This window comes from Marinobacter sp. M5B (assembly GCF_042604615.1).
GTDB lineage: Bacteria > Pseudomonadota > Gammaproteobacteria > Pseudomonadales > Oleiphilaceae > Marinobacter > Marinobacter salarius.
The window spans coordinates 3,449,464-3,506,136 of sequence record NZ_CP156894.1 but is presented as its reverse complement, the minus strand read 5'-3'; the positions used below and the strand labels follow the sequence as shown (position 1 = coordinate 3,506,136).

Here is a 56,673-nt window from a genome sequence, read left to right as displayed (position 1 = left end):
TTAAAGGTGAGTCGTTGGTGGTCAATATGTTTGATGGTAGCTATGAGTACACGCACACAGGCGTTTCTCAGTTGCCGGTTGAACAAATGGTCGGCCCAGAGGTGTCTTTGGGCGATTCGAATAGCCTCCTGGGATTGGTTGGCGCAGATGCATTGAATCTGATCAATTTCAGCGAGCAACAAGCTTTTGCTGCAACTGATGAAAACAATGACATTGAGTCAGTTACCCTTAGCTTTACCGTTCTCAGCGTTAATTTGGGGCCCTCAGGTTTTCGGGGGGCGGAGGATCTGGCTGACGAGTTCGGCTTCTCCATAGAAACCGACGATCTTGGCGCATTGTTGGGGCTGACCGCGTCTATGACAATTTCAGCCGCGGACGGAGGCGCCCTCGATAACCAGCAGCTCAACGAGTATCTGGGATCCGTTTATTTCACAAGTCCGGTTCTTAGCGTGGGCGTAGCGCCGACGCTCTCTATTGAAGCGACTGATTCCCAAAATAACACGGTGAGTGAGAGCAGTAGCGATCTGTTGGCACTCAATCTGCTGAACGATAACTCGCCCGATTATCTGTTCGAAGGGGATGGTGGAAATAACTCTCTGACTGGTACCGAGGGCTCAGATCGTTCTTATGGCTACGCTGGGAATGACAGTCTCAACGGTCTTGGTGGCTCGGACATCCTGCGTGCCGGCGCTGGCGACGACACGCTCGATGGGGGCGACGGCAACGATATCCTGATCGGTGGCGCCGGCGCCGATACCCTGACGGGCGGCTCTGGTCGTGACGTGCTCCGCTGGGAAGACGGTCATCAAGGGGTAGCTGGTACGCCAGTGGTAGATACCGTGGCCGACTTCAACTTCGTATCGGTGGCCGCCGATGGCGACATACTCGACTTAACGGGTTTGTTGCAGGGCGAAGGTCGGATTGGCTCGAATCCTGGCAACCTGGCGAATTATCTGCATTTCGCTTTTGATGGTACGAATACCACGATCTCTATTAGCAGCACCGGAGGGTTTCTCGGGGGCTTTAATGCTGCAGAGGTTGATCAGGAAATCGTGGTGGAAGGCGTTGATCTGATAGAGGGCGCTGCTACCGATCAGGACGTGATTGCCGCTCTGCTCAACCAGGGTAACCTGCTTGTGGACGAAGCCACGGCTGATACTGACCTGGTAGGAGGGACGACCACGGTTACCGCGGGTGTTTCGGACAACGATGGCGACACGGCTGATACCCAGGTGGAGTTTGACAGCACTGGTGGTACACCACCGGCGCCATCGCCAGGCCAGCCTGCTCCTGTTGTTCAGGTCGACACCTCCGCGTTGCTGGGCGTCGTTGGCGTGGAAGCGCTTGGTCTGTTTAACCTCAATAATCAGGATTTCACTGCGGTGGATGCGGGGGGCAAGCTTCGCTCCGTCGAAGTGGCCTATCAACCAATACTCAGCGTCAACCTTGACGAGCAGAGTTTGACGGCATCATCGCAACTGGCCGATGAGCTTGGACTGCAGTTTCGTGTGGAGAACGATCCAGGCTTGCTGGGCTTGGTCGCTCCCTCGTCCGTGCTGACCATCACGGCGGCCGATGATGGCGACATCGACAACTTCGCAATCAATGAACTCCTGGCCACCGTACGTTTCGAGAATGGCCAGTCCCTTCTGGGGCTTGATATCGATGTGCAAGCAGACTTGCTGGCTGCCACTAGCATCACGGCCACCAATGCCGACGGCCTCACCGACTCTGCCTCGCTTGGCCAGTTGACCTCGGTCGATGTTCTCAAAACGCTTCTGGGCGCCGACGAAATCATCGAGGGTGGCGACGGTAACGATACGCTTATTGGCTCAGGAGAAGGCGAGCGCCTGTATGGCTACGACGGAAGTGACGATCTCTATGGCGGGGGCGGGAACGACCTTATTCGGGGAGGTTCAGGTAATGACACGCTGAATGGTGGCGATGGCAGCGACACCCTGATAGATGGATCCGGCCAGGACACCTTTAATGGAGGTAACGGTGATGACTTTATCTGGGCGACCAGTGATCAGTTTGCGGCAGTTGATGGGGGCGACGGCTTCGATGAGCTGATGCTTGATGGGGGGATCAATCTGGACATGACCGATCCCGGTACGGGGCCTGTTTCGGGAATAGAGCAGATTGATCTGGGCCAGAGTGACGGCTCCAGTACCCTGACGCTTGATAGCGCTGAGCTTATCGAACTGACGGACGAAGACAACACACTGATCGTTCAGGGCGACGAGCAGGACACCCTGAATATCGGCAGTGAGAGTTGGGTTGAGGGTGCTTCGGTCGTGCGTGGTGGTGTGACTTACTCCGAGTATTCGCTCAATGACGCCACTCTATTGGTGCAGGATGGTATTAACGTGGAGGTTTCTTGACGCCCGGACGGAGCTTTTGCTCGTTGCTCGTAGGCGTGGCCTTCATCGGGCTGGTGACGCCATTACCCTCGGAGGCCATAAGTCTGGAAGAGGCGGTATACCGAGGAATGCTTAACCACCCTTCCGTTGCCGCAGCCCGTGCCGAAGTTGAAGCAGCCGGTATAAACCTTGATATCGCTGTTGATGGGTACTGGCCGACGGTACAGGCCAGCGCCGGTCCAGAGAATAGCTTGTGGGGTGAAATCGGTTACGAAGTTACTGCACGCCAGACGCTATACGACTGGGGAGAGGTTAACTCCCAGGTAGAGGGCGCGTCAGCGGTGGAGCGCCAGAAGCTGGAGGCTCTCAAGATTGCGAGTGCCGAGGCAGCTCTGGACATCATTGAGGTTTACCTGGATGTGCTGCTCTACGAGTCACGAGCAGAAGCAGTGAAACGTCATATAACGCGGCTGGGGCAACTCGCGGAGCTCAGCCATGATCGTAGCGAACTGGGTTACGTAGGTCGGTCCGAGGCGGGGCGGGCGGAGCTGGAACTGGCCCGTGCTCGGGAACAACTGGCTGTTGAAAGGGGGGCGCTGGCAGACGCCAAATCGCAGTTTCGCGAGCTTGTCGGCTATGCCGCCGAAGATCTTTCTCAACCTGATCCGAAAGCCATCATTGGCCATTTGCGGCGCTCCGGAGAGCTGGATAAAGCCGTGGCCGAGGCGCCGGAGTACCGGCGGGTCCGCGAAGAAGTTGATGAGGCAATCGCCCGGCGTGATGAGTCCCGTGCAGCGCTGAAGCCCCGTCTCAACCTGGAAGGCTCATTGATGCGTCGCGAGATTGGTGGCCGTATGGAAGAGGACGCGGTGATCGCCCTGCGTTTGCGCATAGATACGTTTCAAGGACTCTCCAATTTTCGTCGCGTGGAGTCGGCAGGCCGTCAGGTTGAGGCCGCGAGGTGGGAACAAAGGGCGACACGCCGGGAACTGCGTCGGGAACTTACCGCCTGGTTCGAGCAACACGAGGTCCTTGGCTGGCGACTTGAATCTCTTGAGGTGCAGCTTCGTCGCGCTGAAGAGGTTGCTGAGGCATATCACGAACAGTTCGAGGCTGGGCTTCGGGACATTGAAGATTTGCTCCCTATTCAGCGAGACATGTTTGATACCGAACGACAGATCCATGAAGTCGAGAGCCAGAAGGTCCGTCTTCAATATCGCGTCGCTTCTCGGCTGGGCCGATTGGATGAGGTATTGAGCTCAAAGGTCGATGACGGAAACGAAGCGCTATGACAAGGAAGCAGGAACAGGTGCAGCGTCCGGAAGACCCCTTGAGGGAGGGATTGGTGGTGCTTTGTCGGCAGCTCGGTGTGACGGCCACGGTGGCTGAACTGGGTGATGGCCTGGCGCTTGAAGAGGGGCGGCTGCCATTGGCGCTCGTCTCGCGGGCGCTGCATCGGGTTGGGGTCGAGGGGCGGGCTTTGGCGTTGCCTTTCGAACAGATGGATTCTCGCCTTCTGCCAGCTTTGTTGATTCAGCGTGACGGCAGTACGGCGCTGTTAGTGGAGTGGCAGGAAGACGACGCGGTGATCCTGGTGCCTGAGAGCGGCGGTGGCCAAGAAAAGGTAACCCGGGACTCTTTGGCGCACTATTACGCTGGCAGCGCCATTGTCGCGCGGAAGGCCTATAGGCCCGACCAGCGAGCGGGCGATTTCGCCCGAGCACAGGACGAGCATTGGCTTAAGGAGCCGTTAAAACGGCGTTGGCGCACCTGGGTTGAGGTAGGCGTGGCGGCGCTGATGGCAAATGTGTTGGCCATATCAACGGCGATCTTCGCCATGCAGGTCTATGACCGGGTCGTGCCTACCTCCGCTTACGATACGTTATGGATCCTGGCTAGTGGTGTGGCGTTGGCGGTGGTGATGGAGTTCATGTTGCGCAGTCTGCGCGCCCACCTGCTGGATGTAACCGGTAAGGGGTTGGACCTTCAGCTCTCGGGGCTGTTGTTCGACCGGGTGATGCAACTCAAGTTGGCCGCTAAACCTGGCTCCACCGGCGCCTTCAGTTCCCAGATCCGTGAGTTTGAGGGAGTCCGTGAGTTCTTTACCTCCTCGACGGTTGGAGCGATTAGCGACATGCCTTTTGTCGTTCTGTTCCTCGGCGTTATTGCCTACATCGGTGGGCCGTTGGTCTGGGTGCCGCTGGTTGCCGTGATACTGATGGTGTTGCCGGGGCTCTTGGCTCAAGGGCATCTGGCCAAGCTTTCCCGACAGAATCTGAGCGAGGGCGCCGTACGTCAGGGCGTGCTGCTGGAGTCTATAGAAAACCTGGAGACGGTCAAAGCGACCAGGGCTGAGGGGCGCAATCTCCGGCTTTGGGAGCACCTCTCAGCGGATCTCGCTGAGGTAGGCGTTCGGGTGCGCCGGCTTTCATCGATGCTTGGCTACGGTGCCATCATGGTGCAGCAGCTTTGTTACATCGGCGTGGTCATGGTCGGTGTATACCAGATTGGTGCTGGCGAGATGACCATCGGTGCGTTGATTGCGTGCACCATTCTGGCTTCGCGTACGGTTGCACCAATGGCTCAGGTGGCCGGCATTCTCACGCGGTGGCAGCACGTCAAAGTGGCCATGGAGGGGCTCGATGAGCTGATGAACGCGCCGGTAGAGCGTCCGGCGGGACGCGCCTTCGCACACAAGCCTTCGCTGAAGGGCCACTATCAACTGGAAGACGTAACCTTGCGCTATGAGGAAGAGGCTCCAGCGGCGTTGGCCATTTCATCGTTGGAGGTGCATGCCGGCGATCGTGTGGCTCTGCTGGGCGGAAACGGGGCTGGTAAATCATCGCTACTGCGCCTGATGGCCGGGCTGACCGATCCGGATGGTGGGCGTGTGGTTCTGGACGACGTCAATCTGGGTCAGATAGAGCCGGCAGATCGCCGACGAGCGATCGGATACCTGCCTCAGGATGTCGGATTGTTCTATGGCACCCTGCGTGAGAATCTCCTTCTGGACAACGCCGCCCATGATGATGCGACTCTGCATACTGAACTGGAAGCTGTGGGCCTGGGGCCTTTCGTGCGCCGTCATCCGCTGGGCCTGGATCTACCCATTCAGGGCAGTGGTAGTGTCTCAGGTGGTCAGCGTCAGGCAATCGGGCTGGCGCGCCTGTTGCTTCAGGATCCCCGTATCGTACTGATGGATGAGCCAACATCCGCCTTCGACCAGGCCAACGAAAAGCAGATTATTGATTACCTGCAGCATTGGCTGGAGGGACGAACTCTGGTGGTGTCGACACACAAACGGGCACTGCTGTCATTGGTGGGTCGTGCTGTGGTGCTGCGGGATGGCCGGGTAGTGATGGATGGCCCGGTGGGGGCGGTGGTTGATGGCAATCTGGTGCGAGCACCTAAGCGGGATGCCGTGGAGAAGAGTGAGGGCCAGGATGGCTAGTCGGGATACTCAAACACTGCGCATTCTGAATGAACTGGGTGATACAAAGGTTAGCCGTCACTATCGGGCCAGCCATCCGATACTTTGGTTCAGTCTATTGGTCATTGCGGTGTTCATTGGTTGGTCGGCCTGGGCGGAGGTTGACGAAGTCACTCGTGGTGAGGGGCAGGTCGTGCCTCTTAGCCGCATGCAGACTATTCAGAGCCTGGATGGCGGTATTCTGGCCGAGCTTATGGTACGCCGCGGTGATCGTGTGGAGCGGGGGCAGCTCCTGGTGCGCCTCGACGATACGCAGTTCCGGAGCGCCTACCTCGAGATCGCCAGTCAGATCGCCGTATTGCGCGCATCCATTGCACGATTGAAAGCCGAGGTGCTGGAGAAGAGTGACATTGATTTTCCCGAAACACTGGATCCTGAAGGCGAACTGGTCCAGTCAGAACGAGCGTTATTTCATGCCCGGCGTGAGCGGATGCGTGAGGCGGAGCGATCAATCAACAAGGAAATGAGTCTGGCGCGCCGACAGCTGGAACTGGTAGAACCGTTGGTCGAGCGACGTTCTGTCAGCGAAATGGAGTCTCTGAAACTGGGCCAGACCATTGCCGGCCTGGCCGGACGGCTGGCAGAGCTGCGCAACACTTATGTGCAGGATGCCTACACCGAACTGTCCGCCAAACAGGCGGAGGTGAGCTCCCTTGAACAGAAGTTGATGCAGAGGCGAGATAAGCTTGAACGTACGAACATATACTCCCCGGTGCGAGGCAGAGTTAATGACATTCTGATCAATACCGAGGGTGGGGTGATTCGGCCCGGTGAGCCGATCATGGAAATCACACCTATTGAGGGGCAGTTGCTGATTGAGGCCAAGGTGAGGCCTCAGGATGTCGCCTTTGTGGCACCCGGCATGCCTGCCAGCGTGAAAATTACAGCTTATGACTACACCATCTATGGTGACCTCCAAGGTGAAGTAGAACAAATCAGTGAAGACACCATCGAAGAGGAAACGCCACGGGGTAAGGAAGCCTTCTACGAGGTGCTGATTCGCACCGAGAAGGCTTATCTGGAGCGCAACGGTATAACCTTGCCGATCCGCCCGGGCATGGTGGCACAGGTTGACATCCAGACGGGCAAGCGCACCCTGCTGAGCTATCTTCTGAAACCGATTATCAAGGCGCGCTTATACTGAGACGTAAGCGCACCAAGGGCTCCGGGAAAGTCGAAGAAAACCGTGCGTTGTCCTGCCATACTTGGTGAATTTCCGCCTATTCATTTCTAATGTCTAATATCGACGCTTCCCCGAAGATTGATATACAAGCTGCTATCCTATGATGACGTCAAAGGATCAAACGTCCCGACGCTAATCCAACAAAAACGAGGTGAGCAACATGCGAAAGCTATTTCTGGCACTGGGCGCGACCGCGCTGATCGGTGTTTCTCCGGCACAGGCGGATACCAATCTCTCCATTGCCACGGGCGGCACCGGTGGTACCTATTACCCTCTCGGGGGTGGCCTTGCGGAGTTGATCAGTCAGCATATTGAAGGGTACAGCGCAGTTGCCGAAGTCACCGGTGCTTCGGTTGAGAACATGGGGCTGGTTCATCGTCAGGATTCGGATCTGGCGATTGCCCTGGCAGACACCGTCCATCAGGCCTATAACGGTGGCGAACGTTTCAATGGCAACAAGCTGGATGTGCTGGCCATTGCCTCGCTTTATCCGAACGCGGTTCAGATTGTCACCCTGGCGGACTCTGGCATTACGTCGCTGGCAGACCTGGCTGGCAAGCGTGTGTCGGTTGGTGCGCCGGGCAGCGGTACCGAAGTGAACGCCAAGGCCCTGCTGGAAACCAACGGCATGAGCTTCGACGATTTCGACGAGCGTGGCCTGAACTTCAATGAATCTGCAGATGCCATTCGCGATGGCGACATCGACGCCGCGTTCTGGAGTGTTGGCCCGCCAACAAGCTCTATTGTCAGCCTTGCCACCACCCGTGACATTGCACTGATACCTCTCTCCGAGAAGGAAATCGCCAACGCCAGAGCAGAAGTGCCGGTGTTTGCGCCCTACAAGCTGCGTTCCGGTACCTACGAGGGTGTCGATTCGGACATTGCAACGATCGGCATTCCCAACGTTCTTACCGTCAATAGAGCCATGTCGGAAGATCTTGCCTACAAGATCACCAAGCTGCTCTTCGAGAAGGTAGAGGCCCTGAGGGCGATCCATCCGGCCGCTGACGACACCACCGTGGAGTTCAGCCTGGATTCCACACCCATTCCTCTCCATCCGGGTGCCATTCGCTATTACGAGGAAATAGGTGCAGAAGTGCCGGAGGCACTGCGCCAGTAATCGGGAATCCGTCGTTATCATTCGTCGGTTCATGGTTTGCAGGGTCTGTTGCCTGCTCGCGTCACTGCTGTGGGGATTATGGCCCACAGCAGTCGGCGCCCAGAGCAAAGCGGTCTGGCAACTGTCGGTGTCTGATACCAGTCAGACGTCGCTGGTGCAGCTCGGCCTGCCCGAGGGCGGGCGGTGGTGCCTGATCTGGAATCACTCGGTGCAGGGGTTTCCTGTGACGGACTGCTTTCGCATGGAAGCGGACCAGTTGATTCTGGACAGTAGCCACACACCGGACTTTGCAGCCGGCCTTGGCCATACCCGTGGCCGGGGCACACTGACGTCGGATGACGACCACGGCTACCGCATCGTCGATATGCAGGTGCCCATACCCAATAATCGTCTCTCGCTGCGCGTTGGCGCCTTGTCGGTGAATCACCGCATTGAGGTGGATTCGCGCGTGGTGAGTCTAAGCCGTCTGGCCGCTGACAAACTCGTTGAGATTCGAGTACGGCCTGCAGGGGATAAAGGAAGCACGCTTCAATGAGTCAAGAAACGGCCATCTACCTGAAAACCAATGGCGCATGGCAGCCGACCAGAATGAGCGGGCCCAGGGCACTGCTCTGGCTGATCGCACTGATTGGTATCGGCCTATCGCTGTTTCAGCTATACAGCGCCGGTATTCAACCGCTGGGACTGTTCTATCAACGGGGCATTCACCTGGCGTTGGTGATGATGCTGTGCTTTCTGCTGTTTGGGCCCCGGCCTGGCCGACCGCGCGGCGCCATAACGGCGTTGATTGATACCGGATTTTTGATAGCCTCGGGCGCATCCGGTTTCTATCTGGTCTGGTTCCTCGATGAGATTACCGGCCGGGCCGGGTTCTGGAACCAGACCGATATTGTCATGGCCTGGGTATGTACCATCACCTTGCTGGAGGCCAGCCGGCGGGCGGTAGGCACCGGGCTGACAGTGATCGGTGTGATTGCCATCCTCTACGCGATGAGTGGCCAGCGTGGGCCGCTGTCGGAGCTGGGGGAGTGGTTGCCGGGCATTCTCAACCATCGCGGCTACTCCCTCGACCGTATCGGTGCCCAGCTGTATTTGGGGCAGGAAGGGATTTTCGGCCTGCCGTTGGGCGTTGCTGCTACGTTCGTGTTCATTTTTGTGCTGTTCGGCGCCATGCTGGAAGTAACCGGCGCAGGCCGCTTCTTCATCGATCTGGCGTTTGCGGCGACGGGCCGTCAGCGCGGCGGCCCCGCCAAGGCTGCGGTTCTGGCCTCGGCCAGCATGGGGTCCATCTCAGGCAGTGCCATCGCCAACGTGGTAACCACCGGCGCGTTTACCATTCCGCTGATGAAGAAACTGGGTTTTCGTCCGGCCCAGGCGGGTGGCATTGAAGCCGCAGCCAGTACCGGTGGCCAGATCATGCCGCCGCTGATGGGCGCCGGCGCCTTCCTGATCGCGGAATACACCCGTGTGCCCTACCTCGACATTGTAAAAGTCAGTGTGTTTCCGGCCCTGCTGTACTTCGCCACGGTGTATCTGCTCGTTCACATCTGCGCGGTGAAGCAGGGCATGAAAGGCTTGCCTTCCAGTGATCTTCCTCAGCTCCGGGAAGTGATGGCTTGCGGCTGGTACTTCCTGTTGCCGATCATCATGCTGGTGTACCTGCTGGTGATGGGCATCTCCCCCATGCGGGTCGGGTTTTATGCCGTAGTCGGTATCATTGGTATCGCCGGGCTGAACGGCCTGTACCTTGCCTATAAACAGGGGCGGGCAGACAACCAGCTTGGAAAAGCCCTGACGCATGCGCTGCGTGAAGGCGTTGTAAAACTGCTGCAGGGCCTCGAACTTGGTGCCCGCAACGCGGTTCCCGTCAGCATTGCCTGCGCCATTGCCGGTATTGTGGTGGCGGTGGTTGGCCTGACCGGGCTGGGCCTCAAGTTCTCATCAATGATGATCGCATTCGCCGACGGCAACATTCTGATGGCGCTGTTCCTGGTGGTCATCGCCAGCCTGATTCTGGGCCTGGGGCTGCCGGTAACGGCCAGCTACATCGTACTGATCGTGCTGGTGGGGCCGGCGTTGACCAACGAGTTCGGTATCCCGCTGTTGGTCGCTCACCTGTTGGTGTTCTGGTACTCCCAGGATTCCAACGTCACGCCGCCTGTGGCGCTGGCCGCCTTCGCGGGGGCGGCGATCGCGGGCAGTAAAACCATGGAAACCAGCGTACAGGCCTGGAAGTTCGCCAAGGGCCTTTACCTCATTCCGCTGTTCATGGTGTTCAACCCCGTGATCATCGAAGGGGGGCCGTTACCGCTGGTTCTCTGGAACGGCTTCATCGCCATACTCGCCCTTGCGGCCTTTGCAGCGGCGCTTGAAGGCTTTCTGTTCACTCACATGAAACCCTGGATGCGACTGGCATTGAGTGGCGCGGTGATCGCAATCTTTTACCCGGACCTGCAAGTGGAAGTCGCCGGTGTGGTCGCGATGCTGGTACTGCTGGCCATGAATTACTGGCACCGACGTCGGGAACTGCATGGGGCCGGAGCCCCCGAAACAGAGGAGCAATCACAGTGAGATAGCGCGATTGGGGCTGTATTGCTAAATGCAGTGATTAAAAAGTACCACGGTTTTCTTGACGACTGTTATATTGTAGGACAATAATGCAGTTAACAAGAAGCGATCGCCCAGATCGAAAGCAACAGCCGATGAGGGAAAACACGTGAGTACGAAACCATTGATCCTGAGCACCGAGTCCGCCCGCCGGAAAGTGCTGCTGACACTCAAGAAATACAGCTACCTGATCGCCATGCTGCCCCTGGCCCTGCCGCCCCTGTTGTTGGCGGCCGGGCAAGCCACCGGATGGGTCAACCTGTTCGCCTGGGGCGTGCCGGTGGTCGTCTTCGGCATCATCCCCGTCCTCGACCTGCTGTTGGGCAAAGACGCCCTTAACCCGGACGAGGAAGCCGATACCCCACGCATGAACACCGAACGCTTCTACAAGTTCATCACCCTGGGCTGGGTTGCCGCCTTTGCGGTGTTGCTGGTGTGGAGCATGTTCGTGCTGGCGTCCGGCCTGTTCAATGTGGCCGGTGGCATCGGCTGGATCTTCTCCGTCGGCATCGTTGGCGGCCTGGGCATAAACGTTGCCCACGAACTCATCCACAAAGACGGCAAACTCGAAACCTGGGCCGGCGGCTTCCTGCTGTCACTGGTCAGCTACGCCGGCTTCAAAGTCGAACACCTGCGCGGCCACCACGTTCACGTCTCCACCCCGGAAGACGCCTCGTCCTCGCGCTACAACCAGTCCCTCTACAACTTCCTGCCCCAGGCCTACGCCCGCAACTTCATCAACGCCTGGAAACTGGAAGCCAAACGTCTCGAGAAAAAAGGCCATAGCGTCCTCAGCTGGCGCAACGAACTCATCTGGTGGTACAGCATCACCGCGCTGGCCTTCACGGCCTTCACCGTCGCCTTTGGCTGGCTCGGCGCCGCGTTCTTCCTCGGCCAGAGCTTCATCGCCCTCAACCTGCTGGAGATCGTCAACTACCTCGAACACTACGGCCTCCACCGTCGCAAGCTCGAAAACGGCCGCTACGAACGCACCGGCCCGGAACACAGCTGGAACTCCAACTACTTCCTCACCAATGTCTTCCTGTTCCACCTCCAACGCCACAGCGACCACCACGCCTGGGCCAAACGCCGCTACCAGGTCCTCCGCCACCACGAAATAGCACCCCAGCTCCCCGCCGGTTACGCCGCCATGGTCGTCCTGGCCATGATCCCGCCACTGTGGAAAAAGGTGATGAACCCGAGGGTAGAGGCGTACTACGAAGGCGAAGAACACCAGTTGGCGTGAGTCGAGACAAATACAGGAGGCATACGCCTAAAGGCGTTGTCTGAAGAGTGCGATCGGTCAGTGTGGGGGCTTTCTCCCCAGACCGTGCATTGCCAGGGATGGCAATGCCGAGCCCCCATGGATGGGTTCACGGCGTGTCTGGGGAGAAAGCCTCCACACTGGCCAGCCCCCCCCCACCATGCAATCAAAAAAGTTTCCAAGGCCCCACAGGTTTTGTGTCTCTGACTGTGGGGCCTTTTTTTGCCCTTGAAATTTCCCCGCAACGCACGCAAGTATAATGGTTGAATCCTGAACCCATAAAAGGGAGCTCCCATGCCCAAACACTTCGAACAAGCCCCCGGCCTGCACGAAGCAACCGTCCCCGAAACCGAAGGCTACGTCTTCAACCAAACCATGATGCGCATCAAAGACCCCGAGCGCTCCATGGACTTCTACACCCGGGTAATGGGCATGCGCCTCGTCAGAAAACTCGACTTCCCGGAAATGAAATTCACCCTCTACTTCCTCGCCTACCTCGACGACCGCCAGGCCAACATGGTCCCCAACGACGACGCTCACCGCACCACCTTCATCTTTGGCCGCGAAGCCATGCTCGAACTGACCCACAACTGGGGCACCGAAAACGATGAAGAGTTTGGCTACCATAATGGCAACGACGAGCCCCAGGGCTTTGGCCACATCGGCGTAGCGGTGCCGGACGTTTACAGCGCCTGCGATCGCTTTGAAAAACTGGGTGTGGACTTCGTCAAGAAGCCGGACGACGGCAAAATGAAGGGCCTGGCGTTCATCAAGGACCCGGACGGCTACTGGATCGAAATCCTGCAGCCGAACATGCTCGAAAAGCAGCGCCGGGTAGAAGAGGAAGAGTAAACCGCCTGACTCGGCGGTATCAGGCAGTGTCGGGACGACTCCCGGCACTGCTGCGAGAGGCCACGATCACCGCCGCCGTCAGAATCAACGCCCCGGCAATACCGATCACCCCCAATTCCTCACCCAGAATCACCCACGCAAGCATGGCCACGAACAGGGGCTCCAGAGTCACGATAATGCTCGACAGAGTAGCCGGTGTTGTCTTCATGCCGCTGAAGAAGCTCACATACCCCAGGCAAGTTGGCACCACACCGATGTAGGCCACCATCAGCCATTGTGAAATGCCCAGGCTCTGTAGCCCGTCAAAACCACCACTCAGCGCAACGACAGGCAGCAGGATCAGCGCGGCGGTAAAAAAGCAGATGAACGCCGTGGTGAACACCGGAGTACCGGTGGACGTGTGCCGGCTGGTCAGCGTAAACCCGGCATACACCAGCGCCGCCAGAACCGCCACCAGGATGCCACCCAGGCGAAGATGGCCAGCACTGTCCATGTCACTGATCACCAGCATCGCGGTGCCGGCAATAGCGGCGGCCAACGCCAGCATTGTCACCACGCCCGGTTTCTCGCCCAGCAGCGGTGCCGCCATGATGGCGACAATCACGGGTGCCAGGCACAGAGCAATCAGCGTTGCGATACCTGCGCCGGTCATATCCACGGCCAGCAGGTAGCTGCCCTGATAGACCGCCTGGAAGAAGCCCAGGGCCACAAGCGGAACCAGAGCTTTACGGGTGAACTTTGGCGGAGAGGTTGCACTTCGAGCGAGCGCGCGCTGCTCCCTCAGCATCAGCCCAAAGAAGAAGGGTAAAGCGACCGCCAGCCGTAGGAAACCCAGTGTCACTGCCTGCAGGTCGGAGCCGGAAAACAGGAATTTTGCCACGATACCCGTGGTCGCCCAGAGCAGGGCGGCCAGGGCAATCAGTAATGCGCCTCGGATCATTCAATAACCAGTACGATGAGTTCCTTGGGACCGTGAACACCGTAAGCGAGAGTTTGCTCGATATCAGCGGTCTTCGAAGGCCCGGAGACTAACAGCGCATTGGTTGGCATGCCAGCGGCCCAGTTCTGGGATTGCATGGCATCGTGGAACGTGGTGTACAACTCACTGGCCTTCAGGATCGCAATATGAATGGGCGGCACCAGGCTCATCAGCCGGGGTTCATCCGCCGTCGGCCAAAGAATCAGTGACCCGGTTTCGGCAATGCCGCCCCGGGTAGAGGTGATGCCGGCGTCCACCTCATTGAACAGTGCTTCCTGCCAGCTTTCGATGGGCTCGTCGTACACCAGCAGTTGCGGCAGGTCCTCGCGGTTTTTGGTGGCGCTTCTCAGGGCCTGGCCGATCTCATGTTCCTTGGCAATCAGCAGGGTCTGGGCGCCGCGGCTCTGAAGGATTTCAGCCAACCGGTCAATCCAGCCGGATTCCGTGGTGCGATGCACTTCCCCGTGAACCGATTCGATGGTCCGTTCGAACATGTCCAGCCGTTCAGCGGTGCTCCAGTCCGGACGATCAAGCACTGAAAAATCGCATTCCGGGGCCGTCAGTTCACCGCCGGTGCGGTTGCGCAGGCGCTGGAGAATGGCGTCTCTGGAACTCATTGGCCACGCTCCTTCATCCGTTCGTGGAGGGTTTTGGGCGCCAGTTTTGGCGCGGTTCGGTATTGCGTCCAGGCGCCCATCTTGCCTGGTTGCAGCTTGCGGAATCGTGCGCCCAGGCTGGTGCCAAGGCGATAGAGGCCTGGTTTGGCGTGCATCCAGCTCCAGCCCTTCCAGATCATGGCTTCCACGCCACTGCGCTTGGCACCGTGGCCGCGCACCTTGGCCGGATGCAGCTTGTCACCGTCCACGGATTCCTGTCGCAGCCGCACCAGCAGGTCCGGAATCGGGATCTTAACGGGGCAGACTTCACCACATGCCCCACACAGGCTTGAGGCCGTCGGCAGATGCCGGCCTTCATCAAGGCCCACCATATGCGGCATCAGGATTTTACCAATGGGGCCGGGATAGGTGGTGCCATAAGTATGGCCGCCCACCCGCGTATACACCGGGCAGTGGTTCATGCAGGCGCCGCAACGGATGCAGCGCAGGGTGTCCAGCAGCTCGTCGTCCTGGTAGATGGTGGAGCGGCCATTGTCCACCAACACCACGTGAACCTCTTCCGGGCCGTCCATGTCGTTGGGCTTGCGGGGGCCGGAAATCATATTGAAGTAAGTGGTAATGTGCTGGCCGGTGGCGGAACGGGTCAATAACGCCAGCAGGGCGGTGACATCTTCCAGGTTGGGCACCACCTTCTCGATGCCGGTCACGGCAATGTGGCAGGGCGGTACGGTGGTGGTCATACGGCCATTGCCTTCGTTTTCCACCAGGCACAGGGTGCCGGTTTCGGCCACGGCGAAGTTAACGCCGGAAATGCCCACGTCGGCATTGCGGAACTTTTCCCGCAACTGCAGCCGGGCGTTCGCGGTCAGGTATTCCACATCGTTGGAGAGGTCGGTGCCGGTTTTGTCGTGCAGCAGTTGGGAGATCTCGCCAGTGTTCTTGTGAATCGCCGGCATGATGATGTGCGAGGGTGTTTCTTCCGCCAATTGCACAATGTACTCGCCAAGGTCCGACTCCAGCGCCTCGATGCCTTGTTCCTCAAGGTAATGGTTCAGCTCCATTTCCTCAGAGACCATGGACTTGCCTTTGATCGCCGTCTTGGCGTCCCGCGCCACGCAGATATCGCGTACGATGCGGCAGGCTTCATCACCGTCGGTGGCCCAATGCACTGTAATGCCGTTCTCGGTCAGCTTCTGTTCCAGTTGCTCCAGCAAATCCGGCAGGCTGGCCAGGGCCCGCCCGCGGATATTGGCGCCCAGGTCTCGCAGGGTTTCCAGGTCCCAACCTTCAAAGGCGGACTTGCGCTTGGTCATCAGACCGTCCATCGCCTTGCGAAAGTTCTGGCGAACCTGCGGGTTGTGGATGGCCGCCCGGGCGCGCGGGTGGAACTCTTTTACATCGATGTGATGGGCGGAATGGTGTGAAGAGCCGTGTGTTGTCTCGCTCATGACTGTTCACCTCCACTGCTGGTGCGTTCCCAGAGGAAACTCAGAATGTGCTGGCCGGTCACCGGCTTCTGGTTTTTCTCAGCGTACCCGGCGATGTTCATCAAACATCCGCAGTCCGTGGTGACAAACTCTTTGGCGCCGGTGTCCACCAGGGTGTCCACTTTCTCGCTGACCATGGCCCCGGAAATTTCCGGATGGCGCACCGCGAAGGTACCGCCAAAGCCGCAGCATTCCTCGGCTCGAACCTGTTCTACCAGGTTGACGTTTTTCAGTTGCCCCAGCAGCTTGGGGCCGACTTCCGCCACACCCATTTCACGGCGGGCGGAGCAGGAGGTGTGCATGGCTACGGTGGTGGGCTCACCCAGGTCGTCCAGTTTGATGTGGCACACGTTCACCAGAAAGTCCGTCAGTTCCCATACCCGCCCGGCAATTTCAGCGGCCGCGACTTCATCGGAGGTGTCCTTGAACAGCGCCGGGTAATGCTTGCGCATCATGCCGCCACAGGAACCGGAGGGCACCACAATCGGCCAGTCTTCCGGAAACAGCCCGAGTTGGGCGTGGGCGACTGCGCGGGCTTCGTCGTGATAGCCGGAGGTGTAGGCAGGCTGGCCACAGCAGGTCTGGTCTTCAGGGTAGATGACCTGAATGCCTTCCCGCTCCAGCAACTGGATGCCGGCCATGCCCGCGTCGGGATAGAACATGTCGACCAGGCAGGTGCCGTAGAAATAGACCTTGGAAGGTTTGGCCGGGTAAACCTTGATGGGATCAACCATAGTGCCGTCGCTCGCGATTATTATTGTCTCTCTGAGCCACAATAATAGGGCGGGGCCCTGGTAGTTGCCAGGCGACTTTATGGGGAGTCTGCGTGCTCGGAAAACGGGTGGGGTGGTAGCTGGTGACTTGGGAGCGGGCAGTGGCAGCCGGCCACTGCCCGAATAGCGTTATTCGACCGTCAGGCGCTCGGCGTTCTTTTCAACCGTGCGCTCACCAATGCCCTTGACGTTGGTCAGGTCGTTGCTGGACTGGAAAGGACCGTTGGCATCGCGATAGGCCACAATCGCTTCGGCTTTGCTCTGCCCGATGCCGTTGAGACTGGTCAGGGTTTCGATGTCGGCGGTGTTGATGTTGATGGTGGCGGGTTCAGCGTGGGCGAAACCGGTGAACAGGCTGAACAGAAGGACCATCATTGCGATAAAAGGGGTGCGTTTCATTCTTGCTTTGCTCCTGAGAGTGATTTTACGTGTCTGATTATTCGTCAGGACGTAAAAGCGGCGGAGCTGGTTGGAAAAGAAAAAGTAACCGGCGAGATGGGGAAGTGCACGGACAGGAACACATTCCCTATGCTCCTGAGCCCGTGGCTGACCCCATGCCTGATCCTTCAGGCTGCGCACCATCCTGTGCGCGTCTTCCCTGGTGTTCGTCCCTGTGGCCCTGATTCCCTGGGCAACTCCTGATCCGTGGAGTTATCTTCCCTGAGCCAGCTTTCCTTGCCGGCTTCTCATCCTTGACGTTGACCATTCTACATGGGAGCCATTCTCAAGAAATCGGACATTCGCTCCCTTATCTGTGCGATATCTCTTACAGATTTGTAATCAAGCGGACAGGTGGAGATTGAACGTATGTTCATGCATTTTCTGGATTTTCCCGTTTACAGCTCCGGTGCACGATTAAGGGTCTGGAGCACCAGAGTTGACCATTCTGTTGCCCCATTTTTTGACAATAACCGGAGGCCAGTTGGCATCAGAATAAAAACAATATTTAAAACAACAGGTTATTTTTTAAGTTCATAGAACTGCAGGTTTGTGGGTTTAGCGCATCGTAATAGTGCGCTTAGCGGAGTGGCGATTCATCGTGGTGCATTACTGCTGGTTCGAAAGCCCGGTAAGTGGTTATCAAATGTCATTTAACTGACTGAAAATTAAGGCGTGTTTTTCATTCTGGAACAGCTGATGCAGAGGTGTTGGTGCATTTTGGGGCAATAACACCAATCAATCCGAAAAGGATGCACAACATGACGATTAGAAAACACGTGAAACTGGGCCTGTCAGCGCTGGCTCTCTCAATGTCTCTTAACGCAGCGGCCGCCGAAGATCCCATCAAGGTCGGCATCCTCCACTCCCTCTCCGGCACCATGGCCATCAGTGAAACCGTGCTGAAAGACACCGTCGAAATGCTCATCGCCAAGCAGAACGCCGAAGGTGGGGTTCTGGGCCGTGAACTGGAAGCGGTCGTGGTTGACCCTGCCTCCAACTGGCCGCTGTTCGCCGAAAAGGCCCGTGAACTGCTGGCCCAGGAAAAAGTGGACGTGATTTTCGGCAACTGGACGTCTGTTTCCCGTAAATCCGTACTGCCGGTGGTTGAAGAACTCAACGGCTTGCTGTTCTACCCGGTTCAGTACGAAGGTGAAGAATCTTCCGAGAACGTTTTCTATACCGGTGCCGCTCCCAACCAGCAGGCCATTCCTGCGGTGGACTACCTGATGAACAACATTGGTGTTGAGCGCTGGGTACTGGCCGGTACCGACTACGTGTACCCGCGCACCACCAACAAAATCCTTGAGACCTACCTGATGGACCAGGGCGTGGCCAAGGAAGACATCATGATCAACTACACGCCTTTCGGTCACTCCGACTGGCAGAACATCGTGTCTGACATCAAGCGTTTCGGCTCCGCCGGTAAGAAGACCGCCGTGGTCTCCACCATCAACGGCGACGCCAACGTACCGTTCTACCGTGAACTGGGTAACCAGGGCATCTCCGCTTCCGACATCCCGGTAGTGGCGTTCTCCGTGGGTGAGCAGGAGCTTTCCGGTATCGACACCGGCCCGCTGGTTGGCCACCTGGCGGCATGGAACTACTTCATGAGTGTGGACAGCGATGCCAACTACGACTTCATCGACCAGTGGATCGAGCACACCGGCAACGAAGAAGCCGTCACCAACGACCCGATGGAAGCTCATTACATCGGCTTCAACATGTACATCGAAGCGGTGAAGAAAGCCGGCACCACCGACGTGGATGCGGTCAAAGACGCCATCGTCGGCGTGAGCGTACCGAACCTCACCGGCGGCTACGCCACCATGATGCCCAACCACCACATCACCAAGCCGGTACTGATCGGTGAAATCCAGGACAACGGCCAGTTCTCCGTGGTCTGGGAAACCCCGTCTACCGTGGCTGGCGATGCCTGGTCTGACTTCCTGCCGGGTTCCCGTGACCTGATCGCCGACTGGCGCAAGCCGATGTTCTGCGGAAGTTTCAACACTGCAACCGGCAAGTGCGGCGCCTCCGCTGGAGAAATGGCGGCTGAAGAAGCCGAATAAGGCATAGCAGCCAACAGCGCAATACAGACAACCGGGAGCGGCGATGCTGCCCCGGTTGTCGCCCCCGCAACTCGCTTTCAACCGACAGGACACCATCATGAGCATCCTTCGATCGCTCACATTGCTGCTTATCGCCCTGGTTTCCGTGCTCTCGCTTCCGGCCTCCGCCCAGGAAGACGACCCCGGAACGGCCTTGCTGAATAACCTTGCAGAAGCGCCCGCCAGCCGCATTGAAGAGGCCATCAATGCCATCGTCAGCAGCGGTGATGAAAGAGCCAGGGGCTGGCTCGAAGCTTATGGCAACAACCGCCTGAGCCGGATAGACGACACCGGCCAGGTCGTGATCGTACTGAACAACCGGGGCCGGGACTGGGAAATCGCCAACCCGCTGACCGGAGAGAACATGGGCGAAATGTCCCGCCGCGAGCTGGACCGAATCGCCATCAATAACCGGATACGGGGCCAGCTTGAGGGTATTCTCGCCATGCTGGACCTGAACGCCGCAGACCCTGACGTGCGTGAAGCCTCCGCACAGGACATGATGGGCAAAGTGGACGCTTCCCTGGTCAAGCCGCTGCAAGCGCAGCTGGAACGGGAAGAGAACGCCTCGGTGCGCAGTCGCATTGAAGAGGCACTGGCCATTTACAGAGTGGGTGAGGGTAATCTTGAGGCCGTGGACGTACTGGCCGGCAGTCTTCACCCCCGAGCCCGAGCTGCCCTGAACGAAGCCGTGCGCAGCGACAACCCGGCCCTGGCCGACAAGGCCGAGCAGGCCCTGGCTTCCATCGAACAGAAACTGAAACTCAACCGCGCCGCCGAAACGCTCTATTTTGGCCTCAGCCTGGGTTCCGTGCTGGTCCTGGCCGCCATCGGCCTGGCCATCACCTTCGGCGTGATGGGCGTCATCAACATGGCTCACGGCGAGCTGATCATGCTGGGTGCCTACACCACCTGGGGCATGCAGCAACTGTTGCCGGGCCAGCCGGGCTTGGCATTGATTCTCTCGATTCCCGCCGGCTTCCTGGTGGCGGCCACCGCCGGCATCATCATCGAGCGCAGCGTGATCCAGTTCCTCAAGGGCCGCCCGCTGGAAACCCTGCTGGCCACCTTTGGTATCAGCCTCATCCTGCAGCAATTGGTGCGTACCGTGATCTCGCCCCAGAACCGCACCGTGGTGACACCGGAGTGGATGAGCGGCTCGCTGGTGATCAACGACGCGCTCTCCCTGACCCTGAACCGCCTGTACGTACTGGCGTTCGCACTGATCGTCTTCGCCGCGCTGATGATGATCATGCGCAAAACCCGCCTCGGCCTGGAAGTGCGTGCCGTTACCCAGAACCGCGCCATGGCACGTTCCATGGGCATCCGCGCCACCCGCGTGGACATCATGACCTTCGCCTTGGGCTCCGGCGTTGCCGGCCTGGCCGGTGTGGCGTTGTCCCAGCTCACCAACGTGGGCCCCAACCTGGGCCAGAACTACATCATCGACTCGTTCATGGTGGTGGTGTTCGGTGGCGTGGGCAACCTGTGGGGCACGCTCATCGCCGGGCTGTCGCTGGGCACCATCAACCAGTTGCTGGAGCCCTGGGCTGGTGCCGTACTCGCGAAGATCATTGTGCTGGTCTTCATCATCCTGTTCATTCAAAAACGGCCGAAGGGGCTCTTCCCCCAAAAGGGCCGGGCTGCGGAGGGTTAAGGTATGTGGTTGACTCGACCCTTGCGTGAGCGATCCACGCAGATTTTCCTGGGCGTTCTGTTTGCAGCCCTGGCCATCGTGACCTTCCTTCACGTGGCCATGCCGGAAGACAGCGCCCTGTATGTCAGCGCCTACACCGTGACACTGCTGGGCAAATACCTGTGTTACGCCTTGCTCGCGGTGGCTGTGGATCTGGTGTGGGGGTACCTCGGTATCCTCAGCCTGGGCCATGGTGCCTTCTTTGCCATCGGCGGTTACGCCATGGGCATGTACCTGATGCGCCAGATCGGCGATCGCGGCACCTACGGCGATCCCATCCTGCCGGACTTCATGGTGTTCCTGAACTGGCAGGAACTGCCCTGGTACTGGCTCGGGTTCGACATGGCCTGGTTCGCCTTCATCATGGTGCTGCTGGCACCGGGCCTGCTGGCGCTGGTGTTCGGTTTCCTCGCCTTCCGTTCGCGGGTCACCGGCGTGTACCTGTCCATCATCACCCAGGCGCTGACCTTCGCGCTGATGCTGGCGTTCTTCCGCAACGAGATGGGCTTCGGCGGCAACAATGGCCTGACCGACTTCCGCGACATCCTCGGCTTCAACCTGCGCACCGACGCCACCCGTTTGGGGCTGTTCATCGCCACCGGTATCGCCCTGGCCATCGGCTACGTGATCTGCCGGGGCATCGTTACCAGCAAACTGGGCCGGGTCAGCATCGCCTGCCGTGACGCCGAAGCCCGCGCCCGATTCCTGGGCTACCGGGTGGATCGGGTGCAGCTGTTCGTGTTCGTGGTCTCCGCCATGCTGGCGGGTGTGGCTGGCGCCTTGTACGTGCCCCAAGTGGGCATCATCAACCCCAGCGAATTCTCGCCGCTGTTTTCCATTGAGGTGGTCGTGTGGGTTGCGCTTGGCGGCCGCGCAACCCTCTATGGCGCGGTGATCGGCGCGGTACTGGTGAACTACGCCAAAACCGTGTTCACCGGCGTGATGCCGGATGCCTGGCTGTTCGCCCTGGGTGGCCTGTTCGTGCTGGTCACCGTGTTCCTGCCCAAGGGCATCGCCGGCCTGCTGGCCAGCCGTCGCAAGGGCAAACAGGATGAACCAGACACCCCAACCGCCCCATCCACCACGGAGGCGACCGCATGAGCATTATCGAGGAGCTTTCCAACCGCGACCGGGTGTTCGAATTCCTGACCCCGGCGGTCTCCCCCGTGGACACCCGCCATGGGCCCATCCTCTACATGGAAGACGTCAACGTGAGCTTCGATGGCTTCCGGGCCATCAACAACCTCAACATGACCATCGACGACGGCGAGCTGCGTTGCATCATCGGGCCGAACGGCGCGGGCAAAACCACCATGATGGACATCATCACCGGTAAAACAGCCCCGGACACCGGTTCGGTCTGGTTCGGCAGCCGTCACAACCTGCTGACCATGAACGAGCCGGAAATCGCCAGCCTCGGCATCGGCCGCAAGTTCCAGAAGCCCACCGTATTCGAAGCCTTAACGGTGTTCGAAAACCTCGAACTGGCCATGGCCACCGACAAGCGGGTGATCCCCACCTTGCGGGCGGCCATGAAAGCGGAATTCCGTGAGCGCATCGACGAAGTGCTGGAAACCATCGGTTTGCAGGAACTGCGAAACCAGCTGGCGGGCATCCTCTCTCACGGCCAGAAGCAGTGGCTGGAAATCGGCATGCTGCTGATGCAGAAGCCGCGCCTGCTGCTGGTGGACGAACCCGTCGCCGGCATGACCGAACAGGAAATGGAACGCACCGCCGAACTGCTCACCAGCCTCGCCGGCAAGCAGTCGGTTGTGGTGGTGGAGCACGACATGGGCTTCGTGCGCTCCATCGCCCGCAAGGTCACCGTGTTGCACCAGGGCAGCGTGCTGGCGGAAGGCAGCATGGACCAGGTCTCCAACGACCCGGAAGTGATCAAGGTGTATCTCGGGGAGGAGGAGGCGTAATGCTCAAGATTGAAAAACTGAACCAGTTCTACGGCGAAAGCCACACCCTGTGGGAACTGGAGCTGGACGTGCCCAAAGGTCAGTGCACCTGTGTGATGGGCCGAAACGGCGTGGGCAAAACCACCCTGATGAAATGCGTGATGGGGGAGGAAACCACCAGCAGCGGCAGCATCCAGTTTGATGGCGGCACCGAACTGACCAAACAGAAACTGGAAGAGCGCTCCCGCCTGGGCATCGGATACGTGCCCCAGGGCCGGCAGATTTTCCCGCTGCTGACCGTGGAAGAAAACCTGCGCACCGGCCTGGCTGTGCGCAAGGACGGCAGCAAGAAAATCCCCGAGCGCATCTACGAGCTGTTCCCCGTGCTTAAGGAGATGAAAAACCGCCGTGGCGGTGACCTCTCTGGCGGCCAGCAGCAACAGCTCGCCATCGGCCGCGCCCTGGTGATCGAGCCTCAGTTACTGATCCTCGACGAACCCGGCGAAGGCATCCAGCCCAACATCGTCGCCCAGATCGGCGAAGTCATCCGCCGGTTGATCAAGGAAGACGGCCTGACGGTGTTGCTGGTGGAACAGAAACTGCCCTTCGCCCGCAAATACGCCGACCGCTTCGCCATCATGGACCGCGGCCGCCGCGTCGCCGAGGGCGAGATTGCCGAGCTGTCTGATGAACTCATCAAGAAGCACCTGACGGTATGACCGCCTACGAATCGATCGCCCTCAACGCCACCGACGCGGCCCACGACTCCGGCCACCGCTTCGACGCGGACCGGCGCTGGGCCGCCACCCTGGACCTGGCCTTCGAAACCAGGCAGGAGCAGGGCGCGCAGGTCACCCGCATGACCCGCACCCGGTTCAAAGGGCCGTTGCGGGTACAGCGGCCGTTCTACCCGGAAGGCAAAACCGGCTGCTGCCACGTGTACCTGCTGCACCCGCCCGGCGGCCTGGTTAGCGGCGATGCCCTGAATATCAATGTGTCCGTCGGCAGTGGCGCGCACACCCTGGTGACCACCCCGGCGGCGGCAAAACTCTACAAAGCCGACCGCAACGGCGTCGCCTGGGCGCAGCACACACACCTGAACGTCGCCAACGGCGGCGTTCTCGAATACCTGCCCCAGGAAACCCTCGGCTTCAACGGCTCCCGGGGCGAGCAGACCACCACCATTAAACTGGAAACCGGCGCCAAATGCCTGGGCTGGGAAATCCTCGCCCTGGGTCGCCCGGTCAGCAACCTGCCATTCGTCACCGGCCACATGGAGCAACGCTTCAGCCTGAACATGGACGGCAAACCGCTGTGGCTGGAGCGCCAACTGTTAGACCCCACACACGCCCGTTTCAACGGCAAATGGGGGCAGGGCGGCGCCACCGTTCAGGCGACCTTGTGGGTGGTTGGTTTGGAAGACGAAGCCGGCGCCATCGAAGCCATCCGTGAACAACTGCCGGCTTCAGCCCACTGGGCCATCACACGCCGGCGTGGCGTTGTGTTGTTGCGGTACCTGGGTAATGAAAGAAACGAAGCCTGGGATGTTTGCCAGCGGGCCTGGGAGGTACTTCGGCCTCTGTTGGCCGGCCAGTCCGCGGTTGTTCCGCGGATCTGGTTGACTTGATGGTTGGTGCGGGAACAGGGCGGGGCGAACCGTCCGGGGCACGCTGTGAATACGTCCATGTACGCTTGACGAAAACATCCATGTTTTCGACATCCCCGGACGGTTCGCCCCGCCCTGTTAAGCGGAAAAATGAGTTAGCGCACTAGCTCGATAGGGTCAGAAACAACTATTTGGAACAACGGAAGTTAATCCAACAGGCAACTCAGAATTCAGACAAGGCAGGAGGGAAGGGGTGCACGGGATCGTAAAAAACATGGATGTTTTTTCCGAGCGTACAGGGACGTATTCACCGCGTATCCCGTGCACCCCTTCCCTCCTGCCGACAAACTCCAGAACCCGAGGAGAACAAAAATGGAATTAACCCCAAGAGACAAAGACAAACTGCTCCTCTTCACAGCAGCACTGTTAGCAGAGCGCCGCAAGGCCAAAGGCCTGAAGCTGAATTACCCAGAAGCCGTCGCCCTCATCAGCGCCGAAATCATGGAAGGCGCCCGCGAAGGCCGCACCGTGGCTGAAATGATGACCGCCGGCACCGAAATCCTCACCCGCGACGACGTCATGGAAGGCGTGGCCGACATGGTTGACGAAGTCCAGGTAGAAGCCACCTTCCCGGACGGCACCAAACTCGTCACCGTCCACAACCCCATAGTTTGAGGAGGCTGTCATGATCCCCGGCGAATACCAGTTAAAAGACGGCGACATCGAACTCTGCGAAGGCCGCCAGCGCATCACCATCGAAGTCGGCAACACCGGCGACCGCCCCATCCAGATCGGCTCCCACTATCACTTCGCCGAAGCCAACCCCGCGTTGGACTTCGACCGAGCCAAAGCCAAGGGCTACCGCCTAGACGTCGCCGCCGGCACCGCCATCCGCTTCGAACCCGGCCAAACGAGAGAAGTGACCCTTATCCCGTTCGCCGGAAAACGCGAAATCTACGGTTTCCGCCAAGAAGTCATGGGAAGACTCGACAAGAACTGAGGACAACAGGAGCAAGGGGTTAAAGAAGGCCCGAATGAACTCTGAGGGTCGGGCGGATAGGGCTTTCCAGGAATGTGCGGAGCCATGGATGGCGGAGCCCAAGCGCACATGGATGTGCTTGTAGCGTTTCCTGGAAAGCCCTATCCGACCGGCCCAGGCACCGAAGTTTTAGGCCTCAGTAACCCAGGCACCCAAGCAAAAACGAGGGACAGCATGAAGATAACAAGACAAGCCTACGCCGACATGTACGGCCCCACAGTGGGTGACCGAGTCCGCCTGGGCAACACCGAACTGTGGATCCAGGTTGAAAGCGACGCCACCCACTACGGCGACGAAGTAAAATTCGGTGGCGGCAAAGTCATCCGCGATGGCATGGGCCAGAGCCAGCGGGCCGACGACAGCGTGATGGACACCGTCATCACCAATGCATTGATTCTCGACTGGTGGGGCATCGTCAAAGCCGACGTCGGCCTGCAGAACGGCAGAATCGCCGCCATCGGCAAAGCCGGCAACCCAGACACCCAGCCAGACGTCACCATCGTCATCGGCCCCGGCACCGAAATCATCGCCGGTGAAGGCAAAATCCTCACCGCTGGCGGAATCGACGCCCACATCCACTTCATCTGCCCGCAGCAGATCGAAGAAGCCCTGATGAGTGGCATCACCACCATGCTTGGCGGCGGCACCGGCCCCGCCACTGGCAGCAATGCCACCACCTGCACCCCCGGCCCCTGGCACATCGGCAAAATGCTCCAGGCCGTCGACGACTTGCCCATGAACATCGGCTTCCTCGGCAAAGGCAACGCCAGCCTGCCGGAATCCCTGGAACTGCAACTCAAAGCCGGCGCCATGGGCCTCAAACTCCACGAAGACTGGGGCACCACACCCGCTTCCATCGACAACTGCCTCACCGTGGCGGACAAGTTCGACGTACAGATCGCCATCCACACCGACACCCTCAACGAATCCGGGTTTGTGGAAGACACCCTCGCCGCGTTCAAAGGCCGCTGCATTCACACCTACCACACCGAAGGCGCCGGCGGCGGCCATGCCCCCGACATCATCACCGCCTGCTCCAAGGATTACGTACTGCCGTCCTCCACCAACCCCACACGGCCGTACACCGTCAACACCATCGACGAACACCTCGACATGCTGATGGTCTGCCACCACCTTGACCCCAACATCCCGGAAGACGTGGCCTTCGCCGATTCCCGCATTCGACGCGAGACCATCGCCGCGGAAGACATCCTTCAGGACATGGGCGTGATCTCCATGATTGCCTCCGACTCCCAGGCCATGGGGCGGGTAGGGGAAGTGGTGTGCCGCACCTGGCAGACCGCCCACAAGATGAAAGTACAGCGCGGCCTGCTGCCGGACGACGAACAACTGGGCGCCGACAACCTGCGCGCCAAACGCTACATCGCCAAATACACCATCAACCCCGCCATCACCCACGGCATTGCGCACGAAGTGGGTTCCGTGGAAGTGGGCAAGCTGGCGGACCTGGTGCTGTGGGACCCGGCCTTCTTTGGCGTAAAACCCGCGCTCATTGTGAAAGGCGGCATGATTGCCGCGGCTCCCATGGGCGACCCCAACGCCTCCATCCCCACGCCCCAGCCTGTGCACTACCGCATGATGTTCGGGGCGCTGGGCCGGGCCGCCAGTGCCACCCGCCTGAGCTTTGTCAGCCAGGCCGCGCTGGATGCGGGCATTGGCAAGGAACTGGGGCTGAACAGCACCCTCGCGGCCTGTAAAAACGTGCGCAGGGTTCGCAAGGGCGACCTCAAACTCAACGACGCCTGCCCACACCTGACCGTGGACCCACAAACCTACGAAGTGCACGCCGATGGCGAACTGCTCACCTGCGAGCCCGCCACCGAACTGCCACTGGCGCAGCTATATCATCTTTTTTAAGGAGCCCGACATGCTTGAGCTGACACAAAGAATCGGCCCAGTGGAAACCAGCGAAATCCACGACCACCTAACGCTGCCCTTCGAACTGCGCATGCGCGGCCGCCTGCGCGCCAGAACCGACACCGGTTACGACGTTGGCCTGTTTCTCGACCGCGGCCCCGTGCTGCGAGAAGGCGAATTCCTGCAGGCCCAAAGCGGCGAAATCATCCGCATCCGCGCCGCCGACGAACCCGTCGTTACCGCCCGCATCGAACCCGGCCTGCCGTTGGCACGGTTGTGCTACCACCTCGGCAATCGTCATGTGTCGCTATCCATCGGCAGCGAAGATACCGCAACAGATGGAAAGACCGGATGGGTGCGCTTCCCGCCGGACCACGTACTGGAAGAACTGGCCGAACGCCTGGGCGCCACCCTGGTACACCACCAGGCTCCCTTTGATCCGGAGCCCGGCGCATACGCCCAAGCAGGGCATGCGCACGGCCATGGCCATTCACACGATCACAGTCACGGGCACGACCATGACCACCCTCATGCTCACTGACAGCAGCCAGACCGCCGTCGGCGACCTGTCCCTGCTTGGCCTGATGCAACTGGTCAGCCCCGCACTGCCCATCGGCGCCTTCGCCTGGTCCCAGGGCCTGGAAAGCGCCTTCGAACTGGGCTGGGTGAACAACGAAGACCAACTGGGCGACTGGCTGGAAGGCGTACTGGAAGACGGCCTCACCCGCTGCGAGTTGCCCCTGCTCGTGCGCCTGCAAACCGCCTGGGCAACCAATGACAACGCTGGACTGGCCCACTGGAACCAATGGCTGCACGCCACCCGCGAAACCGCCGAACTGAGCGACGAAGATACCCGCCTGGGCTCCGCGCTCATTCGCCTGCTGGGCAGCCTGGAACTGCTGCCAGCCGAAGGCCGAATGCCTGAGGTCCCTGGCTACGTCACCGTCTTCGCCTGGGCGGCACACATGCGCCACGTACCCGTACGCCAAACCCTGCTCGGCTTCGCCTGGGCCTGGCTGGAAAACCAACTCGCCGTTGCCTGCAAAGCCATGCCCCTGGGCCACACCGCCGCCCAACGGCTGACCGAACGGCTGCGCCCAAAACTGGTACACGCCGTCGACCAGGCACTGACGCGGAAAGACAACGAACTCGGCCCGGTACTTCCAGGTCTCGCGCTCGCAAGCGCACACCATGAAACCCAGTATTCACGGCTTTTCAGAAGCTGAACAAAACGATCTTGATTAGAGAAACGGAGAACACGCCATGAAACATTGTCTGAGAGTAGGAGTCGGCGGCCCGGTCGGCTCAGGTAAAACCGCCTTGCTGCGCCAACTCTGCAAAGCGTTAAAAGACCACTACGACATCGCCGTCGTCACCAACGACATCTACACAAGGGAAGACGCCGACTTCCTCCTGAAACACGATGCCCTCCCAGCCGACCGCATCCTCGGAGTGGAAACCGGCGGCTGCCCCCACACAGCCATCCGCGAAGACGCCTCCATGAACCTCGCGGCCATCGACGACCTGCAAAGCCGCCACCCGAACCTGGAACTGGTGCTGGTGGAATCCGGCGGCGACAACCTGTCCGCCACCTTCAGCCCGGAACTGAGCGACCTGACCCTCTACGTCATCGACGTCTCCGCCGGCGACAAAATCCCGAGAAAAGGCGGACCAGGCATCACCAAATCCGATCTGCTGATCATCAACAAAATCGACATCGCCGAACAGGTGCATGCCTCCCTGGATGTAATGGACCGCGACAGCAAAAAAATGCGCGGTGAGCGGCCGTTCGTGTTCACCAACCTGTATGACGGGGTAGGGCTGGAGACGATCATCAGCTTTATTCTGGAGCGGGGGATGTTGCCGGAGAGACGGCCGGAGAAACTTGCCGCATCGGCTTGATTCAAAGATTCGGAATTTAATGGATAACGGAGAAAATGACATGAGACAGATAAAAAACTTCAGCCTGACAGCCGCCCTAATGTTAGCTTCAACGACGGCACTTGCGCACCCTGGCCACGAAGCAATTGGAGATGTGTTGCACGTGGAGTACCTGTTTGCGTTGGGTATCGTCGTGGTAGCTGCTCTTTCAGCATGGAAGGTGATCAAGCAGCGTCGCTGATTAATATCGCTGCCTGTCCCGGTATCGAACTCGCCTCTAGCGCCGCCAGTCGGCGCTGAGCCTATCTCCTTTGCTTTATACGAACCGTAATATCCTGACTTCGTCTTTATTGCATACCGAAGAAGTCAGTATATTACGTGCGTTGTCGCCTATCCTCGTCTAAGCTTTTGTTTTTTATAGCCGAGGCTTGCAGCCTTCTCTTCTTTTCTCCGTAGTAATGAAGAAGGCAATTTTCTGCAGTATCGCTGCCTTCGGTCTAGTTGCTGTTATGGCAAAAAATAAGATGGGAGTAGGTATGGTTAAGACTTGGACTAGTTCAAGAGTTGAAGACGATGTGTGTGACAAGTGCGGATCAGTTTACGAGGTGACAATGCATCGATTTCCGCACCGGGATAAGGACTCATTCAATTGCTCTGTCTGTGGAAATTTAATGCGGGAGTGGAATGACACACACTGTCCAATGTTTGAGTTAAAGCAGAAGGGACAAGTCCCTCCAGATCATCAAGCATAGGTGGTTGGCGAGTGCCGGTTTGCGCCAAGTGCGGTGGTAGCAGATTTAACGCGTGTAATCGCTGCATGGATTGCCGCAATGCTCGAGCACGAATGCGAAAACAGCGTATCAAGGAAAATGGTGGCTCCCACACTAAGCGGGAGTGGGAGCAATTGTTGGCTGATAGCCCCGCGTGTGCCGAGTGTGGTCGTAATTGGTCCGAAATCCCGCCTCGTCCCGACAAACGATATCGGTACACTTGGACAAAAGGACATAAAATTCCGGTCTATCACGGTGGAATGGATGGTATATCCAATATTCAAGCTGAGTGTTATCAGTGCAATTTCAAGAAAAATGCGGGTCCCTTGAAGCCATAACCAGTGCAGGCACAGCGACGCCGATTACATTGCGCCTTTGGCTCAATTTCATGGGCGAGCATGCTGCAGGCGTTAAAGTCGAAAATACATGGAACGCGACATGGAAAGAAATTGATGAGCAAATATATTCCAATTGAGCAAATATTTAGTGGAATTGGGCTGCCAGAAGCTACATACGTGGCACAGGATAATGGTGGGTTTGAACGTCAACTGCGGCAAGGAATTAAGGAAAGCGGAACACTATGCCTGGTTACTGGCTCCTCTAAAACCGGGAAAACCACACTGTACAACAAAGTGTTGGCCGGCCTTGGTCGGGTACCACTAATTGTCCGAAGCGATGCAACCGTAGACTCCGACGAATTCTGGAAAAAACCGCTGGAAAAGGTGGATTTCAATCGGCTAAGAGAAGTTCAAGACACAAGAAGCGTTGAATCCAAAGCCCAAGCCAAGATTGGTGGGGAAGTTGGGTGGAAATGGCTGGCTGGCTTGATCGGAGAGGTGTCTCTCGGAATTACTGGAAAACGAAGTGAATCTGAGATCAGGGAGGTCATATTATCTAAACCGTCACCCGCTCATTTGGTCCCGTTGCTTAAGCACACTAATGCCATACTGGTAGTTGAAGATTTTCACTATCTCACCGAAGCCACCCAGCAACACATTTTTCAGCAATGGAAAGTTTTTACTGATGAGGGTGTGTCTGTAATTGTTGTAGGAACAACACATCACGGTGTGGATTTGGCTTATGCCAATCCAGACTTGGTTGGACGTATTCAACAAATTGACCTTAAAAGATGGGATAACAAGGATTTAGAAAAAATTGTAACAAAGGGTTTCGAGGCACTTAAGATTAGTTGTCCGCCTGCTGTTTCTCGTACTCTTTCGTCCGAATCAGCGGGTCTGCCCATCATTACTCAGCAAGCATCCGCTCAGTTATTCGCTGATAAAGATATTGAAGAGGTTAAAGCGGGTGCGGAAATTAATTTTTCTATACAAAACGCATTCGATGCGCTTCACCATGTCGCAGTATCTAGGTATAAACAGTTCGAGTCTTGGTATTTAAGATTGAAAACCGGTCCAAGAAAAAGGGCTCGAAAATACAATACATATGAACTGATCTTATCGATTTTTGAGCTCGATCCGCCAAAATTTGAGCTGGCACGGCATGAGATATCCGAGCGCCTTTCGAAACTTCCAGTGGCAAACACGAGCTTGCCGCCTGCAGCTTCTGTTAATAGCACTCTATCCGCATTGGAAACTTTTCAGAAGAAAAATGGGTTCGAGTTGCTTGAGTGGAGTAAAAAAAATGAAGCGATATATATTTTAGAGCCCGCATTCTTATTCTACTTGCGCTGGAAAGAAGAGCAGACAGGAGCTAGTTTTGATGACATTAAAGAAGTAATTAGGCAGGTGTTGGAGTCATTGAATATCAAATCATCTAAGTAGCGCGGAAAAAGCCAACTACTTTAACCAGTACGGTCAAGGGACGCTCCTAACGTCGCGTCCTGCCGCCGGCGTTAGAGCCAAAAATCGGAATTGCAAATGTCCTCAGAATTAAGGCGCATCAAAAAGCGAAAAGGGACGAGGGATGAGCTCGATAGCTTGTACGAAAAATCTGAGCATGTGCTGGTTATTCACTACTCTTGTGAATCTTTTTACGACATCAAAGATGGACGAACCCCTAGGGTGACTTCTATAGCTGTACGTAATTTGAAAACAGCGCAGACTGAAAGCTTTTCCATTCATAAAATCGCTGAGCGACGGGGCGTCGAGATTTTAAACATACCGGAAAGGTACGATGAACTCGAAAAAGAAATGCTCGATGATTTTTTTGAGTTTTTGAAATATCGACAGACCTCTCACTTTATCCATTGGAATATGCGTGACGGCAACTATGGGTTCTCCGCGATTGAGCATAGATACCAAGTATTGGGTGGTGAGCCGTTTGTCGTGCCCGACGAAAAGAAATTTGATCTCGCGAGAGGGTTGGTCGCGTTGTTCGGCCGGGAGTATGTCAGCCATGGCGAGTTCGGGCGCTTTCACGAACTCATCAAGCTGAACAATATTACTGATAAAAGTGCGCTTACTGGGAAGCAAGAGGCAGATGCGTTTGATGGTGGTGAATATGTCAAGTTGCATCAGTCGACTTTGCGCAAGGTCGATTGTATGGCCAATATCGTTGAACGGACTGTAGATGGTTCGATAGTAACCGGCGCGTCTTGGCGCGATAAGTACGGGGCTCACCCCAAAGCGATTGTAGAGTATATCCAAGAACATTGGCTGTGGTCATTGCTTGTGATTTTTGCAATCGCTAGCGGCGTAGCTGGCCGAGTCATGGGATGGTTTTAATAAACGTCGGCAAGCAAAAGTAAACCAGGACAGATTTATTTTCACGGCTTCTTTGAAGGTTCAGAGCTAACTTGAGTCACTATCAACCCTCTCCACACTTCGGTTAATATTGGTTGCCGGCCCACAGAACGGATTCTGTGGTTTAAAAGCAAGGAGGTGCGTATGCCAAGGCAGGCTAGGGTGATTGTGCCCGGTTTTCCCCATCATATTGTCCAACGCGGCCATAACCGCCAACCCGTGTTCGTCGAACGCCGTGATTTTGAGTACTACCTGGCAAACCTTCAGGAGTGGAAGCAGGTCTATGAGCTGGAGGTGTTCAGCTACTGCCTGATGACGAACCATGTTCATCTGGTCGTTCAGGCAAACGACAATGTAACCGCAATTCCTCAATTGATGAAGCGCCTGGCTGGTCGTCAGACACGCTTTGTAAATGCCCTCGAAAAACGCAGTGGTTCGCTCTGGGAAGGGCGCTACAAGATTAGTCCGATTGATACCGATGCCTATCTGTTGGCTTGTTGTCGCTATGTGGAGCTCAACCCAGTTAAAGCAGGGATGGTGGATAAACCTGAGTTGTATGAATGGTCGAGTTATTCTGCGCGAATAGGGTTGTCACAATGTCATTGGCTGGATGAGCCCGACACATTTACGGCACTGGCTGGGAGCCGCCAGATGAGGGTTGAAGCCTATCAGCAGTTTGTTGAGCAGGAAGATGCTTCGCCGTCAGATGAATTGATCCGCGCGGCAATCAACAGCAATAAGCTGACCGGCGGCAACAAGTTCGTGGATGAAATTGAAAACCGTATCGGTATCAGAGTTGAAACTCGTAAGCCGGGGAGGCCTGCATCTAAAAATAGATCTGTCCCGGTTTAAAAAATTAATAATAGATCAAAATTAATAATAGATCTGTCCCGGTTTTCGCCGAAGCACGGAGCGCAGGCCAGCGAGGGTAACGGAGACGGACTTTAGTTCTCTGGCACTGTCTGGCGTTACTGGGATAAGGCGTGCTGGCTCTCCGCCAGTGAGGAAGTCGGGACGGGGCATTGCTGGGCGCTCCATGCTTTTTATTAGACTTACTTTCTAGTTAACCTTAGCAGCTATTTGAGATTGTGCCTGTTTGTTCAGTGCTCAATTGTTAAACACTGAAAAAGATGATGGATGCTTATAGCCGACTGGTTGTGCTATGGGTATCGTTTGTGATTCAAGGAAGATAGCCAATATAAAGGGGTAGTGATAGTGGTCGGGTTTTATGATGTTATTAGAAGGTTTCATTGCATGTTCGGAACCCATCGTCATGCAATTAAAAGATACCCTTTTCTGCTTATTGCATTTATCGCTTCCTTTGTACTATTTGGTTGGTCGATTGCTTGGTACTTTCAGAAAGTAAGTGTTCTAGGTCTTGATGATACCCCCATACGGTATAGGTTATATTGTTCGATGGGTCTTGAGGCTCTAACTCTTCTTTTATGGGCAAAGGTCGATGAGATTCGAACCAACTTGTCTATAGTAAGGTGTCAGGATTTTCTCGGAGAAAAGGAGGATAAAATTTCCGAGCTGAAAAGAATGTGGCTTGAAAGGGAGGTCGGTTTGCCTAGAAATGAGTACTTGATGATTGCTAGGTCCATTGACGAAGCTGTAGGATTGTCTAGCAGGTACAGATCAAAGATTTCCCTAGGGAAAGCTGATTTTGCTAGATATATATTTTGTAGCGATTCGAAGAATCGAATCTTGGCAATGTTGATGGGTGCGGTTGCAGTTTTTACGGCGCTGTCTATATCTAATGGAGCATCAATAGAAACAGTTTTCACTGAATTTGAAGAGTTTGGTGCTTGGCGTTATCTGAAGTCTGTTGTAGCATTTTCACTTTTTATATTTTTCCTGGGAATATTAGTGCGTCAGGCGCTAATGGCTTTGGCTATAATTTCTGAAGTGGTTTTGGATGGAAAAAATAGCAAAAGGCTGGCTTCGAATTTCATTAATGAGCTTCTAAATCACTATAATTTCGTCAGTGAAGACTCAGAGAAAGACGAAGTGACCTACGAAAATATTTCAAAGTTTGCGAGGAAAGGCGCACCTGAAAAAAGGATAAGTATATCTAGACGGTGTTAGTTATGATCGGTTCGTCTGCGGTTATCAAGGCAACGCCGTTGAAAATTCGTGTGGCGGCGAGCCGCTAAAACCGGGACAGTTTTATGTTCGATCTTCTTTCAGCCCTTGTTGCCCACGCACGACGCGGCGCCGCTGCGAGTCGCGTCGCTTGATTTCTCTCCGTATGCCCTGATTATTCCTACAAATAGCCAATCAGAGGCAGATCCATCATGACTGACGTTCGACACCTGGTGTGTCCCCATTGCCACAAGGTGAACCGTGTACCTGCCGACAAGTTGTCCTCCGGCGGCAATTGCGGTGCCTGCAAACAACCGCTTTGGCCGGATCAGGTTCTGGAGTTGACGGACCAGAGCTTTGCGGCCTACACAGGGCGCAGTGATGTGCCCGTGCTGGTGGACTTCTGGGCCAGTTGGTGCGGCCCCTGTAAAGCGATGGCCCCCCAGTTCGAGCAAGCTGCGAAAGCCTGGCGAGGCAAAGTGCGCTTTGCCAAGCTGAACACCGAACAAGCCCCTGGGCCGGCTGGTCAGTTTGCGATTCGCAGCATACCCACCATGATTCTGTTTCAGAATGGCCGGGAAGTCGCTCGCCAAAGTGGTGCCATGAATCAGGCGCAGATCAATCAGTGGTTGAAATCGAAAGGTATTCGTTAGTGAGATGGGAAATCCGGGACGGGAAATCCGGGACAGATTTATTTTCCCTGATTTATTTTCCCTACAATGACCGGCTTCGTTAATTCAGCCAGGAGCTACGCTATTACCGTGCCACTGCCTCGTTTATATTCTTTCCGTCGTTGCCCTTACGCTATGCGCGCTAGGCTCGGGATCTTGTTTGCCGGGCTGACGGTGGAGCTGCGGGAGATTGTGCTAAAAAACAAACCGGCGCAGATGCTGGCGGTCAGTCCCAAAGGCACGGTTCCTGTTCTGGAGCTGGCAGGAGGTGACCGTTCCGAGAGGCTCATTATTGAGGAAAGCAGGGAAATCGTCGAATGGGCGTTGCAGCAGGGTGATCCGCAGGGTTTGTTGAACACTGGTTTAGTAAGCGCTAATGCCCTGATTGACCGCAACGATAACGAATTCAAACACTGGTTGGATCGTTATAAATACGCGGATCGCCATCCAGAACTCTCCCAGTTGGATTACCAGCAAAAGGGTGAGGTGTTTTTGCAGGCATTGGAAAGCCTATTAGCCAAGAACCGGTATCTCCTGGGGAGCAACATCAGCATTGCTGATATTGGCATCATGCCCTTTGTACGCCAGTTCGCCCATGTCGATCGGGAGGTGTTTTACAGTCTGCCCTATCCGAATTTACAGAAATGGCTGAGGGATTGGCTGGATCATCCAGTGTTCCTGCAGGCCATGATCAAGTTCCCGTCTTGGCAGGAAGGCGATGATGAGGTGGTATTTCCACAAATAACCGCGTTCGCAAGATCTTAAAAACCGTAAAATCCGGGACAGATCTATTTCCCCCCTGCCCGTTCCCGCCGAATCAGCAGTACCAAAGCCAGCGCCGCCAGTGACCCCATCACGGCGGCGAAAGTGATCCCGGTCGTCTTCAGGCTGGTCACGCTCGCCATCAACCCCAGGCCGATCACCGGTACCGAGATAGCGATATAGGCCACGACAAAGAACGTGGACGTCACCGCTGCCTTCTCTCTCTCAGGGCTGGCCGCGGCGATGGCGCCCATGCCGGCGCGGAATGAGATGCCCTGGCCCATTCCGGCAATCACGGCACCGCCGATGAACAGCGCGAGGGACTGGGTGACTATGCCCAGCGCTATCGGAATCACACCGAGCATCAGGGAAACGCAGCCCAGAGGTAGGCGCAGCCTGAGCGGCAGTCTGCCCTGCAGGAACTGGCCCAGGGTTGATGCGATGAAGATGCTGCCGGCCACAACGCCGATCAACAACCGATTGTCGTAGCCCAGAACCTTGCCCATCATCGCCGGGGCGATGGATGTGAAGAAGCCGCACATGGCGAAGCCTGCGAAACCGGCAATGGCAGCGGGAATAAATACACTGCGGACTTCCGCTGGCACGTTCAGGCGCTGGATGGACAGTTTGGGGCGAGCGGGTTTAGAGACGGTCTCAGGCGCTGCCCAGATGCAGCACACGGCCAGCACAGCCATGGCAATGTGCACCAGAAAGGTCAGGTGCAGTGGCCAGGGTAGGTACTGGGAAAGAGCGCCAGCTAACATCGGCCCCAGGCCCAGCCCGCCCATGTTCGCCGCTGTGGCAAAGAAGGTGGCTTTCTCACGCCAGTGGGGCGGGGCAAGTTCAATGACTGCCACCGTGGCCGTGCCGGTAAAGATCCCTGCGGACAGCCCCGACAGCACCCGGCCGGTGAGGATCATCGCCAGGCCATCGGCCTGCCAGAACACCAGGTCACTGATGATAGAGCAAGTCAGGCCCGCAAACAGTAAAGGCCGGCGGCCTATCTGATCAGACCAGCGCCCGGTCAGCACCAGTGCGGCGATCACACCAAAGGCATAGGTGGCAAAGATGATGGTGATCATCAGGTCGGAAAACCCAAAACTGTCCTGGTAGATCGGGTAAAGAGGCGTCGGCATGGTGGTGCCGATCATCGTGACACAGAAGGTGAAGGCTGCGCCCAGGAAAATAAGCAGCGGAAACAAGCGGTGTTGCTTGGGTGAGGGCATGCGGGGGTCCTGGTCGGCAATCTTAAAAGTTGGTGTGCTCGTTTTTGGTCTGTTTACACCCGATCAATAATCCCACACAACGCATCCAGCCCATCCGTCAGCGCCGCCGATGGCGTAGAGGGTCTCTGTGGTTTCTTCGGTTAGGCAGACGATGCGTTGGGGATAATTCATGGGGGCACTATACCGTGAAAGTGGGGCTTGACCACTCATTCAAATCGGCGTGATCGCAGACACCCACAGCAAAATGCGCCCTGGCATCTACTCGTAGACGTCACGCAGGGAAAGCAGCTCAAAGTCCGGAGTAACGCCCAGCCCGGGTCGATCGCTGAGCCACATGCGCCCATTGGCGACTTCCGGGGCGCCTGTGGCGAGTTGCACTGTGTTGTAGTTGTGCAAATCGGTGGTGTTCAACAAGGCTCTGGGGGATGTACTGGCGGCCAGATGGGCATAAGCCGCCGTCGCAATTCCACTGCCCCAGGCGTCTTCTACGGTCATGGGTATGCCGGCATCTGCACAGACGTCGCGAATGATCCGGGATGGCGTCAGCCCACCGAATTTGCTGACCTTTAGGGCAATGGCATCCATGGCGTCGTCCCTGATGCCGCGCTGGAGCTCATTCAGGGTGTTGAAAGCCTCGTCCAGTTTGATCGAATGCCTGGCACGGCGCCGGACCGACAGGCACTCTTCGTAGCTGCGGCAGGGCTGTTCCAGGTAAATATCCACATCCTCGACGGCCTGTGAAAATCGCAGCGCCTCGTCGCGCCGCCAGGCGGCGTTGATATCGCCGATCCAGAGCTCATCCGGCTGTTTGAGTTTGCCAAGCCTGCGAACGAGGTCAATGTCTTCTTCAACCTCATGACCCAGCTTAATTTGAATGTGGCGGAACCCCTCGTCGCGGTAACGTCGTAGTGATTCTTCCATTTCCTCTGGCTCGGCCAGTGGCACAATCCGGTGCAAGGGCATGGAGGGCGATTGAAGCCCGCCAAGCAAGGTGTATACCGGAAGCCCGGACACCTTGCCCAGGAGGTCCCAGCAGGCAATATCGATGGCTGCTTTGGCAACCGCCTGGCCGGTAAGGGCCTGATTCATCCGTTCCTGGATGACTGACACTTGCCGCGGGTCCTGGCCGAGTATTTCAGGAGCGAGCAGGGACAGGCAGGAGGGAAGGCCCTCGGCAAACGCCGGCATGTAGTTGGGGCCGCAGGGGCACACCTCGCCAAAGCCTTCGAGGCCCGTGTCTGTTGAAAGTACAACCACCGTCGTTTCGAAAGCCTGATGAGAGCGGCCACCAGCGAAGGCATAGGCTTTTCCAGTATATTCCAGGCTCGCCGTGTATACGGCCATTCGCTCGATACGCATAGACCACTCCGCTCTGTACCCATCCCTGATCAAGTAAATTTAGTTCAGCTATGTGGGGATAGATAGCAGAGCCGGTCGCCTTGAATGTCACGTTTGGCGACAAACGCTTCGGCGGGAGCCTAGTCCTCGTAAATCATCTTCCGCGTCATGCCGCCATCGATCACGAAGTTCTGACCGGTCACAAAGCGGGCGTCCGGCGACACCAGGTAGGCCACCATGGCCGCCACGTCCTCGGGTTTGCCGACACGCCCACTGGGGTGTTGCTCATGATCGGTAGCGGAAAGAGGCTGCGGTTCAGAAGGCGCATCAGCGTGCCAGGCAGTGACATCTATCCAGCCCGGGCTGATGCTGTTGGCCCGCACGTCGGGCCCCAGGCTCACAGCCAGCGCATGGGTCAGGGCGAGTAGGGCGCCCTTGCTTGCCGCATACGCCTCGCTATTGGGCTCGGACTGCAAGGCGCGGGTAGAGGCGATGTTGACGATGCTGCCCCGGCGTTGGCGCAGGTGCGGTATCGCGTGCTTTGCCAATAAAAAGGCGCCGGTCAGGTTGACGTCGATTCTTCGTTGCCACTGATCCAGTTCAAGCATTTCTATGGGGCCAGTGTCTGGATCTGCGATCCCCGCATTATTGACCAGAGCGTCCATGCCCTGGCCCCATCGCGCGGCCTCCTCTACGGCCGAGGCGACCTCGGGCTCGCGGGATACATCCGTGGTGATTATTAGCAGGTTGTCCGGATCGCTGAAATCCTGTCTGCATGCGCTGATGGCTTCTGCATTCTGGTCCAGGATCACCACTCGCCATCCCTTGTCCAGGAAATGGGCGGCAACACCCTTGCCGATGCCCTGGGCGCCGCCTGTTATCAGTATGACCGGGGGTTGCTGTGCCATGTGTTCGGGCTCCTTTTGAAAACTGGGACAGAGCTATTTTCTCCCGCTGCCCTCTAAATCTCTACAAACCGCGGCACCAACGTCAGCCCGCCACCCACTGCCAACATCTCCCAGGAGCTGCTTGCAAGGTACGGGTACAGAATCATCCCAATGCCGCAGTAACGGGGGACGATGTTTTTTGTGCGCCTACCGTACATGAAGTACCCGAATCCGATGCAGGTCCAGATCGGCCAGTGGCTGCAATTGAAAGGAGTGCGCATCCCTTAAGCTTTCGTAACATATTGAAAGATAAATAAAAAGTAATAGGTGGAGCAGCGTGTATTTCTGGTATTCTCAAATGGTTCATAAAACTGGCAAGTGCCTGATGGGAGGATGGAGAAGATGGTCTCCTTCCCATCATACCGGGCAGATCAGACCACCTGAACAATGGGATTTATATCAATGAAAATGAAATCACTGCTCGTTTTTTTATCTCTGAGTGCCACCTCATTGGGGGCCGTTGCGGGTGACACAGCCGACGCAGCACTAGGCGGCGGTATTGGCGGAGCAATTGGGGCTGCCATCGGCAACGAGGTAGGTGGCAGAGATGGTGCTATTCTCGGCGGTGCCCTCGGTGCGGCAACCGGAACAGCCATTACCACCAGAGATCATAGAGAATACGATCGCGACCATGATCGCCGTCGTCATGACTACGATGATCGCCGGCCTTACCGGAAGTCTGGTGGCCATTTCTGCCCACCGGGCCAGGCGAAAAAGGGCAACTGCTGAAACGCTACACGCCTTGCGCTGCCATTTTGAACTCCAGCGCCATGTTGTACGCGGCTCCACGCAAACATATGACGTGGTGCTCTCGATCATATATATCCATCTATCTCTCCCTGATGCTTTTCGCCACCTTTTTGTAGCGTGCGTCTTTTCCTTTGACGACAATATGATGAATAGCGGCTCGGTCAAAAATGTAGATATGCCCAAGACCGTGGGTCTCGCTATAACCTCCCAGTATGTCGAATGAATCGAGCGAATCTTTATAAACCGCATGGTCGGGTATATCGAAGGCTTCCCGTTGCTTGATCGCCATATCCCGAAGTTCGGGGGATAGAGATGGCCGAACATCTTCAGTAAAGAACGCACGAATGAATTGTTCAGCGTCGCCGGACAGACCAATGCCAGGGTAGAAGGTCTCGGCGTCGACTATTTCGTGAGACATCGTCCAGTCTTCCTAGTGGAAGGCCAAGACAGACCTATTTTTGGTGGATTTAACGGCATAGAATTGGCGAACGGTATCAACTGGATGTTCATATAGCACCCAGATAACAAGCGCAACGACAGGCCTTATTATGCATTTGGATAAAGCAAAGAAGCGTATCGCAAAGCAGGTCAAGAAGGGCTTTCATGGCTATCCGTTGGTTTCGCTGGAATACTTTGGTAAAGCGCCGGATTCAGCCACCGAGGTCGTTGTTTCATTTACTGAGGAAGAGGGTGCCGATCCCCAGAAGCAAACGTTTGTAAGCGGCAGTGATGCCCGGGAAGATGAAACAATCCAATCCACCCTCGTGAAAATTATTGAGCGGGCGGATGCCAAGACGGTGACCGAGATCGAGGGCATTTCCACTCTATAATTAAAACAGACGTGTTAGCGCCATGATGACTTGTTCATGCAAGCACAGAGCCCCTCAGAGGTAATCTTGGCGAATAAGCATCTTTTGGAAAGAGTTACTTGGAGTTATCAGCCCATTTCGAAAAATATCTATCAAACAAGAGCTATCAAACAGACATGACGAGAAAGACATTAGGCTTAACCCGGAAACCCATTAAAGACGCCAAACCAGTGGCTGAGGAAGCCGAAGCTAAGGTTGAGGTTGAGGCTGATCCACAAAAACGTTTTTTAAACGGTGTGGCTATCAATCCAACGCCGGGGATTCGTTTGGAGTCAGGTTCAGAAAAACTCACGGTGCGTGCGATGGATTTGATCACGCCGATTGGAGTGGGGCAGCGAGGTTTGATAGTTGCACCTCCGGGGTCTGGAAAATCGACGATCTTAAAAGATATTTGCCAGGCGGTGGGAAAGGCGTATCCCGAGATTAAACTTTACGCGTTATTGATCGATGAGCGACCCGAAGAGGTCACTGATTTCAGGCGTAGCGTCCCGGCCGAGGTACACGCTTCTTCTTCGGATGAAAGCTATGCTCATCACGTTCGCGTTGCCGATGAGCTTCTTGATATCGCCCGCCAACAAGCGGGCGAGGGTCACAACGTCATGATTGTGATTGATTCTCTCACGAGGCTTTCGCGTGTGCATAATGCGGAGCGAAAGAGCAGCGGTCGCACTATGTCTGGCGGGGTTGACGCTCGAGCGATGGAGATCCCGCGGAGGTTGTTTGGCGCTGCACGAAACCTTGAGAATGGCGGGTCGCTGACCATTTTGGCAACCGTTCTGGTTGATACCGGCAGCCGTATGGACCAGGTTATATTTGAGGAATTTAAGGGCACGGGGAACATGGAGCTGGTTTTATCAAGAGACGTTGCGAATCAGCGAATCTTCCCCGCGCTGGACATTTCGAAAAGCAGTACACGCCGTGAAGAGCTGCTGTTAGATCCGAAATATTTAGACAAGATAAGAGCGTTGCGCCGGGCGCTTAGTGGTCTCAAACCGCTAGAGGGCACAAGAAGGCTGGTTGAGTTGCTTGAGAAGTACCCCACAAATGCTGAGCTTCTGAACAGCATCCCCGGAACGCACACCGATTGAATCTGCGATACGAGGTCAGGCCCGCGAGAAAGCCGAAAAAGTGATCTCGCTGGAATCCTCGCATGTCAGGTTGGCAATGATGGCCTTGCAGCTGGCCAGATCTTTTATTTCGGTTATTTGGGTAACCTGGGCCTCTTTTCTGGAGTCATTGAGGGATTAGGAGGGCGTAAGCATGCAAATCGGAGTGATCGCAGACACCTACAGCAAGATGCGTCCCGAAGCCCTGGAGGTTTTGGAAGGCTCGGATCTGATTCTTCATCGTTCAACGCGCAATCAGGCTGGTTCGCCAGTTTGAGCAAAACCAGCCAGTCTCCACATAAGGCCATCGAGCGCTAAACGGAACACGAATTAATGGCTAATGGACAGTTTCGGCAGCTTCACGTGGAAGAAGGACTTGATTTTGGCTTTGAGTGACACTGCCATCTGCGCGATATATTCGCTTCGTTCCTGCGATGCAAGCTTTGTGTAGTAATCAATGTCGATAGTGCCCTGTTCGTTCAGTTTCGGAGCCTGATAAGTCATGGTGGTGTGTCCTGATTCGATAAGTGAGTATCTTCTACAGGACTTATGGTAATGAGTACGAGGCTCTTGAAAAAGCGATCCTTTCTCATCAGAATGATGAATTAATCTCATCATTCGAGCGAAGTTATGCGCCACCTGCCACCCCTGAATGCGCTTCGGGTATTTGAATCAGCGGCTAGACACCGCAGCTTTGTCGCAGCTGGCAAGGAACTTTTCGTGACGTCATCGGCGGTCAGTCATCAGGTGAAGACACTTGAAGAATATTTAGGGCTTTCACTGTTTGATCGAAGCAGGCGAGCGGTGACGTTAACCCCTGAAGGCGAGCAATATCTCTCATCAGTCAGGCATGCGTTCGATGAGATTGAAATGGCCACCCAACGACTGACCGCGAACCAGGAATCCAACGTGGTCAAGATCAGTGTTGCCCCCAACTTCCTAACCCGCTGGCTGATGCCACGCATGGCTCGATTCCAGGCCCTGTACCCGGATATTGAGCTGGAAATTAATGCGTCCATGGGGCTGCTGGATTTCGATCGCACCAGTACCGATATGGCGGTTTATTTCGGGAATGGTGAGTGGGACGATATTGAAGTGCATTTCCTGCGCAAAGTTATGCTGGTTCCGGTGTGTAGCCCGCGGCTACTGGACGGTGAGTTGCCGCTGGAGAAGCCTGAAGACTTGGCTAAACACACTCTGATTTATGTCAGCAAACGGAAGTGGGAGTGGGAGAACTGGCTGGAACAATCAGGCGTGGATTTTATATCCGCCCGGGGCAGCTTACAGATGTCCAGCGGGCAACTTGCCACGGCGGCGGCCCAAGAGGGCCTTGGAGTGGCGCTGGCTGATAGCACCCTGACGTCCCGTGAGATTAAATCGGGGAAGTTGGTGGTGCCTTTCGACATCCAATTGGATACGAATCGGGCCTTCTATCTGGTCTACCGCAAGCAACGTCCGCTGACCATCGGAATGAAAGCCTTCAAGGAGTGGCTGATGAGCGAGATATAGGGAGCCCTCGGGCCTGATTCTGGGAGGAAAACCGGGGCAGAAACGGCTTAAACTCGGGGCGGCTCAGATGAACGTCCAGGCCAAGACCCGCGTAATCTTATTTCCCTGCTTCATCTCAATTTCCCTTATATCGACTGCACCAAGCTTACGAATCAACTTCTTTGCGGGCTTAACATTGTCGGCTTTTGAAACCAGGCTGGTAAACCAGCGACATTGAGTTGAATACGCCTGGCTTTCTCTTATCAGCTTTTTCAGAAACAGCTGCTCACCCCCCTTGCACCAAAGCTCTGCTCCCAGACCGCCAAAATTCAGAGTAGGGGATTCGGATTTTGTTTTTTGTTCACCGCGACTGCGAGCAAGGTTATTGAGTTTTAGCCGGCTACCTTTCATCGCGTCATCGAGAGATGCATGGAAAGGCGGGTTGCATACGCTGACGTCAAAGAACTCACCAGCTTGGATGATCCCTTCGAACATGTGGTTTTTATCGTGCTGGGTGCGGAGCGTGAAGCGACCTTGGAGTGCGGGGTTGTTGGTGATGATTGTGGCTACGTTCGCAAGCGACTCCGTATTGATGTCGCTACCGACACACTGCCAGCCGTAAATTTGGCAGGCCAGTAGCGGGTAGATGCCATTGGCTCCCGTCCCTATATCCAGCAGCTTGATGCTGGGCTGATCAAGCCCGGGCAAGTCAGCGATGTAATGGATATAGTCGGCCCTGCCCGGGATTGGAGGGCAAAGTGCCCCGTCCGGAATGTCCCAAGCGACAATGTTGTAGTATCGGTTTAATAACGCGGCGTTGAGAGTTTTTACTGCCAATGGGTCTGCGAAATCGATGGAAAGGTTGCCATGAGGGTTCGTTTTCACATGGGGGGCTAGTGCCGGGTGGGTTTCTACGAGAGCTGGGAGGTCATAGCTCTGATTGTGCAGATTCCTCGGGTGTAGATCCTTGCGAGCAGGCTTTGTGGAAATCGGAACAGGATTATTTTTTTGGTTCATAAGCAGGGGGGAAACTGTGACAGACCTATTTTTCGGGGCTTTCGCGTAGGTTCTCTGTGTAGATGAATTGCGAACAGGCGTATACGAAAGTCATCGGATGGCAAAGTTGCATGCTATCACTCAAACGGTTTTTACACATTTCTGCCAGTGAAACATGCACTCCATAAGAAGAGGTTACGGCAGTTCTGTACCTTGAAAATAGGTCGGATGAGCCTCTGATCGTCAGCGTTCGGTTAATCGGGTAACCTGGTCCGCTTTCCCGGAGTCATTCCCCGCTCCCACTCAGCTTCGTCTCCTGGCGCCGGAAGAAATCGACCAAACTCGATCATCTGAGTGGCTGGAATGTCCTGCAGGTAGATCCACACGTCCTCAGCAGTTATGCCCGCAATTCGGGCTACCTCTTCAAGCATCTGGCTCATCAGGGCCTGCTTGACCTCGGTATTGCGGCCCTGCCGGATCAGGCCGTGCACATACACTTGGGGCGCGGTGTTCACGCTGCCACCGACAAAGTGATCGCCCTCATTGGTCGAAAAAAACAAAACCTGGGCAAAGAAACGGGGCGCGCCGGTTTGCGTGTTATGGGCCGTTGTTATGGCCTCCGCGATCTGTGATTTCTGCTGCTGCGACAGAGAAAGATTCGCGACCGTGACGGTGTAAGTGGGCATGGGGGAGTCCTACCGGGAGTGACATGTATTTACCTGTTCTGGCCGACATTGAGAATCAGCTGGTCTTGTTTCACTATAGCAACGCTTACCTGCATGGCCATACGCACGGGCCGGGTTGGCGTCATTGGGGAATCTGGAGGGCGTAAGCATGCAAATCGGAGTGATCGCAGACACCCACAGCAAGATGCGTCCCGAAGCACTGGATGTATTGAAAGGCTCGGATCTGATTCTTCATGCCGGTGACGTGGGGCGGGACGAGGTTCTGGAAGCGCTGGAGCAGATCGCCCCTTTGGTTGCGATCCGTGGCAATATCGACAAAACCGGCCGCGCAGCCACTCTTCCCGATGTTCAGGATCTGGAATTCCTCGGCCAGGCTTTTTACATGCTCCACGACGTCAAAACCCTCGACCTCGATCCGCAAGGCCGTTACCGCGTGGTCATCGCTGGGCATTCCCACAAACCCCGTAATGAATGGATTGGCGATGTGCTTTATTTCAATCCGGGTGGCGCCGGGCCCCGGCGTTTTACTCTGCCGATCACAGTTGGGCGGTTGCAGGTGAGTGAGGGTGGTGTGGTTGGTGAGATTGTTGAACTGCCGGTTTGATGAGTTGGAAGAACCGGGGCAGATCTGTTTGATCGCGCGGGTTGATTCCTTCCTGATTATTTTGGAAACTCCGCTAGGTATTGCAGCGGCAGGAGCCAGTGAAGGCGACCCTGCGCAAAGATGGACAAATCTCCCTCAAGGACAGAAGGAGCAAAGGAATGAGCAAGAAAGTTGTTTTATTAGGTGATGTGGGTACTGATCACTCCGGGTTCCCACCAACTCCGGTAATCGTCGGCTCCCCCGATGTGCTGATCGATGGCAAACCTGTTGCCCGTGTTGGTGATCCCCTTGCGCCACACTCCAAGCCCAAGCTTTCACCTCATCCACGAGCTATAGCAGCGCGGTGGCTGGTGGCCAGGTTGTGTATGGTGCATTCAACCCATTCTTCGAAGTAGACCCGCGGACGGTCGGGACTCGCGCTTTTGCCCATACTTCGGTCTGATCTTGTTGCTTCCACCCGGTCGGACGGCAGCGGTAAAGGCGGATTCCATTTTAAAGCTGATGGCACCGCCGGCAAATTAAGCCCCAGATCACAATCCCGTCGCTTTGATATTTGGCTCTGAAATCGCCGAAACGCCGATGCGCTCGGCCAGGTAATCGCAAAAGTGTTGGGCGACGTCCTGACCGTCAAGGTCTTCGGCGATGGTGATCTTGTTTTGCTGGTTATCAACCGCAATAAGCTTGAAGTGTTCCACTTTGTCCAAGCCCTGGCCCGTGCTACCCGTGCGCTTGATTGACAAATGCTTAACCTGATTCATGGCCAGCTTGCGGCTGCGTACAGGCAGATAGAGCCAGCTTCTTAACGTACGAATTCCGTGGCGGTCGATACGAACGACGAGGCGGTTGAAGGGCAGGTACAAGGCCGCAGCACTTGCGGCGATGGCCACCAACACAAAGGGGATGGTGAACAGACCCGCTAACAAGCCAAAGCCCCCGCCCGAGAAAGCGGACATCAGCATCATTGAGCTGGCAAAGCCGAAACCGCCGGCAAAAAACCAGGCGAATAAGGTGAGCACTTTATTGCGGAACATGGGGAAGCGCATTTTTATCTGATGGCCATAATCCTGGTAGTGCATGGCCCGGGAAAGGCCAGGCAGATCCAACCGCCCCGACTGTATGGCTTCTTTAGCGGCCCGTGATTTTTCGTCGCGTAAGGCGCGCACTTGCGCACTGATATCATGCCCTGCACTTTGAGAACGGGCATCGCCTTTGAACGCCGGAATGTCGTACTGGCGCTCCAGATCCACGCCCTCGATATCCGCTTTTACGGACAGGCGCCAGAAATGGTATTTGCTGGAACGTTCAGCATCTGCCTCTGGCAAGTCTTTCGGCAAGTCAAAGCTAAACGCAAGGCGTACACCGGGCCCTGCAGCTTCAACTCGCGGCGTTCCGCGCTCGGCCCAGAGGATTCTCTCTACGCGGGAGCGGTTTTTCCCGGAGCCGGAGACGTAGGTATAAATGCACTCCAGCGTCACGGTGACTTCTGCACCGGGAGTTATCAGGTCCAGGGCCCGAAGCCGGGGCACAAGAATTGTGCCACCCATCTGACCACCAATGGCTGCCGGATAGGGGGTCATGACAAGCTCGACCGTGCCGTAGTGACGATATGCTCGGGTCATGGTTACCGCTTTCCACAATAGCCCGAGGCCCACTGCAGGAAAAAGCAATGCCATTAAAACCGTCCAGAGGCTTTGATCCCAGGCTTTGGGTAGGGTCCACAGTAGCGGCGTACTTATGGTGTTCCACACAAGGGCTACTACCCATATAAGCAACAGGGTGCGTTTGCGATCAGATCGGATGTGGGGGCTTTCCCAGCCCTTGCGGCTTTGCCAGTTGGAGTTTTTGGGTGCCATTGGTCCTTCTCGTTGCGGACAGAAAACCGGGACAGATCATTGAGCTTTTTCGTTAGCCAAATGCACTTTCAGCAGATTACATCCTAAATTGGATCCATGTTCACAGGCACGCGTCAATAACTTTAACCCTTTCTTCAGGTTCTTGGTCACTCCTTGACCGGAGGCATACATAGTTGCCAAAAAAGAACAGCCAAGCATAGAATTATTTGAGCACGACTTTTGAAAGTATTCTAAGGCTCGTTGGTAATCGATAGGTACGCCTCGGCCATGCAGATAAATTGCACCCAGCGCATCGCAGCCTATAGTCAGGTCCCTGTCACAGGCCATCTTATTGTAGTGAAGCATTTTTTGGATATCACGCTCCACGCCTAAACCTTTGTAGTAAAGACCGCCTAGATTGTTACATCCCCAAACTGCCTCATCGTTGCACGACTTCTCGTAGAGAAATTTTGCTTTTCGAATATCTTTTTCAACACCTTTTCCCTCTTGGTAAAAATAGCCTAAATTATTGCAGCCCTGCAGGGCGCCCCTTTCACAGGCCAAATGATATATATCCCTTGCGGCCGAAAAACTCTGATCAACTCCCGCGCCGTTCTCGAACATGAAGCCAATGTTGACGCAGGCTTCAAGATCATCTGCTTTACATGCGACATCATAAAACTTTATTGCTCGCACGTAGTCTGAATCAACACCAAACCCAGTCATATAAAGCCAGCCAGCCCATTTGCATCCATCAGGATGCCCGAACTCGCAGGCTTTCTGGTAGAGGTCAGCTGCTTTCTTTCCATCATCGTCTAGGTAATAGTCGCTTGCTGCGATAATACAATTTTCTAATCCACCTCCATCACAATTCTTTTCTAAGAAGAAAAGTGTTTGTTTCTCATTCGTGGAGAGCCGAGCCAGGTCATCGCAGGTGGCCTTTGGAAAAGTATCACATAGGTATCTGTCGAATAAGCTTGTGTTCGAGAGTTCTGAATCTTTAAAGAAAGGAAAAAGAATAGCGATGATCAGAAATATTGCAATGCCGCCTATTAGTGCGATTTGATGGCCCGGATTATGCTCGATATCTAAGAGTTCGTTGAGTCGTGTTTTTGAAATTAAACGAACACACCATGATGAAAGGCAGTAAAGCCATGCCCAAATGGATGTTAAAAAGGTGGAGTAGAAGAATATGGAAAATATACTGAAAACCGCCACCAATTCCACAAGCGATGGAGCTGGTTTTCCAAGAACAAAAAGATAGGCCTCAATGGCGAACCAGATAATGCCAGCAGTGATAAGTGCATCGAATGCCAGTAAAGCTAGCTGGTTCCATATGCTTGATATGGAGCTAAATTTATTAAGCAACCAACGCGTTTCAAATAATGATAAGTAATCAGAAATTACATTAAGTATCAGGGCATAAATGATAAGGTCCTTGGTGTCAAGATATACCCCAATTCGGCCTTTCTCTTGGAGGATGTCGCCCAGTAAAAAATACAATATAAATACTGTAATAAAAGATGCAACAGATGACCTTAGGAAACAAGCCCAGCTAAGATGTCTTCGGCCAAAAACAGCGTCGAATAATAGACAGAACTGCCTCAGCCAAGTGGACTCATAGCTTCCCCACAGCCAGAGTGACAAATGTTCCTTACTTTCTTTGGATAAATGTTTAGAACTAAACCAACTCACTGTTCCGTAAAAGCTGACAGCGATGCCCAGGGCGTAGGCCCAATAATTCGATATTTCAGAAAAATTAAATGTACTCAGATCAATGCTCATCGGTCGCGTTTGCCTATCTGGTTACATATGATCGGCCTAAGTGCAAGAAATAGCCGCTTAGAGCTATAGCAACCCTCATACATCCAGCTTGAGGACCGGCCATATTTGGACGAGTCCACGACCGTAGGATTCAGCTTAATTTACCTTATGGAGCTTTGCATAGAAAAAGCCCCGCCTAAACGGAAAACCGGAACAGGCTCCCCCTGCTGAGACGGATTCCTCATATCCATATACCACTCGCGTATAGCCCATAATTGCACCAAATTTCCTGAGGCCTTGTGGCACAAGGCTTATGGGCACTTAACCCTAGGTTCCTAACAAACTTATCCACAGCTTCTGTGAGTAAAGTACGTGGCAATACCGGTTTACCAACGAGCCGGTACTGACCAGAATCCTCGATCCTTACGTTTTTGAATGCCTGCTCACTAACGGGCCAGGGTATAACGGGAGCTTCCATGAAAGCTGTACTTGATGCTTATCTGAATACTTCGCTGGTTCTGCGCATTGGTATTGCGCTTGTTCTTGGTCTGGTTGTAGGACTGGTGGGCGGACCAGCGGTGGCCGAATGGCTGGACCCTCTGGGAGAGCTGCTGCTTCGGTTGCTGAAGTTCCTGGTTGTGCCGATTGTCCTGTTAACACTGATGGTGGGAATCAATCAGGCCAATCTTGGCAGTATGGGGCGTGTGGGCCGGAAGATGCTGGGCTTCTATGTGCTGACTTCGGCGTTGGCGATCACGGTGGGGCTGGGTGTCGCGTCTGCTTTCTCGCCTGGCAGTGGCCTGGAATTGACGTCTTCGGAAAGTGTCGAAGTGCCGGAGAATCCGGGCTTTATCCAGGTACTTCTGAACATTGTTCCCACCAACATGGTTGAGGCCTTTGCCGAGCCGAACCTGCTGGGGATTATCTTCACCGCGATTGTTTTTGGCATTGCCCTGTTGAAGCTGCGGGAGTCAAAGGCTCACGGCGAAGTCGCAGAGCGGGTGTATGGCGTGGTTTCTGGCCTGAACGAGGTCACCATGAAGGTGATGGCCGGGGTGCTCCAGTATGTTCCGATTGGTGTGTTTGCGATTGTGGCCAGCACTGCAGGTGAGCAGGGCATGAACACGATACTGGCCCTCGGGGATATGGTCATGGTGTTGTACATCGCTCTGGCGGTACAGTTGGTGGTCTACGGGGGTCTTATGCGTCTTAATGGCGTTAACCTGATGGACTTCGTTCGCGAGGCCCGGGCTCCGGTCGCCACGGCCTTTGCCACCCAGAGCAGTTCCGGAACGCTGCCCCTGACCCTGAACGCAGCGCGGCGTTTGGGTGTTCCCCAGAGTATCTATGGCTTCAGCTTGCCGCTGGGGGCCACCATCAATATGGATGGAGCCGGCATCCGCATTGCGATTTCTGCAGCCTTTGCCGCCAATGTGATCGGGGTGCCCCTGGACTTTGTCACCATGCTGGAAATCGTTCTGATCGGCACTCTGGCCTCCATCGGTACGGCCGGTGTGCCGGGTGCGGGTATCGTGATGATTGCTACGGTGTTTGCCCAGGTGGGCCTGCCCATTGAAACCGTAGCGCTGCTGGTGTCCATCGATGCCCTTGTGGGTATGGGGGCCACGGCGATGAATGTCACCGGGGATCTGGTGTGCACTTCAGTGATTGCCCGTTCCGAGGATAAATATGAGGCGGCAGAGGCAGGCTCAAGCCAGGCGGTGCCGCAGGAACAGCTGTCCTAGGGGCAGCGTGTCAGTGGGAGCCGAGCATCGGCTGACTCACGTTCATGCGGCCCCTTTCATGCTGGTCATCTGAGCGACATAGGCGGTGATAAAGGCTGTTTCCTGAAACACCTTCAACCCCGTATCGGCAAACGCAATCGGCAGCGGGTTGGATGCCAGGGTAGATTTGATCATTGCCGGGGGCAGCAAGGTCACGGTTAACTCAGTATCGGTGATCAGTTGAATGGCCGCTTCCAATTTGAAGCTGATGGCACCGCCGGCAAACTTACCTTTCGGCATCCGCTCCTTGATCGCGACGCGGGTGACCCCGTACTCGGCCATTAACTCCGCAAAGGCCGCCTGGAACCGCTTCAGGTCTTCACGGCTATGATTTTTCGGCAGTGACAGTTTGCGCACCTTGCACTCCGGCAGGTTGAACTGCCCTCTGTCCATATTCAGCAAACACACCACCGCATCGCTGCCCGTCAGTTCAACTCCGCAAACAATCATAGCCATTGTCCTCTGTGCTCCAGTTGTGATCAGCCACGAATGACTTTACCAGCATGCACTTGTCCGATGTGGTTCTTGGCAAACTTTTACAATTGACTACATTTCGCTATTTCATTTTTGCAGTAAAAACATAAGCTTGTGCCGTTGGTCTGACTGACCTTGTCATAACCAGTCTGCAGCAGGCGTTCCTGGTTGGCCGGATAGGGTTCCGTGTAGAGGGGAATCTGATTATCGACGAAGAGATCGACGGTTGCAGCGCAAACGCATAGTTCAGATTCTTGCGCGCTAAGTACCTGGAATTCTCTCGGCCGGCAGTTTCTGTCGGCCTTTTCAGCTCCGAACTCTCAAAGCACGTTTTTGTTGCTCGGCCACAGTGGCCGATGTTTCCTTGGCGAGTAGTTACAAAAATCCTAAGGCGCCGAAACGAAGACTGATTTATGTTTCACGTCGGATGGATTTAGGAAACGAAGCAAGGATGTTTGAGAAATGGATTTGAGCCCGGTCTACCAGCTCCTTATCACTCTACTCTGGTACCTGTTGCCCCTTGCAATCATGCTGGGTGTAATCAAGTCGCCCTGGTTCAAAGGTAAGTTTGGCGAGTTTCTGGTCAACTTCTCCGCGCGGTGGTTACTGGATAAATCCCGCTACCATCTCATCAAGAACGTTACCCTCCCCACAGAGGACGGCACCACGCAGATTGACCATGTTCTGGTGTCGGAATTCGGGGTCTTCGTTGTCGAGACAAAAAACATGAAGGGCTGGATATTTGGTGGCCCTCATCAGCGCTTCTGGACCCAGAAGATTTTCCGCTCCAATCACAAGTTCCAGAACCCGCTGCACCAGAACTATAAGCACGTAAAAACGCTCCAGGCATTGCTCGGGTTAAACGACCATCAGGTGCACTCGGTGGTGGTGTTTGTGGGGGACAGCACGTTCAAAACACCCATGCCGGAAAACGTGACTCAGGGGCTGGGGTATGTTCGTTATATCAAGTCGAAGATTGATCCTTTGCTTAGCCTGGAGCAGGTGGCGGAGGTTCGGGAGAAGGTGGCAGCTGGTCGCCTCAAGGCATCTTTCGCCACCGACCGGGCCCATGCTCACCATGTGAGAAATTTGGTTGCCGAGCGCTACGCTGAAGCGCCTCGTCGGCCGAGTAGGGGACGCCTCAAGTTCTTGGTTTTTCCAGCCTTGATGTTGGGCGTCGGCGCGATCGGAATGAACGCCTATTGGAATTTTGCTTCGCAGGAGATGGCAATAGACACAAAAAGGGTGCCTGAGCACAGGGTTGAAAGCGCACCGCAGCCCACTCGTCACAGACCTGAAAGCGAGCCCAAAACCGATTCACGGACGGTGGAGCCTGAGCCTTCGTCAAGTGCTGTTATTCAGCGTGTTCATCAATCTTCCTCCGAGTTTCTTTTGGCGCGGCAGGAATGTAACTCCCTGATTGCGGCTGCTATTGGTAGCTCGGATCCGCGCCTTCTAAGAGACAGGGACAAGGCGTGTGCTCGGTATAAGGTTTTGCGAGGGGAAGAGCATTGAATCTGAAAGGGTAGCGCCCCTGGGCAAGTAACCTAGTTCAGTCGATAGAATGGACGATCATAATCGAGACTGGTTGGCCGCTGGTCTGGCGAACTGGTTGTGCCTTCTCCTGTGTAGAGAATATTGTTGTTGATGTAAACGACATTGTACTCGTCGATCTCGAAGTCGGCGCCATTGAACTGAGTCACATGCGACGTGAGTTCGGTAGCGGTGAGGCCGGAACTCAGTAAAACGTCTTCACCGAGTGTGAAGTTGCCTGATGAGGTAGGATTTGGAGCTTCCGGTAACGGGGTGGTGCAAGCGCTATCGATGTAGTTCTCGATACTTGTGGCAAATGCGCTGCGGGTGAAAGAGACCGTCACGATATCGTAGTGTGCTTCGCCCTCCACGTGCCCGCATGGTTTCTTCCAGGTGCCCTCGAGTACCGTGACTTGATCGGGTGGCGTCACGGGGTCGCTATCGTCGTTCCCGTCAGACGAACCTGAACCGGGAGTGGTATTTTCGTTGGTTTTTTCCAGATCGCTCCCACTTCCGCCGCCTCCGCAACCGACCATTAATGCCGAAATAAAGGTGCACGCCAAAATCCTTTTCATCGTTCTGTTTCCTTACAATGTTATCTAAATAGAATATTGTTATATCATTGTTGCATAAGGTGGATGGCCGCGATAGACCTGGCTCTCTCTGGAGAGGGCGGCATACTCTCCTGTTCATCCAGGATGAGCCGAGGTGTTCCGATCTCCGGCTTTCGGAGTCAGCGCCACTGCTGGCTATAATGGCCTACCTCAAACCGTTGCAGAAAACGTTATGCCAATCGAAAAGATTAAGTGGTCAGACGCTGTTGTGAATAAGTTTCAGGTGTTGGTGATTCCATTGCTGTCGTTAATCGCCGGCTGTACCAACATGGCCGGCGATGTCGCCAGAACCATTCATCCGGCGCCGTCGTCTGCTCTGGATGAAAACACGCTGTTTTCCGTTGCCAGTGAGTTCTTCATCGGGAAGGACTATGAGTGTGATGCCAGGCATGACCTGAGTACGCTTAGGTGTGCCAAAGAACTTCGCGATCTTTATATTCACCAGACCCAAGCGGTGGTGCAGATTTATCCCGGCGACGATGTGGCGTATCCCCATACTTTGGTGACGTCTCGATGGGATGAAGGGCTGATTCCGGGTGAGTTTATTTCCAGTGAGTTCACCAATCCCGATGTGACGGCGTTTTGTGAGTATCTTCAGGCGCAGGCGGTGGGGAGTTGTCGATTGTTGACCGAACACGGCTCTGCCCGGAGCCCGGAATGATCAAGCCGAGTTGCTACAGCTGTCGGAAAAAATTTGAGCCATCCGAGCTGAGGCTTTCGTACTCAAAAAACTACTGTGAGGGCTGCGGCGTTGGGCTGTTTGGTGACGAATACTTTCGTTTCGCCAGAAAGCCCGCTCCAACGACTCGGAAGAACCTGGCTGTTCATGTGGCCGTGCTTTTTGTCGTGGTTGCCGGCTTGTTGTTATGGCTTTCAATTTAAGGCTGATTACCTTCATTGAATTTCGTGATAATCGCATGTACATAAAGCACATTTGCCGCCACGCCGAATACGACCGGCTGGCTGATAAATACCGTCGCAATAAGGAGTGAGGCTTATGTTATCGCCTGCTTTTGTTGAGATCAGAGAAGCGCTATCTCAGGTGCCTTTTGTGGCACATATTGAGACTCAGGACGACTATGAGCGAGCGTTGGAGCTGATGGACCAGTTGGTGGACGACTACGACGCCAACAGGCTTCTCATTGAGGTTCTGTCTGTCAGCATTGAGCGCTGGGAGGACCAGGCTACAGAGTTTTCCGACTTTAATGCCGCTGTTGCTGAAACGGACAGGGGGATTGCGGTGCTGAAAACCCTGATGGCTCAACACGGCCTAGGGGTTGCTGATCTACCGGAGTTGGGTTCAAAAGGCAATGTGAGCAAAATTCTCAATGGTGCTGAAGGAAAGAAGCTGACCCGCAAACACATGGAGGCCCTAGGCAAGCGGTTTGGGGTGTCTCCGGTACTGTTTTTCTAGGATGCCTGCATATTCAAGAGCCCCTTTCAAACTCCGCCCGTACCAACGGGAAGCCGTCGACGCCACGCTGAATCATTTCCGAAGATCCGATGAGTCTGCCGTCATCGTGCTGCCAACCGGCGCCGGCAAAAGCCTGGTCATTGCCGAGCTGGCCCGTCTTGCCCGGCGCAAGATTCTGGTGCTGACCCACGTCAAAGAGCTTGTGGAGCAAAATCACGCCAAATACCAGAGTTATGGGTTGGCCGGCGGCATCTTCTCCGCCGGGCTGAAGCGCAAGGAAAGCCACCATCAGGTGACGTTTGCCAGTGTGCAGTCGGTATCGGCGAATCTGGATCAGTTCCGGGATGAATACTCGCTGGTCATCATCGATGAGTGTCATCGGGTCAGCGGCGATGAAACCAGTCAGTATCAACGCATCATTGAGTTGCTACGGCAACAGAATGACGCCCTCAAAGTGCTCGGGCTGACCGCTACGCCCTACCGTCTGGCCATGGGCTGGATCTATCGTTATCACTACCGGGGCTTTGTTCGCGGCTCTGTTGACGAGCAGGACAAGCCCTTTCAGCACTGCATTTACGAACTGCCGTTGAGCTATATGATCAATCGGGGGTATCTCACCCGGCCCGAGTTGGTGAATGCGGCAGTGGCGCAATACGATTTCTCCGCGCTGGCTCGGGACCGCTTTGGCGAGTATGCCGAGAAGGACGTCAACCAGCTGCTGAGCAAACACAAGCGTGTGACCCGCGCGATCATTGAGCAGGTGATGGAACTGGCCGCTGAGCGCCAGGGAGTGATGATCTTTGCGGCCACGGTGGAGCATGCGAGGGAGATCACCGGTTATCTTCCTGAATATGAGACCGCTTTGGTAACTGGCGCGACCGATCAGAAAGATCGGGACATGCTGATTCAACGATTCAAACAGCGGCAGTTGAAGTACTTGGTGAACGTATCCGTGCTCACCACGGGCTTT

General features: G+C 55.8%; 58 protein-coding genes (2 of these 58 cut by a window edge). 41 read left to right on the top strand and 17 right to left on the bottom strand.

The features are described from left to right. From AAGD24_RS15955 to gloA, 9 genes are all read left to right on the top strand, one after another. Positions 1–2,384 carry the 3' portion of an Ig-like domain-containing protein gene (locus AAGD24_RS15955; protein WP_379865662.1) on the top strand. It extends 9,247 nt beyond the left edge of the window, so only the last 2,384 of its 11,631 coding nucleotides appear in the window; its start codon lies beyond the left edge, outside the window; the stop codon is at positions 2,382–2,384. Then, complete coding sequence (locus AAGD24_RS15950) at positions 2,381–3,655, top strand: TolC family protein (protein WP_198324906.1); 1,275 nt, start codon at positions 2,381–2,383, stop codon at positions 3,653–3,655. The genes AAGD24_RS15955 and AAGD24_RS15950 overlap by 4 nt, the downstream gene beginning before the upstream one ends. Continuing rightward, the gene (locus AAGD24_RS15945) at positions 3,652–5,814 is read left to right on the top strand and encodes a type I secretion system permease/ATPase (protein WP_085679368.1); all 2,163 of its coding nucleotides are present in this window, start codon (positions 3,652–3,654) and stop codon (positions 5,812–5,814) included. Before AAGD24_RS15950 ends, AAGD24_RS15945 begins: the two co-directional genes overlap by 4 nt. Further along, positions 5,807–6,997 (top strand): HlyD family efflux transporter periplasmic adaptor subunit, encoded by a 1,191-nt coding sequence (locus AAGD24_RS15940; protein WP_085679371.1) that lies wholly within the window; start codon positions 5,807–5,809, stop codon positions 6,995–6,997. The genes AAGD24_RS15945 and AAGD24_RS15940 overlap by 8 nt, the downstream gene beginning before the upstream one ends. A gap of 199 nt (positions 6,998–7,196) precedes the next feature. Then, entirely contained in the window at positions 7,197–8,156 is a 960-nt protein-coding gene (locus AAGD24_RS15935) for a TAXI family TRAP transporter solute-binding subunit (RefSeq protein ID WP_379865659.1), read from the top strand. After that, a complete protein-coding gene (locus AAGD24_RS15930) occupies positions 8,125–8,691 on the top strand; it encodes a DUF1850 domain-containing protein (protein WP_127401815.1) in 567 nt (188 codons plus the stop codon). Before AAGD24_RS15935 ends, AAGD24_RS15930 begins: the two co-directional genes overlap by 32 nt. Beyond that, positions 8,688–10,727 carry a TRAP transporter permease gene (locus tag AAGD24_RS15925; RefSeq protein ID WP_036209048.1) on the top strand — a complete coding sequence of 680 codons (2,040 nt, stop codon included), beginning with the start codon at positions 8,688–8,690 and terminating at the stop codon, positions 10,725–10,727. The genes AAGD24_RS15930 and AAGD24_RS15925 overlap by 4 nt, the downstream gene beginning before the upstream one ends. Positions 10,728–10,872: 145 nt before the next feature. Then, a complete protein-coding gene (locus tag AAGD24_RS15920; protein ID WP_379865657.1) occupies positions 10,873–12,009 on the top strand; it encodes an alkane 1-monooxygenase in 1,137 nt (378 codons plus the stop codon). Positions 12,010–12,321: 312 nt separating this feature from the next. Next, positions 12,322–12,879 carry a lactoylglutathione lyase gene (gene gloA / locus AAGD24_RS15915; RefSeq protein WP_007155583.1) on the top strand — a complete coding sequence of 186 codons (558 nt, stop codon included), beginning with the start codon at positions 12,322–12,324 and terminating at the stop codon, positions 12,877–12,879. Between the two features lie 19 nt (positions 12,880–12,898). Here the strand turns inward: gloA and AAGD24_RS15910 are convergent, their stop codons facing one another. The 5 genes from AAGD24_RS15910 to AAGD24_RS15890 form a co-directional block, all read right to left on the bottom strand. Further along, positions 12,899–13,819 (bottom strand): DMT family transporter, encoded by a 921-nt coding sequence (locus tag AAGD24_RS15910; RefSeq protein ID WP_228211006.1) that lies wholly within the window; start codon positions 13,817–13,819, stop codon positions 12,899–12,901. Next, on the bottom strand, positions 13,816–14,475 hold the full coding sequence (locus AAGD24_RS15905) for a lactate utilization protein (protein WP_075194448.1): 660 nt from the start codon (positions 14,473–14,475) through the stop codon (positions 13,816–13,818). Before AAGD24_RS15905 ends, AAGD24_RS15910 begins: the two co-directional genes overlap by 4 nt. Next, positions 14,472–15,923: a LutB/LldF family L-lactate oxidation iron-sulfur protein gene (locus AAGD24_RS15900; RefSeq protein WP_269399691.1), complete on the bottom strand. Its 1,452-nt coding sequence runs from the start codon at positions 15,921–15,923 to the stop codon at positions 14,472–14,474. Before AAGD24_RS15900 ends, AAGD24_RS15905 begins: the two co-directional genes overlap by 4 nt. Then, positions 15,920–16,696: a (Fe-S)-binding protein gene (locus AAGD24_RS15895; RefSeq protein ID WP_041335553.1), complete on the bottom strand. Its 777-nt coding sequence runs from the start codon at positions 16,694–16,696 to the stop codon at positions 15,920–15,922. Before AAGD24_RS15895 ends, AAGD24_RS15900 begins: the two co-directional genes overlap by 4 nt. A 168-nt stretch (positions 16,697–16,864) precedes the next feature. Next, complete coding sequence (locus AAGD24_RS15890; protein WP_379865653.1) at positions 16,865–17,134, bottom strand: ComEA family DNA-binding protein; 270 nt, start codon at positions 17,132–17,134, stop codon at positions 16,865–16,867. An 800-nt stretch (positions 17,135–17,934) separates the two neighbouring features. Here AAGD24_RS15890 and urtA point away from each other — a divergent pair. The 20 genes from urtA to AAGD24_RS15790 all read left to right on the top strand — a co-directional run bounded on the left by urtA (position 17,935) and on the right by AAGD24_RS15790 (position 36,281). Next, positions 17,935–19,245 (top strand): urea ABC transporter substrate-binding protein, encoded by a 1,311-nt coding sequence (gene urtA, locus AAGD24_RS15885; protein ID WP_036209057.1) that lies wholly within the window; start codon positions 17,935–17,937, stop codon positions 19,243–19,245. 97 nt (positions 19,246–19,342) lie between these two features. After that, positions 19,343–20,941 carry an urea ABC transporter permease subunit UrtB gene (gene urtB, locus AAGD24_RS15880; protein ID WP_379865651.1) on the top strand — a complete coding sequence of 533 codons (1,599 nt, stop codon included), beginning with the start codon at positions 19,343–19,345 and terminating at the stop codon, positions 20,939–20,941. A 3-nt stretch (positions 20,942–20,944) separates the two neighbouring features. Then, the gene (gene urtC, locus AAGD24_RS15875; protein WP_292049256.1) at positions 20,945–22,081 is read left to right on the top strand and encodes an urea ABC transporter permease subunit UrtC; all 1,137 of its coding nucleotides are present in this window, start codon (positions 20,945–20,947) and stop codon (positions 22,079–22,081) included. Beyond that, on the top strand, positions 22,078–22,905 hold the full coding sequence (gene urtD, locus AAGD24_RS15870) for an urea ABC transporter ATP-binding protein UrtD (protein ID WP_379865649.1): 828 nt from the start codon (positions 22,078–22,080) through the stop codon (positions 22,903–22,905). Before urtC ends, urtD begins: the two co-directional genes overlap by 4 nt. Further along, positions 22,905–23,603, top strand: coding sequence for an urea ABC transporter ATP-binding subunit UrtE (urtE, locus tag AAGD24_RS15865; RefSeq protein ID WP_091642994.1), 699 nt, complete (start codon positions 22,905–22,907; stop codon positions 23,601–23,603). Before urtD ends, urtE begins: the two co-directional genes overlap by 1 nt. Continuing rightward, positions 23,600–24,511: an urease accessory protein UreD gene (locus AAGD24_RS15860; protein ID WP_228211000.1), complete on the top strand. Its 912-nt coding sequence runs from the start codon at positions 23,600–23,602 to the stop codon at positions 24,509–24,511. The genes urtE and AAGD24_RS15860 overlap by 4 nt, the downstream gene beginning before the upstream one ends. A gap of 351 nt (positions 24,512–24,862) precedes the next feature. Further along, a complete protein-coding gene (ureA, locus tag AAGD24_RS15855) occupies positions 24,863–25,165 on the top strand; it encodes an urease subunit gamma (RefSeq protein ID WP_007152777.1) in 303 nt (100 codons plus the stop codon). A gap of 10 nt (positions 25,166–25,175) precedes the next feature. Then, entirely contained in the window at positions 25,176–25,490 is a 315-nt protein-coding gene (locus AAGD24_RS15850) for an urease subunit beta (RefSeq protein WP_085679395.1), read from the top strand. A gap of 213 nt (positions 25,491–25,703) precedes the next feature. Further along, positions 25,704–27,407 carry an urease subunit alpha gene (gene ureC, locus AAGD24_RS15845; RefSeq protein WP_085681962.1) on the top strand — a complete coding sequence of 568 codons (1,704 nt, stop codon included), beginning with the start codon at positions 25,704–25,706 and terminating at the stop codon, positions 27,405–27,407. A 10-nt stretch (positions 27,408–27,417) separates the two neighbouring features. Further along, positions 27,418–27,948, top strand: coding sequence for an urease accessory protein UreE (gene ureE / locus AAGD24_RS15840; RefSeq protein ID WP_036209063.1), 531 nt, complete (start codon positions 27,418–27,420; stop codon positions 27,946–27,948). Then, a complete protein-coding gene (locus tag AAGD24_RS15835) occupies positions 27,938–28,633 on the top strand; it encodes an urease accessory protein UreF (RefSeq protein ID WP_379867360.1) in 696 nt (231 codons plus the stop codon). Before ureE ends, AAGD24_RS15835 begins: the two co-directional genes overlap by 11 nt. A gap of 37 nt (positions 28,634–28,670) precedes the next feature. Then, positions 28,671–29,309 (top strand): urease accessory protein UreG, encoded by a 639-nt coding sequence (ureG, locus tag AAGD24_RS15830; protein ID WP_379865645.1) that lies wholly within the window; start codon positions 28,671–28,673, stop codon positions 29,307–29,309. A gap of 40 nt (positions 29,310–29,349) precedes the next feature. Continuing rightward, a complete protein-coding gene (locus AAGD24_RS15825) occupies positions 29,350–29,529 on the top strand; it encodes a hypothetical protein (protein WP_379865644.1) in 180 nt (59 codons plus the stop codon). A gap of 576 nt (positions 29,530–30,105) precedes the next feature. Next, positions 30,106–30,396, top strand: a complete 291-nt coding sequence (locus tag AAGD24_RS15820; RefSeq protein ID WP_379865642.1) for an HNH endonuclease — start codon at positions 30,106–30,108, stop codon at positions 30,394–30,396. Between the two features lie 114 nt (positions 30,397–30,510). After that, the gene (locus tag AAGD24_RS15815) at positions 30,511–31,839 is read left to right on the top strand and encodes a hypothetical protein (protein WP_379865640.1); all 1,329 of its coding nucleotides are present in this window, start codon (positions 30,511–30,513) and stop codon (positions 31,837–31,839) included. A 96-nt stretch (positions 31,840–31,935) separates the two neighbouring features. Then, positions 31,936–32,742, top strand: a complete 807-nt coding sequence (locus AAGD24_RS15810) for a hypothetical protein (RefSeq protein ID WP_379865639.1) — start codon at positions 31,936–31,938, stop codon at positions 32,740–32,742. A 162-nt stretch (positions 32,743–32,904) separates the two neighbouring features. After that, entirely contained in the window at positions 32,905–33,612 is a 708-nt protein-coding gene (locus AAGD24_RS15805; protein ID WP_379865637.1) for a transposase, read from the top strand. A gap of 402 nt (positions 33,613–34,014) precedes the next feature. After that, a complete protein-coding gene (locus AAGD24_RS15800; protein WP_379865635.1) occupies positions 34,015–34,848 on the top strand; it encodes a hypothetical protein in 834 nt (277 codons plus the stop codon). Positions 34,849–35,057: 209 nt separating this feature from the next. Continuing rightward, a complete protein-coding gene (gene trxC, locus AAGD24_RS15795) occupies positions 35,058–35,498 on the top strand; it encodes a thioredoxin TrxC (RefSeq protein ID WP_379865633.1) in 441 nt (146 codons plus the stop codon). A 153-nt stretch (positions 35,499–35,651) separates the two neighbouring features. Next, on the top strand, positions 35,652–36,281 hold the full coding sequence (locus tag AAGD24_RS15790; protein ID WP_264754878.1) for a glutathione S-transferase: 630 nt from the start codon (positions 35,652–35,654) through the stop codon (positions 36,279–36,281). Positions 36,282–36,304: 23 nt separating this feature from the next. Here AAGD24_RS15790 and AAGD24_RS15785 read toward each other — a convergent pair whose 3' ends face one another. The 5 genes from AAGD24_RS15785 to AAGD24_RS15765 all read right to left on the bottom strand — a co-directional run bounded on the left by AAGD24_RS15785 (position 36,305) and on the right by AAGD24_RS15765 (position 40,957). After that, positions 36,305–37,504, bottom strand: coding sequence for an MFS transporter (locus AAGD24_RS15785; protein ID WP_085679415.1), 1,200 nt, complete (start codon positions 37,502–37,504; stop codon positions 36,305–36,307). Positions 37,505–37,762: 258 nt separating this feature from the next. Then, the gene (locus AAGD24_RS15780; RefSeq protein WP_085679418.1) at positions 37,763–38,863 is read right to left on the bottom strand and encodes a mandelate racemase/muconate lactonizing enzyme family protein; all 1,101 of its coding nucleotides are present in this window, start codon (positions 38,861–38,863) and stop codon (positions 37,763–37,765) included. Positions 38,864–38,982: 119 nt separating this feature from the next. Further along, a complete protein-coding gene (locus AAGD24_RS15775; protein ID WP_379865630.1) occupies positions 38,983–39,750 on the bottom strand; it encodes an SDR family oxidoreductase in 768 nt (255 codons plus the stop codon). A 525-nt stretch (positions 39,751–40,275) separates the two neighbouring features. After that, entirely contained in the window at positions 40,276–40,479 is a 204-nt protein-coding gene (locus AAGD24_RS15770; protein WP_286848017.1) for a hypothetical protein, read from the bottom strand. A 139-nt stretch (positions 40,480–40,618) separates the two neighbouring features. Then, positions 40,619–40,957, bottom strand: coding sequence for a hypothetical protein (locus AAGD24_RS15765; protein WP_379865629.1), 339 nt, complete (start codon positions 40,955–40,957; stop codon positions 40,619–40,621). A gap of 130 nt (positions 40,958–41,087) precedes the next feature. Between AAGD24_RS15765 and AAGD24_RS15760 the strand changes: the two genes are divergently transcribed. The 3 genes from AAGD24_RS15760 to AAGD24_RS15750 all read left to right on the top strand — a co-directional run bounded on the left by AAGD24_RS15760 (position 41,088) and on the right by AAGD24_RS15750 (position 42,791). After that, a complete protein-coding gene (locus tag AAGD24_RS15760; protein ID WP_199480802.1) occupies positions 41,088–41,369 on the top strand; it encodes a hypothetical protein in 282 nt (93 codons plus the stop codon). Positions 41,370–41,467: 98 nt separating this feature from the next. Further along, on the top strand, positions 41,468–42,496 hold the full coding sequence (rho, locus tag AAGD24_RS15755) for a transcription termination factor Rho (protein ID WP_379865627.1): 1,029 nt from the start codon (positions 41,468–41,470) through the stop codon (positions 42,494–42,496). A 172-nt stretch (positions 42,497–42,668) separates the two neighbouring features. Beyond that, complete coding sequence (locus AAGD24_RS15750) at positions 42,669–42,791, top strand: metallophosphatase family protein (protein WP_226909949.1); 123 nt, start codon at positions 42,669–42,671, stop codon at positions 42,789–42,791. Between the two features lie 53 nt (positions 42,792–42,844). Here AAGD24_RS15750 and AAGD24_RS15745 read toward each other — a convergent pair whose 3' ends face one another. Then, positions 42,845–43,018 (bottom strand): RSP_7527 family protein, encoded by a 174-nt coding sequence (locus AAGD24_RS15745; protein WP_156105514.1) that lies wholly within the window; start codon positions 43,016–43,018, stop codon positions 42,845–42,847. 126 nt (positions 43,019–43,144) lie between these two features. Here AAGD24_RS15745 and gcvA point away from each other — a divergent pair, with 126 nt between their 5' ends. Further along, positions 43,145–44,023, top strand: a complete 879-nt coding sequence (gcvA, locus tag AAGD24_RS15740) for a transcriptional regulator GcvA (RefSeq protein ID WP_041334084.1) — start codon at positions 43,145–43,147, stop codon at positions 44,021–44,023. Positions 44,024–44,086: 63 nt separating this feature from the next. On the opposite strand, the gene rlmF is transcribed toward gcvA, so the two are convergent. Both rlmF and AAGD24_RS15730 read right to left on the bottom strand, forming a co-directional pair. Continuing rightward, positions 44,087–45,019: a 23S rRNA (adenine(1618)-N(6))-methyltransferase RlmF gene (rlmF, locus tag AAGD24_RS15735; RefSeq protein WP_379865624.1), complete on the bottom strand. Its 933-nt coding sequence runs from the start codon at positions 45,017–45,019 to the stop codon at positions 44,087–44,089. 233 nt (positions 45,020–45,252) lie between these two features. Then, positions 45,253–45,684: a tautomerase family protein gene (locus AAGD24_RS15730; protein ID WP_336146561.1), complete on the bottom strand. Its 432-nt coding sequence runs from the start codon at positions 45,682–45,684 to the stop codon at positions 45,253–45,255. Between the two features lie 148 nt (positions 45,685–45,832). On the opposite strand from AAGD24_RS15730, the gene AAGD24_RS15725 reads away from it, so the two are divergent. Next, entirely contained in the window at positions 45,833–46,288 is a 456-nt protein-coding gene (locus AAGD24_RS15725) for a metallophosphoesterase family protein (protein WP_336146562.1), read from the top strand. Between the two features lie 158 nt (positions 46,289–46,446). After that, entirely contained in the window at positions 46,447–46,683 is a 237-nt protein-coding gene (locus tag AAGD24_RS15720) for a PAAR domain-containing protein (protein WP_336146563.1), read from the top strand. Positions 46,684–46,818: 135 nt separating this feature from the next. On the opposite strand, the gene AAGD24_RS15715 is transcribed toward AAGD24_RS15720, so the two are convergent. Continuing rightward, positions 46,819–47,961, bottom strand: coding sequence for a hypothetical protein (locus tag AAGD24_RS15715; RefSeq protein WP_336146564.1), 1,143 nt, complete (start codon positions 47,959–47,961; stop codon positions 46,819–46,821). 216 nt (positions 47,962–48,177) lie between these two features. Then, positions 48,178–49,905: a tetratricopeptide repeat protein gene (locus tag AAGD24_RS15710; RefSeq protein ID WP_336146565.1), complete on the bottom strand. Its 1,728-nt coding sequence runs from the start codon at positions 49,903–49,905 to the stop codon at positions 48,178–48,180. 455 nt (positions 49,906–50,360) lie between these two features. Between AAGD24_RS15710 and AAGD24_RS15705 the strand changes: the two genes are divergently transcribed. After that, positions 50,361–51,629, top strand: a complete 1,269-nt coding sequence (locus AAGD24_RS15705) for a dicarboxylate/amino acid:cation symporter (RefSeq protein ID WP_379865621.1) — start codon at positions 50,361–50,363, stop codon at positions 51,627–51,629. A gap of 42 nt (positions 51,630–51,671) precedes the next feature. Here AAGD24_RS15705 and AAGD24_RS15700 read toward each other — a convergent pair whose 3' ends face one another. Beyond that, complete coding sequence (locus AAGD24_RS15700) at positions 51,672–52,118, bottom strand: DUF3010 family protein (RefSeq protein ID WP_007152752.1); 447 nt, start codon at positions 52,116–52,118, stop codon at positions 51,672–51,674. A 486-nt stretch (positions 52,119–52,604) separates the two neighbouring features. Here AAGD24_RS15700 and AAGD24_RS15695 point away from each other — a divergent pair, with 486 nt between their 5' ends. Further along, positions 52,605–53,657 (top strand): nuclease-related domain-containing protein, encoded by a 1,053-nt coding sequence (locus tag AAGD24_RS15695; RefSeq protein WP_007152751.1) that lies wholly within the window; start codon positions 52,605–52,607, stop codon positions 53,655–53,657. Between the two features lie 32 nt (positions 53,658–53,689). On the opposite strand, the gene AAGD24_RS15690 is transcribed toward AAGD24_RS15695, so the two are convergent. Further along, positions 53,690–54,250: a hypothetical protein gene (locus AAGD24_RS15690; protein WP_007152750.1), complete on the bottom strand. Its 561-nt coding sequence runs from the start codon at positions 54,248–54,250 to the stop codon at positions 53,690–53,692. Between the two features lie 247 nt (positions 54,251–54,497). Here AAGD24_RS15690 and AAGD24_RS15685 point away from each other — a divergent pair, with 247 nt between their 5' ends. From AAGD24_RS15685 to AAGD24_RS15670, 4 genes are all read left to right on the top strand, one after another. Next, positions 54,498–54,950, top strand: a complete 453-nt coding sequence (locus tag AAGD24_RS15685; protein ID WP_227517873.1) for a hypothetical protein — start codon at positions 54,498–54,500, stop codon at positions 54,948–54,950. Positions 54,951–55,155: 205 nt separating this feature from the next. After that, on the top strand, positions 55,156–55,281 hold the full coding sequence (locus tag AAGD24_RS15680) for a type II toxin-antitoxin system HigB family toxin (RefSeq protein ID WP_136633531.1): 126 nt from the start codon (positions 55,156–55,158) through the stop codon (positions 55,279–55,281). 59 nt (positions 55,282–55,340) lie between these two features. Beyond that, positions 55,341–55,703, top strand: coding sequence for a type II toxin-antitoxin system HigA family antitoxin (locus AAGD24_RS15675; RefSeq protein ID WP_286847772.1), 363 nt, complete (start codon positions 55,341–55,343; stop codon positions 55,701–55,703). A 1-nt stretch (position 55,704) separates the two neighbouring features. After that, positions 55,705–56,673, top strand: the 5' portion of a protein-coding gene (locus tag AAGD24_RS15670) for a DEAD/DEAH box helicase family protein (RefSeq protein WP_379865618.1). 822 nt of this gene lie beyond the right edge of the window; only the first 969 of its 1,791 coding nucleotides appear in the window; its start codon is at positions 55,705–55,707; its stop codon lies off the right edge, out of view.

Excerpts from the sequence above, each read along its gene's own strand:
- AAGD24_RS15895 (WP_041335553.1), bottom strand. The coding sequence starts at position 16,696 with ATGGTTGATCCCATCAAGGTTTACCCGGCCAAACCTTCCAAGGTCTAT.
- urtC (WP_292049256.1), top strand. The coding sequence starts at position 20,945 with ATGTGGTTGACTCGACCCTTGCGTGAGCGATCCACGCAGATTTTCCTG.
- urtD (WP_379865649.1), top strand. The coding sequence starts at position 22,078 with ATGAGCATTATCGAGGAGCTTTCCAACCGCGACCGGGTGTTCGAATTC.
- AAGD24_RS15715 (WP_336146564.1), bottom strand. The coding sequence starts at position 47,961 with ATGGCATTGCTTTTTCCTGCAGTGGGCCTCGGGCTATTGTGGAAAGCG.
- AAGD24_RS15820 (WP_379865642.1), top strand. The coding sequence starts at position 30,106 with ATGGATTGCCGCAATGCTCGAGCACGAATGCGAAAACAGCGTATCAAG.
- AAGD24_RS15910 (WP_228211006.1), bottom strand. The coding sequence starts at position 13,819 with ATGATCCGAGGCGCATTACTGATTGCCCTGGCCGCCCTGCTCTGGGCG.
- AAGD24_RS15780 (WP_085679418.1), bottom strand. The coding sequence starts at position 38,863 with ATGCGTATCGAGCGAATGGCCGTATACACGGCGAGCCTGGAATATACT.
- AAGD24_RS15905 (WP_075194448.1), bottom strand. The coding sequence starts at position 14,475 with ATGAGTTCCAGAGACGCCATTCTCCAGCGCCTGCGCAACCGCACCGGC.
- AAGD24_RS15900 (WP_269399691.1), bottom strand. The coding sequence starts at position 15,923 with ATGAGCGAGACAACACACGGCTCTTCACACCATTCCGCCCATCACATC.
- AAGD24_RS15860 (WP_228211000.1), top strand. The coding sequence starts at position 23,600 with ATGACCGCCTACGAATCGATCGCCCTCAACGCCACCGACGCGGCCCAC.
- AAGD24_RS15940 (WP_085679371.1), top strand. The coding sequence starts at position 5,807 with ATGGCTAGTCGGGATACTCAAACACTGCGCATTCTGAATGAACTGGGT.
- AAGD24_RS15790 (WP_264754878.1), top strand. The coding sequence starts at position 35,652 with ATGCGCGCTAGGCTCGGGATCTTGTTTGCCGGGCTGACGGTGGAGCTG.
- ureA (WP_007152777.1), top strand. The coding sequence starts at position 24,863 with ATGGAATTAACCCCAAGAGACAAAGACAAACTGCTCCTCTTCACAGCA.
- ureG (WP_379865645.1), top strand. The coding sequence starts at position 28,671 with ATGAAACATTGTCTGAGAGTAGGAGTCGGCGGCCCGGTCGGCTCAGGT.
- AAGD24_RS15925 (WP_036209048.1), top strand. The coding sequence starts at position 8,688 with ATGAGTCAAGAAACGGCCATCTACCTGAAAACCAATGGCGCATGGCAG.
- AAGD24_RS15945 (WP_085679368.1), top strand. The coding sequence starts at position 3,652 with ATGACAAGGAAGCAGGAACAGGTGCAGCGTCCGGAAGACCCCTTGAGG.
- AAGD24_RS15680 (WP_136633531.1), top strand. The coding sequence starts at position 55,156 with ATGGCTTTCAATTTAAGGCTGATTACCTTCATTGAATTTCGTGATAAT.
- ureC (WP_085681962.1), top strand. The coding sequence starts at position 25,704 with ATGAAGATAACAAGACAAGCCTACGCCGACATGTACGGCCCCACAGTG.
- AAGD24_RS15730 (WP_336146561.1), bottom strand. The coding sequence starts at position 45,684 with ATGCCCACTTACACCGTCACGGTCGCGAATCTTTCTCTGTCGCAGCAG.
- gloA (WP_007155583.1), top strand. The coding sequence starts at position 12,322 with ATGCCCAAACACTTCGAACAAGCCCCCGGCCTGCACGAAGCAACCGTC.
- AAGD24_RS15805 (WP_379865637.1), top strand. The coding sequence starts at position 32,905 with ATGCCAAGGCAGGCTAGGGTGATTGTGCCCGGTTTTCCCCATCATATT.
- AAGD24_RS15710 (WP_336146565.1), bottom strand. The coding sequence starts at position 49,905 with ATGAGCATTGATCTGAGTACATTTAATTTTTCTGAAATATCGAATTAT.
- AAGD24_RS15765 (WP_379865629.1), bottom strand. The coding sequence starts at position 40,957 with ATGTCTCACGAAATAGTCGACGCCGAGACCTTCTACCCTGGCATTGGT.
- rlmF (WP_379865624.1), bottom strand. The coding sequence starts at position 45,019 with ATGAACCAAAAAAATAATCCTGTTCCGATTTCCACAAAGCCTGCTCGC.
- urtE (WP_091642994.1), top strand. The coding sequence starts at position 22,905 with ATGCTCAAGATTGAAAAACTGAACCAGTTCTACGGCGAAAGCCACACC.
- AAGD24_RS15935 (WP_379865659.1), top strand. The coding sequence starts at position 7,197 with ATGCGAAAGCTATTTCTGGCACTGGGCGCGACCGCGCTGATCGGTGTT.
- urtB (WP_379865651.1), top strand. The coding sequence starts at position 19,343 with ATGAGCATCCTTCGATCGCTCACATTGCTGCTTATCGCCCTGGTTTCC.
- AAGD24_RS15815 (WP_379865640.1), top strand. The coding sequence starts at position 30,511 with ATGAGCAAATATATTCCAATTGAGCAAATATTTAGTGGAATTGGGCTG.
- AAGD24_RS15695 (WP_007152751.1), top strand. The coding sequence starts at position 52,605 with ATGGATTTGAGCCCGGTCTACCAGCTCCTTATCACTCTACTCTGGTAC.
- ureE (WP_036209063.1), top strand. The coding sequence starts at position 27,418 with ATGCTTGAGCTGACACAAAGAATCGGCCCAGTGGAAACCAGCGAAATC.
- AAGD24_RS15700 (WP_007152752.1), bottom strand. The coding sequence starts at position 52,118 with ATGATTGTTTGCGGAGTTGAACTGACGGGCAGCGATGCGGTGGTGTGT.
- gcvA (WP_041334084.1), top strand. The coding sequence starts at position 43,145 with ATGCGCCACCTGCCACCCCTGAATGCGCTTCGGGTATTTGAATCAGCG.
- AAGD24_RS15760 (WP_199480802.1), top strand. The coding sequence starts at position 41,088 with ATGCATTTGGATAAAGCAAAGAAGCGTATCGCAAAGCAGGTCAAGAAG.
- AAGD24_RS15890 (WP_379865653.1), bottom strand. The coding sequence starts at position 17,134 with ATGAAACGCACCCCTTTTATCGCAATGATGGTCCTTCTGTTCAGCCTG.
- AAGD24_RS15775 (WP_379865630.1), bottom strand. The coding sequence starts at position 39,750 with ATGGCACAGCAACCCCCGGTCATACTGATAACAGGCGGCGCCCAGGGC.
- trxC (WP_379865633.1), top strand. The coding sequence starts at position 35,058 with ATGACTGACGTTCGACACCTGGTGTGTCCCCATTGCCACAAGGTGAAC.
- AAGD24_RS15725 (WP_336146562.1), top strand. The coding sequence starts at position 45,833 with ATGCAAATCGGAGTGATCGCAGACACCCACAGCAAGATGCGTCCCGAA.
- AAGD24_RS15810 (WP_379865639.1), top strand. The coding sequence starts at position 31,936 with ATGTCCTCAGAATTAAGGCGCATCAAAAAGCGAAAAGGGACGAGGGAT.
- AAGD24_RS15720 (WP_336146563.1), top strand. The coding sequence starts at position 46,447 with ATGAGCAAGAAAGTTGTTTTATTAGGTGATGTGGGTACTGATCACTCC.
- urtA (WP_036209057.1), top strand. The coding sequence starts at position 17,935 with ATGACGATTAGAAAACACGTGAAACTGGGCCTGTCAGCGCTGGCTCTC.
- AAGD24_RS15785 (WP_085679415.1), bottom strand. The coding sequence starts at position 37,504 with ATGCCCTCACCCAAGCAACACCGCTTGTTTCCGCTGCTTATTTTCCTG.
- AAGD24_RS15690 (WP_007152750.1), bottom strand. The coding sequence starts at position 54,250 with ATGAAAAGGATTTTGGCGTGCACCTTTATTTCGGCATTAATGGTCGGT.
- AAGD24_RS15850 (WP_085679395.1), top strand. The coding sequence starts at position 25,176 with ATGATCCCCGGCGAATACCAGTTAAAAGACGGCGACATCGAACTCTGC.
- AAGD24_RS15750 (WP_226909949.1), top strand. The coding sequence starts at position 42,669 with ATGCAAATCGGAGTGATCGCAGACACCTACAGCAAGATGCGTCCCGAA.
- AAGD24_RS15835 (WP_379867360.1), top strand. The coding sequence starts at position 27,938 with ATGCTCACTGACAGCAGCCAGACCGCCGTCGGCGACCTGTCCCTGCTT.
- AAGD24_RS15825 (WP_379865644.1), top strand. The coding sequence starts at position 29,350 with ATGAGACAGATAAAAAACTTCAGCCTGACAGCCGCCCTAATGTTAGCT.
- AAGD24_RS15745 (WP_156105514.1), bottom strand. The coding sequence starts at position 43,018 with ATGACTTATCAGGCTCCGAAACTGAACGAACAGGGCACTATCGACATT.
- AAGD24_RS15705 (WP_379865621.1), top strand. The coding sequence starts at position 50,361 with ATGAAAGCTGTACTTGATGCTTATCTGAATACTTCGCTGGTTCTGCGC.
- AAGD24_RS15770 (WP_286848017.1), bottom strand. The coding sequence starts at position 40,479 with ATGGCCACCAGACTTCCGGTAAGGCCGGCGATCATCGTAGTCATGACG.
- AAGD24_RS15800 (WP_379865635.1), top strand. The coding sequence starts at position 34,015 with ATGTTCGGAACCCATCGTCATGCAATTAAAAGATACCCTTTTCTGCTT.